This window comes from Actinomadura livida (genome assembly GCF_014648675.1).
Taxonomy (GTDB): domain Bacteria; phylum Actinomycetota; class Actinomycetes; order Streptosporangiales; family Streptosporangiaceae; genus Spirillospora; species Spirillospora livida.
Genome location: NZ_BMRO01000013.1, coordinates 169,128 through 226,475, shown reverse-complemented (window position 1 = coordinate 226,475; position 57,348 = coordinate 169,128). Strand labels below are relative to the sequence as shown.

Sequence of the window (57,348 nt, the reverse complement as noted above, 5' to 3'; positions counted from 1 at the left end):
AGACGTAGGCGAACCCGTTGGTGCCGAGCGCGACGACCAGCGCGATCGTCAGCCCGGTACCGCCGCCGATGGCCCAGCCGGCGGCGAGCATCAATGCCGACAGCGCGCCGATGAGCGCCGCGGTCTTGACACCGTTGAACTGCACTTCCGTTGCCTCCCCGTCGACTCCGGCCATGAACATCAACGGTTTGACCTGGGTCAACGTTCCCGCCTAAGTGGCGTGGCCGACCGTCTGCAGGACGATCTGGGGCGCCACCGACAGCACGACGGCTCCGGCGGCGGTGGCGGTGATGGCGGCGCGGACGGGCAGTCCCGGCGCGGGGTCGTAGGACGGCCCGGGTGCGGGCGCGAAGAGCTTCGCGGCCCACACCAGGTAGTAGTACAGGCCGATCACCGTGTTGACGGCCATGACGGCGGCCAGCCAGGTGACGCCGCCCGCGACGGTGGCGCGGAACACGACGACCTTCGCGAACAGCCCCATGACGCCCGGCGGCAGCCCGGCGAGGCAGATGAGGAAGAACGCGAGGGCGGCGGCGACGGCGGGGCTGCGGCGGGCGAGGCCACGGAAGTCGTCGAGGGTGTCCCAGGACGGGCTGAGCCGCCCCGCGGTGCGGCGGCGGAAACCGATCACGACGGCGAACGCGCCGAGGTTCATGACGGCGTAGAGGGCGACGTAGGCGGTGGTGGCGGCGACGGCCTCGGGGAGCCGGTTCGTGCCGACCGCGAGGGGCGCGAGCATGTACCCGGACTGGGCGACCGACGACCAGGCCAGCAGCCGGATCGCGGTCCGCTGGCGGAGCGCGAGGAGGTTCCCGAGCGTCATCGTGACGGCGGCGAGGACGGCGATGACCGGCCCCCACACGTGCCCGTACGCGGGGAGTCCGAGGGCCACGACGATCAGGAGCCCGGCGAACCCGGCGGCCTTGGAGACGACGGACAGGAACGCGGCGACGGGCAGCGGGGACCCCTGGTAGACGTCCGGTGCCCAGAAGTGGAACGGGACGGCGGCGACCTTGAACGCGAACCCGGCGAGGACGAGCACCGACCCGGCGGCCGCGACGGCGTCCAGGCCGGACGGGAGGTCCGCGAGGGCGGGGGCGAGGCGGTCGAGGTGCATGGCGCCGGTCGCGCCGTACAGGAGGCTGATCCCGAACAGCATGATCGCGGTGGAGACCACGGAGACGAGGAACAGCTTCAGCGCGGCCTCGGACGCCGTCCCGTCGTAGCGGCGCAGCGCGGTGAGCGCGAACACCGGCAGCGACAGCGTCTCCAGCGCGACGAGGAGGAGGACGAGGTCGCGGGCGGCGACGAGGGTCAGCGCGCCGATGACGGCGGCGAGCAGCAGGAAGTGGTACTCGCCGGCGGGCATCTTCGAGTCGGTGATCTCCTGCAGCGACAGCAGCACGACGACCACGGCGGCGGCCAGAATGATCCCCTGGAACAGGAGCGTGAAGTCGTCGGCGACGTAGGAGCAGGAGGCGGGGCCGTCGCCGCGCAGGCCGTCCGGCAGGCAGAACGTGGCGCGGCGGTCTCCGGCCGCGAGCGCCGCGACGGCGATGAGCGCGGCGGCGAGGGCGCCCCCGCTGAGCAGGGACAGCAGGCGGCGCGGCACCTCGAAGGCGTCGGCGAGCAGCAGCCCGATCGCGGCGATCGCGAGGATCAGCGGCGGCGCGACCGCCGCGTAGTCGATGCTCTGGATCATCAGCCGCCTCCGAGCAGCGCGCGGACGGGTCCGGTGGTCACGTCCAGCAGGGTCTTCGGCCAGAGGCCGACCAGCAGCGTGAGCGCGATCAGCGGCGTCCAGGCGGCGTACTCCTGCAGGGACACCGCCGCGGCGGGCACGCGCGTCTCCCGGCCCCGCCGCACGGCGGCACCGTCGGCGGGTCCGTGGGTGAGCTTGGCGAGCATGCGCAGGAAGTAGGCGGCGGTCAGCAGCGCCCCGAGCGCCGCGACGACCATGAACGTCACGAACGTCTCCCGGGGGAGGTCGGCGTGCGGCCGGTACGCGCCGAGGAGCGCCAGCATCTCGCCCCAGAACCCGGCGAGGCCCGGCAGCCCGAGCGAGGCGACGGACGCGAACGTCAGGATCGACGCGAGCCGCGGGGACGTGCCGAGCATCCCGCCGCCGAGGGCGTCCATGTCGGTGGTGCCCCAGCGGTCCTTGACCGACCCGGCGAGGAAGAACAGCAGGCCGGTGATCAGGCCGTGCGCGATGTTGCCGAACAGCGCCGCGTTGACGCCGACGGGGGTGAGGGTCGCGATGCCGAGCAGCACGAAGCCCATGTGCCCGACGGACGAGAACGCGATCATCCGTTTGAGGTCGCGCTGGGCGAGGCAGGCGAGCGCGCCGTAGACGATGCCGATGACGGCGAGGAGCCCGAGCCACGGCGCCCAGAAGCGGGCCCCCTCGGGCGCGAGCGGCAGCGCGACGCGGACGAGCCCGTAGGTGCCCATCTTCAGCAGGACCCCGGCGAGCAGGACGGACCCGACGGTCGGGGCGGCGGTGTGCGCGTCCGGCAGCCAGGTGTGCAGCGGCCACATCGGCGCCTTGACCGCGAACCCGATGCCCATGAGGGCGAACGCGGTGATCTGGACGCCGCGCGTCAGGCCGGCCCCGTGCCGGGCGGCCAGCTCGGTCATGTCGAGGGTGCCCGCGGTGGCGCCGACGAGCAGCATCCCGGCGAGGAGGAACCCGGAGCCGAGCAGTGTGTAGAGGATGAACTTGTAGGCGGCCTCGCGGCGTCCCGTCCCGCCCCACAGCATGATCACCACGTACATGGGGACCAGGACGGTCTCGAAGAACACGAAGAACAGCACGAGGTCGAGGGCGACGAACGTGCCGAGCATCCCGACTTCGAGGACGAGCAGCATCGCGGTGAGCAGCCGGATCCGGCCGCCCTCCGGCGGGTGGCGCAGCGTGTAGAGGAAGCACAGGAACGTCAGCAGCGCGGTCAGCACGACCAGCGGCAGCGAGATGCCGTCGACGCCGAGGTGGAACCGCAGCCCGATCGCGGACGCCCATTGCCGGTCGACTTCGAGCTGCATCCGGGACGTGGCGCCGAAGTCGAAGGCGGTCAGCGCGGAGATCGCGACGAGCAGCGTCGCGCCGGACACGGCGGTGCCGAAGGCGCGGACGGCGAAGTCGGTGCGCAGGAACCAGTTCGCCGGGAGCAGCATCGCCAGCGCCCCCGCCAGCGGTATCGCCAGCATCAGCACGAAGATCACAGGAGGATCACCACCCCGGCCACGATGACGACGACGCCGGCGAGCAGGCCGGTGAGGTAGGACTGCGCGTTGCCGTTCTGCGGGACGCGGAGCCGTTCGCCGAGGCGGAGCGCGCCGCGCCCGGTGCCGGTGACGGCGGCGTCCACCCGGCTGCGGTCGAGGACGACGACGTACCGCGCCACCGCCCGGACGGGCCGGACGACCGCCGCGTCGTAGAACTCGTCCACGAAGAAGGCCCGCGCGAAAACGGGGCGGGCCGGTCCGAGCGCCCGCGCAGGATCCAGGGCAGGGTCACGGTTCCACAGGAGGAAGGCACCGCCCGCGCCCACCGCGAGCAGCACGATGCTCAGCAGAGCCGGGCCGACATGCGGACGCAGTTCCGCCGCCCCGAGCCCGAAGAAGCCGAGGATCGCGGCGGGGACGGCCAGGGCGGCGACCGTATAAGACATGAACTTCGACGGTTCGCGGATCTCGTACGAACCGCGCGGCTCCCCGAAGAACGTCATCAGCCACGTGCGCGTCGCGTACGCGGCCGTCAGCGCGACGGTCAGCAGCAGCCCGAGATACACCAGCCACGCCACGGCTCCCGCGACCTCGCCGCCGTGGATCGCGGTGTGCTGCGCGGCCTCGATGACGGAGTCCTTGCTGAACCAGCCGCTGAGCGGCGGGACGCCCGCGAGCGCGGCGAGGCCGACCGTCATCGACCAGAACGTGATGGGCATGCCGTGCCGGAGCCCGCCGTAGTGGGCCAGCATGTTCGACCCGGCGACGACGATGACGCACCCGGCGGCGAGGAACAGCAGCGCCTTGAACGCCCCGTGGGTGAGCAGGTGGAAGATCGCCGGGGACTCGCCGCCGACCGCGAGACCGGCGGCCATCACGGCGAGCTGGCTGATCGTCGAGTAGGCCAGCACGCGTTTCAGGTCGTCCTGCGCGAGCGCCGCGCACGCCGCGCCGACCATGGAGACCACCGCGGCGATCCCGAGGACCGCCAGCGCGGCGGGGGCCGCCTCGAACACCGGGAACACCCGGGCGACGACGTAGACGCCGGCCGCGACCATCGTCGCCGCGTGGATGAGGGCGCTGATCGGCGTCGGGCCCGCCATCGCGTCCGGCAGCCAGGTGTGCAGCGGGAACTGGGCGCTCTTGCCCGCGACCCCCGCGAGGAGCAGCAGCGCCGCCGCCGTCACGGTGGAGCCCGGCAGGTCCGCGGCGGTCCGGACGATCTCCCGGATCTCGAACGTGCCCGCGCCGACGCCGAGGACCAGCACGCCGATCAGGAAGCCGACGTCGCCGAGCCGCGTGACGAGGAACGCCTTCACCGCCGCCCGCGAGTTCGCCCGGTCCTCCCAGTGGTGGCCGATGAGGAAGTACGAGCAGATCCCCATGACCTCCCACCCCGCGTACAGGACGAGGAGGTCACCGGAGTAGACGACCAGCAGCATCGCCGCCGTGAAGAGCGAGACGAAGGCGGCGTAGGAGGAGTAGCGGCGGTCCCCCTCCAGGTAGGCGACCGAGTACACCTGGACGGCGAGCGCGACGCAGCACACCATGAGCGCGACGACGGCGGACAGCCCGTCCACCTGGAGCCCGACCCGGATCGGCACCGAACCGGTCTCGATCACGGTGAGCATCCCGGTGCGCTCGCCGGGGTCGCGCCACACGGTGTAGGCGACGACCGCCGCGAGGACGAGCGACACCGCGATCGGCGCGCACGCGATGAGCGCGGGCCCGTTCCGCACCGGCGCCGCCCGGCCGCCGGAACGGCCGCCGAGGAGCCGGGTCAGGGACGGGCCGAACAGCATCCCGGCGAACGCGGCGAGGAACGGCAGCAGCGCAACCAGCGAGGCCAGCACGATCACGGGCGGGCCTCCTCGGCCGGCGCGGCCCGTCCGGGCTCCGCGGGCTGCTCCCCGTCCTCGTCGGGACCGGCCTCGTCCGGGCCGTCCGCGCGCTCCGACAGCGCGCGGAGCCGGTCGACGTCGACGTTCCGGCGGTTGCGGAACACCAGCAGGACGATCGCCAGCCCCAGCCCGATCTCCGCCGCGGCGATCACGATCGTGAACAGCGTGAGGACCTGGCCGCCGTGCAGCGGGTCCCGCAACCAGATGTCGAACGTGACGAGGTTGAGGTTCACCGCGTTCAGCATCAGCTCGACCGACATCAGGACGAGGATCGCGTTGCGCCGCGCCAGCACCCCGTACACGCCGACGGAGAACAGCAGCGCGGCGACGACCGTCGGGTAGGCGAGATGCATCAGACGCCGTCCTCCCCGCCCGCGTCGCCGCGTTCCGGTTCCCGCTCCTCGGACCGGACGCGGGTCTCCGGCCGCGCGCGGATGTCGGACCGCGACAGCACGATCGCGCCGACGAGCGACGCCAGCAGCAGCACCGACAGGATCTCGAACGGCAGCACCCACGTCCGGAACACGCTCGCGCCGAGCGCCTCGGCGGAACCGCCGCCCGCCTCCAGGGCCATGCGCTCGTCCCCGAACCCCATGACCACGACCGTCACGAGGACGGCGGCGGTGGCGGCGGCGACGGCCGCCGCGGCCCACCGGTTGCCGGAGTCCAGGTCGGCGGACTCCCCGATCGGCGCCCGCGTCAGCATGATGCCGAACAGCAGCAGCACGACGATCGCGCCGACGTAGATGAGCACCTGCACCCAGGCGACGAACTCCGCGGTGAGGACGAGGTAGCCGCCGGCGAGCGCACCGAACGACACGACCAGCCACAGCGCCGCGTGCACCAGCCGCCGCGTCGTCACGACCAGGATGGCCGACCCGACGGCGACGACGCCGAGCAGCGCGAAGACGACCTCCTGGCCGCTCATGCGCCGGTACCGGGGGGCTTGCGGGCCGCGCGGGACGCGGCCTTCTCCGCGGCGCCGACCTCCTTGGGCGGCTCGGCGGCCGGGTCGTGGGCCTGCGGCGGCGGGACCGTCCACATCCACTCCCGCAGCCGCTCCTTCTCGTGCGTCAGCTCCGCGATGTCGTACTCGGCGTACTCGAACTCCGGCGACCAGAACAGCGCGTCGAACGGGCAGACCTCGATGCAGATGCCGCAGTACATGCACAGGGCGAAGTCGATGGCGAACCGGTCGAGGACGTTGCGGGTCCGGGCCCGGCCGCCGCCCTCGGCCGGGAGGGTCTCCTTGTGCGAGTCGATGTAGATGCACCAGTCGGGGCACTCGCGCGCGCACAGCATGCAGACGGTGCAGTTCTCCTCGAAGAGCGCGATGACTCCGCGGCTGCGCGGCGGCAGATCGGGTTGCACTTCCGGGTATTGACGCGTTATGGAACGCCGCGTCATCGTTCGCAACGTGACCGCCAGCCCCTTGGCCAGCCCGCCTCCTGGTAGCCGTCCCACGCGCCCCATGATTGCGCACGATCGGCGCGGGGGGAACGCGGCGGGCGCCCCATCCGTCCTACAAGGTGTGGACCTCATGGTCAACGGCGTGATCGCGGTCGGGAGGGCATGTGAATCAGCGCGCAGACCGCCCCGATGATCCCGTGCCGCACCACCGTCCGCATGATCCGCGTGCCGACCACGCGCGGGGGCACTTTCCCCCGCATGGCCCGGCGCCGCGGCCGGCCCCCGGCAGGACGTTCGGCCCGCCCGGCTGGCGCCCGCCCTTTCCGGGCCCGCCGGTCCCGCCCGTCCCGCCGCTCGCGCCCGTGCGGCCGCATCCGCCCGCCCCTGGGCCGTCCCAGGAGACCGCGCGCAGCGTCGTCTGGGCGGCCGTGCCGTTCGTCACCCTCGGCTACGGGACGCCGTTCTCGTTCTGCTACGCGGCCGTCCGGCGCAGGTCGTGGAGCCTCGGCGCCGTCGCCGCCGGGTACGGCCTCGGCACGGCCACCGTCCTGACCCTGCTGCAGGTCGGCAACCCGGTCTTCGCCGTCATCGGCACGTTCCTGGCGATCCTGCTGTGGATCGCGGGCACCGGGCACGCGTTCGCCGTCAGGTCGTCGGTCTTCCCCCGCGACATCCCGCGCAACCGGCGCAACCAGCACGCCATCGAGGTCGCCAAGTACCGCCGCTCGCTGCGCGAGGAGGCCCGCGCGCTCGCCGCCGAGGACCCGGCGCTCGCCCGCGAGCTGCGCATCGGCCGGCCCGACGTCCCCCGCACCTACGACGACGGCGGCCTCGTGGACGTCAACCACGCGCCGCCGGAGATCCTCGCCGCGCTGCCCGGCATGACGCCCGAGATGGTGGAGCGCGTCGTCCGCCGCCGCGAGGAGCAGGGCGGCTTCATGTCCGCCGAGGAGATGGCGGTGGACGCCGACCTCCCGCCCGACGCCCTCCCCCAGATGGCCGAGTACACGATCTTCCTGCGGTGAGGGGCGGCGGCTCCCGCCTCAGAGCGCGACCTTGAGGACGCCCGTCAGCGCGAGCTGCGCCAGCGAGAGCGGCACGAGCCACGCCCAGGCGAGCTTCTGGAGCTGGTCCTCGCGCATGCGCGGGTAGCTCACCCGCAGCCAGATGACGCAGAACGCCAGCGCGAACACCTTGAGCAGCGTCCACAGCCAGCCGAGCTCGGTGTCGAGGAACGGCCCCTTCCAGCCGCCGAGGAACAGCACGGTCGTCAGCGCGCAGAGCACCACGATCCCGGCGTACTCCGACAGGATGAACAGCGCGAACCGCAGCCCGCCGTACTCGGTGTACGGGCCGAAGATGATCTCGGAGTCGGCGACCGGCATGTCGAACGGCGGGCGGCGCAGCTCGGCGAGGCCCGCGACGAAGAACACGACGCCGCCGACCGCCTGCCACGGCAGCCACCACCAGCGCCACTCGTCCACGATGCCGGTCAGCGACAGCGTGCCCGCGGCCATCGCCACCGACGACGCCGCGAACACCATCGGCAGCTCGTAGGACATCAGCTGGGCCGCGACGCGCATCCCGCCGAGCAGCGAGTACTTGTTCGCGCTCGCCCAGCCCGCCATGATCGCGCCGATCACGCCGACGCCCATCACGGCGAGCGCGAAGAAGACCCCGGGCCCGAGGTCGAGCGCGACCTGCCCGTCCGGGCCGACCGGGATCACCAGCAGGACGAGCAGGTACGGGACGAGCGCGACGCCCGGCGCGAGCTTGAACACCCAGCGGTCGGCGTCGCGCGGGACCACGTCCTCCTTCTGCGCGAACTTCACCCCGTCGGCGACGAGCTGCGCCCAGCCGTGGAAGGCGCCCGCGTACATGGGGCCGAGACGGCCCTGCATGTGCGCCATGACCTTGTGCTCCGCCTGTCCCACCAGGAGCGGGAGGAACGCGAACGCGGCGGCCACCAGGGCCAGCTTGACGACGATCTCAAGCATCGGGCCCCCAGTCGTCCGGCACTCCGGGCGGTCGGACGCGGCGGCGGCTGGGCGCGCCGTGGCCGGACTCGCCCGGTTCCTTGGCGCCCGGCCACGCCTTCGCGACGCGGGAGGCGAGCACGAAGTCCTTGCGCAGCGGATGCCCCTCGAAGCCGTCCGGGAGGAGCAGCGGCACCAGGTTCGGGTGGCCCTCGAAGAGGATGCCGAACATCTCCGCGGTCTCGCGCTCGTGCCACTCGGCGCCGCGGTAGACGCCCGTGGCGGTCGCCAGCACCGGCGCCCGCCGCGGGACGCGGGTGCGGACGAGCAGATGGTGGCGGTGTTCGAGCGAGTACACGTGGACGACGACGGCGAAGCCCTCGTCCAGCTCGTCGACCCCGGTCAGCCAGTCGAAGAACCCGCAGGACAGCTCGTCGCGGGCGAACGTCAGGGCGTCCACCCAGTACTCCGGCGGCACCCCGACGGCGAGGCCGCCGAACGTCTCCTCGGTGCTGATCTCGTCGCCGAAGCGGCCGGTCCAGGCGCCGGTCAGGTCGGGGCCGCCGGCCGGTTCCCCGGTCACCGGTCGCGTCCGATCTGGTCGTCGTGCCCGTCGTCGGCCAGGCCGGGGATGATCGACGGGTCGTGCTCGGACCTGTCGCGGGCACGCCGGCCGGGCCGCGCGTTCCCCTCCGCCGGGGGCTGCTCGTCGACCACGGGGACGGGGCGCGTCTCGTCGTCCGGGTGGGCGCTCTCCGCGGGCTCGTCCTCGATGGCCGGAACGGGCAGCGTCTCATCGGCCGGGCCCGGCGGCTCCTCGACCACGGGGACCGGACGCGTCTCGTCCTCGTCCGGGCGGACCGGCGGTTCGTCGCTCGCCTCGGGCTGGGCGGCGGGTTCCGGCGCGTCACCGAGGTGCTGGACGGGCATGGTCGCGTCCTCCGGCCCCGCACCGGCCTGCCCGGTCTCGTCCGCCATGACGTTCCAGTGCCCGAACGTCTCCTCCTCGTCCAGGTCGGCGGGGGGCGGCGGCTGGAGGGGGCGGCGCAGGACCGTCGCCTCCAGCGGGCGCGGCGGGGGCGGCGGCGACATCGGCTCGCCGCCGCTGTAGCGGTCGCCGAGCGACTCGCCCGCGATCTTCTCCTGGAGGTGGACGATGCCGTGCAGCAGCGCCTCGGGACGGGGCGGGCAGCCCGGGACGTACACGTCGACCGGGACGATCTGGTCCACGCCCTTGGTCACGCAGTACGAGTCCCAGTACGGCCCGCCGCAGTTGGAGCAGGCGCCGAACGAGATGACGTACTTCGGCTCGGGCATCTGCTCGTACAGGCGGCGCACCGCGGGAGCCATCTTGTCGCTGACCGTGCCGGAGACGACCATGAGGTCGGCCTGCCGGGGACCGGGCGCGAACGGGATGACGCCGAGCCGGATGAAGTCGTGGCGGGCCATGGACGTCGCGATGAACTCGATGGCGCAGCAGGCCAGGCCGAAGTTGAAGACCCACAGCGAGTAGCGGCGGCCCCAGTTGAGCACGAACTTGATCGGCTTCGGCGCCAGCCGCGACAGCGGCCCGACGCTCGGCGGCGGTAGATCGACAGTGCCCACGGGAGCATTGTTACAGTCCTGCGGGATCCGGTTACAGGGCCGGAGCCGGGATCGTCCCCGGTTCGGCCCCGGGACCGCCGGTTCAGACCCAGGAGAGGACGCCCTTCTTCGCCGCGTACGCGAGCCCGGTGGCGAGGAATCCCAGGAAGACGAACATTTCTCCGAGCGTCGTCGCACCGTAACCGGGCTCGGAGAAGATCGTTGCCCAAGGGAAGAGGAACACCGCGTCTACGGCGAACACGACATACAGGTAGGCGAAGACGTAGTAGCGGACGTACGAATGCGCCCAGCCCTCTCCGACGGGGTCGACGCCGCACTCGTAGGTCGTCAGCTTCTCCGCCGTGGGGCGGTTCGGACGCAGCGCGCGGTTCGCGCCGAGCCCGCCGGCGACGATCCCGGCGCCCACGAGGAGCAGTACGACCACGACGACATATGTGTCGAAATAGTTATGCACCAAATCCTCCTCGTGTGCGTCTGATCCAGTATCCCCCGAGACAGCGTCACGGGAGTGTGACCTTGTACCTCCGCCCCGGAGGATCACAATGTCATGGTTTTGCTGCACACTAGGTACGCATTGAGGTCAGTTGACCTGGAAGGACGTGACCAGATGAGCAACCCCCCGCCTCCACCGGGATGGGAGTCTCCGGGCGGCGCATCCTGGCCGCCTCCCCCGCCGCCCGCGGGTCCGGGCGGGCCGGGTCCCGGTGGTCCCGGAGCGCCTCCCGGCGGACCGGGCGCGCCACCGCCGCCCCCGCCCGGGGGTTTCGGCGGCTCCGGAACGCCTCCTCCCTTCTTCCCGCCGCCCCCGGGCAGCCCCATGGGCCCGGGCATGCCGCCGCCGAAGCGCGGCGGGGGCGGGGTGGTGATCGCCGCGATCCTCGGCGGCGGCCTCGTCGTGCTGCTGCTCATCGGGGTCATCGTGATCGTCGCGACCGCGAGCGGCGGCAAGTCCCCCGAGGAGAAGCTGACGGCCGCGGCGAGCAACATGTCGGCGGCTGAGGCCGTCGAGCTCGACGGCACCTTCGGCGGTGCCGGGACGCTGCGGGGCGAGCTGAACGTCACCAAGGGCGGCCGCGCGACCGGGCCGGTCACCTGGAACGGCTCCAGGGTCACGTTGCTCGCGGCCGACGGCAAGCTGTTCGTGAAGGCCGACAAGTCGTACTGGGAGCGGGAGATCTCGGGCGACGAGCCGTTCTTCCTCAAGAGCGGCGAGCAGTGGGGCCGCATGGACCACGACGAGCTGAACATCGACTTCAAGTCGCAGCTGTCGCCGACGGCGCTGGCGAGCAGGATCCGCGCGGCGCGGACGTCCAGCGTCAAGCCGATCGAGACCCGCTGGCAGGGCAAGAAGGCCCTGAAGTTCAGCACGTTCTCGTCCACGATCTACATCACCGACGAGGACGACGCCGAGCTGCTGCGGTACGAGGCGACGACCCCGCGCGTCCGCGTGGACGTCACCCCCAAGGGCTCCAGCGAGGCCTCGTCCGTCATCTCCGGCATGCGCACCAGCATGGGCGAGCTGAAGGACTCCTTCAACGCCTCCGCCCAGCCGCGGGTCGCCGAGTGGAAGAAGGGCGGCTGCAACAGCTCGTCCGGCTGCACCGTCGAAGCCAAGATCAACCCGCCGTACGACGCGGAGACGCCCGTCACCATCGACGTGCGCTTCCGCATCACCGCCGGTTCGCTGACCGGCCGGGACCTCGGCAACTGCACCGCGACCATCACCATCACCAGCTCGAGCCCGCAGTGGGCGAGCTGCCGCGTCTCCAGCAGCGCTTGGGCGAGCTGGGCCAGGAGTACCGGCGGCACGTTCTACAAGCACGCCGACTACAAGGTGATCGGCGCCACCTCCGAAGAGGTCCAGGCGCTGCAGAACGGACTCGACAGCGAGTGAGGCGGCAGGTGAGGCGCCCCAGGCGCTGATCCCGCCGCCCCCGGCGGCCCGGCGGCGCTTCCCCCGAACCAGGAGGAAGCGCCGCCGGGCCCCTTTATGCTTCTGGGAACGCCCCATAGGGGTCCGGCGGCCGTTTCCCCGATCGGCGAACGTCCGCGACCCCGTCGGCACCCTCTGGAGGGCACCCGCAGATTCCTTGCTTTGTCCCTGACGGTCGGGCCGAACCCGGCCCCCGAAGTGAGCAGAGTGAGCCCGAGTGAGCCCTGAACAGGACGACCCGTCACCGACGGCCTCCTCCACCCCGTCTCCCGCGGACGCCCCCAGCCCCGGTCCCACCCCGAAACCCGTCCGGCCGGACGTAGTCGTGGCGGGCAGGACCGTTCCACCCACCGGCGCAGGCGCGCCGCCGTCCCCGGACGGCCACGGTCCGACGGAGTCCGGCGCGGGCGCCCACATGCCTCCGAGCGGCCCCGCGCACGCGGGTGGCCCCATGCCTCCGAACGCCCAAGCTCCGATGAGCCCCCCGGCCGGCGCAGGCGCACCCGCTGGTGCGGGCGACGCCGCCTTCCCCGGCGGGCACGGCCCGGGCGGTGCAGGCGGCCCGGTTCCTCCGGGCGGTCCCGCTGCCGGAGTGGTGATGCCCGGTGCGCCTGGACGGCAGAACAGGGGGCGGAAGGGGCAGCTGTTCGTCCTCGTCGGCGTGGCGGGGGTCGTGGTGGTGGCGGGGGCCGTGGCGGCCGTCGCCGTCAGCGGCGGTGAGGAGCCGGCCGAGAAGCGGGCCGAGCCGACCGTGCGGGCCGCTCCTCCGGCGTGGACGGTCCAGGCGGGGCAGCGGCTCACGTCCGGGACGGGGCTGCGCTACGACGGGACGATGACGGTCGGCGGCAGGCCCGTCCAGGCGCACCTGCGGCTGACCCCGTCAGGGCTGGCGACCGGCACGCTGACGGCGGGGCCGGTAACGGCCAACGTCATCGCGATCGGCGGCGACACCTACATCAACGCCGGGCCGGCGTTCTGGCGCGACTACGTCACGGGCGTGGCCAAGACGGAGTACTACGCGGGCCGGTGGTCCAAGGCGCCCAAGTCGATGCCCGGTTTCAACGTGCCGGGCGTCCTGGGGCCGGAGTCCATCGCGCGGAGGCTGGCCCAGGCCCCGGCGAAGCCGCCCACGGAGACCGTGAACGGCGTCCCTGCGTACGTGGTGAAGGCGCAGGGGGCGGAGTACCTGATGGCCTCGGCGCCTCCGCACCGGCTGCTGTCGGTGCGCGCCGCCGGGCCGAACGCGCCCGTGTTCACCGTCGCGCCCGTGGCGGCCCCGGCGACGGTGTTCGCCGAGCTGCGGCCCCGCGTCGCGAACCTCGGCGGCGCCGCCGACCCCGGGCTGCGCTTCAAGCCGGGGGCGCTGACGTTCGCCAACTGCGACCAGAACACCAACGGCTGCACCGTGAGCGTGCCCGCGACGCTGGCCGAGCCGGCGGGCGCGGTGCCGGACGGCGCGCGGGTGGCGCTGCGGGCGTCGCTCTCGTCGCGCGGCAGGCCGCTCGGATCCTGCATCGCGTCGCAGCCGGTGCCGGCGGACCGCTCGATGACGCTCCGCTGCACCGTCACGAGCAGGCAGTGGCGCACCTGGATGCGGCAGGCCCTGGACAACCCCGGCGCCTACCCGTACGCGGCGACGGCGCACGTGGTCGGGGAGGCCGTGGCGGAGGACGCCGTCGACAAGCTCCTCGCCAAGGTGGACAAGGAGCGCGCCGCGGTGGTGCCCCCGACCCCGGCGGTGCCCGCCGAGCCGGGTCCTTCGGCGGGCCGGTCGGCCGCTCCGGAGGTCGCGACATCGCAGGCTCCGGGAGGGTCATGACGCGCTTGACCAGGGGCGGTGGCCTTCAACGAAATTCGGTCCATCTACACTGCGGGCTGTGAACTCCACGCCGGTGGGGAGCCGTAGCTCCTCGACGAATCCCGCGCGGCTGGTCAGGCGCCTGCACGTCGACCTGTGCCGCCAGCGCAGCAGCCTGTGTTCGGGATGAACTCGGGGACCCGTCCAGGTCGTACATCCGGATAGGACCTGCCCGAATCCCGGGGAGCCGCGTGAACCTCGCACCGAAGTGATACGTCTTGTGCTATACGGGGTCACGACCTCCCTGGAGCGGGACGTCACATGACGGGCGGAGCGGCGGCCACGGTCCATGCCTCCCATGACCGGCGGCCACCGGAAACCGGACAGCACCGGGTGGCGCCTGCCTTCGTCCCGGTGAGCAACCCGTCCCCGTTAACCCATCCCACCCCGGACATACCATGAAGGTAAGCCTAAGTAGCATCACGATCCTGGGTGCCTCCCCCAGGACGGGTGCTGCGCGTCGAGGAGGTCTTCCTCTGTGACCAAACAGGTCCAGCAGCTCGACCGCGTCATCATCCGATTCGCCGGGGACTCCGGCGACGGCATGCAGCTGACCGGCGACCGCTTCACCCAGGAGACGGCGGCGTTCGGCAACGACTTGTCGACGTTGCCGAACTTCCCGGCCGAGATCCGCGCCCCCGCCGGGACCCTTCCCGGCGTGTCCAGTTTCCAGTTGCACTTCGCCGACCACGACATCCTGACCCCGGGCGACGCGCCCAACGTCCTGGTCGCGATGAATCCCGCCGCCCTCAAGGCCAACCTCGGGGACCTCCCCCGCGGGGCGGATCTGATCGTCAACACCGACGAGTTCACCAAGCGCAACCTGGCCAAGGTCGGCTACGCGGCGAACCCCGTCGAGGACGACTCGCTCGCCGAGTACCGGGTGCACGCGCTGCAGCTCACCTCGATGACGGTGACGGCGCTCGCCGACTTCGACATCACGAAGAAGGACGCCGAACGCGCGAAGAACATGTTCGCGCTGGGGCTGCTGTCCTGGCTGTATCACCGTCCCACCGAGGGGACGATCGCCTTCCTGGAGCGGAAGTTCGCCAAGAAGCCCGAGATCATGAAGGCCAACATCGCGGCCTTCCAGGCGGGCTGGAGCTACGGCGAGACGACCGAGGCGTTCTCGACGCAGTACGAGATCAAGCCGGCCGAGCACGAGCCGGGCCTCTACCGCAACATCACCGGGAACATGGCGCTGGCCTACGGGCTGGTCGCGGCGGGCGTGCAGAGCGGGCTGCCGATCTTCCTCGGCTCCTACCCGATCACGCCGGCGTCCGACATCCTGCACGAGATCTCCAAGCACAAGAAGTTCGGCGTGCGCACGTTCCAGGCCGAGGACGAGATCGCCGCGGTCGGCGCGGCGCTCGGCGCCTCGTTCGGCGGGTCCCTCGGCGTCACCACGACGTCCGGGCCGGGCATCGCGCTGAAGAGCGAGACGATCGGCCTCGGCGTCGCGACCGAGCTTCCGCTGCTGGTCATCGACGTGCAGCGGGCCGGGCCGTCCACCGGGCTGCCGACCAAGACCGAGCAGGCCGACCTGATGCAGGCCATGTACGGCCGCAACGGCGAGGCGCCCGTCCCGGTGATCGCGCCGCAGTCCCCGTCGGACTGCTTCGACGCGGCGCTGGAGGCGGCCCGGATCGCGGTGAAGTACCGCACCCCGGTGATCCTGCTGTCGGACGGCTACCTCGCCAACGGCTCCGAGCCGTGGCGGCTGCCGGACGTCGCGGCGCTGCCGAAGATCGAGCCCGACTTCGCGGCGCCCTCACAGGAGGACTTCCAGCCGTTCGCGCGCGACCCCGAGACCCTCGCCCGCCCGTGGGCGATCCCGGGCACGGCGGGGCTGGAGCACCGGATCGGCGGCCTGGAGAAGGCCGACGGGTCCGGCAACATCTCCTACGACCCGGCCAACCACGACAAGATGACCCGGCTCCGCCAGGCCAAGGTCGACGGGATCGCGAACGACATCGAGCCGCTCGCCGTGGACGACCCGTCCGGCAGCGCGCGGGTGCTCGTGCTCGGCTGGGGCGGGACGTTCGGCGCGATCTCCGCCGCCGTCCGGCTGGTCCGCAAGGAGGGGCGGAGCGTGGCGCAGGCGCACCTGCGGCACCTCAACCCGTTCCCGGCGAACCTGCCGGAGGTCCTGCGCTCCTACGACAAGGTCATCGTCCCGGAGATCAACCTCGGCCAGCTCGGGATGCTGCTGCGCGGCCGGTACCTCGTCGACGTGATCGGCTACAACCAGGTCCGCGGCCTGCCCTTCAAGGCCGAGGAGCTCCAGGGCGTCATCCAGGATGTGATCGAGAGTGAGTGACAACGGAGCGAACGGCAACGGCTCCGCGAACGGCAACGGCAACGGGGCCACCGCCGCGGACGGCCGGTCGCTGCTGTCCCTCGTCCCGAAGGCGGACGAGAAGCAGACGATGAAGGACTTCAAGACCGACCAGGAGGTGCGCTGGTGCCCCGGGTGCGGTGACTACGCGATCCTCGCGGCGGTCCAGTCCTTCCTGCCCGAGCTGGGGCTGCGCCGGGAGAACATCACGTTCGTCTCCGGCATCGGCTGCTCGTCGCGGTTCCCGTACTACATGAACACCTACGGGTTCCACTCGATCCACGGCCGCGCGCCGGCGATCGCGACGGGCCTCGCCACGTCCCGGCCGGACCTGTCGGTGTGGGTGGTGACCGGGGACGGCGACGCGCTGTCCATCGGCGGCAACCACCTCATCCACGCGCTGCGCCGCAACGTCAACCTGAAGATCCTGCTGTTCAACAACCGGATCTACGGGCTGACCAAGGGGCAGTACTCGCCGACGTCCGAGCTCGGCAAGATCACCAAGTCGACGCCGATGGGCTCGCTGGACGCGCCGTTCAACCCGCTGTCGCTGGCGATCGGCGCGGAGGGCACGTTCGTCGCGCGGACGATCGACTCCGACCGCAAGCACCTGCAGTCGGTGCTGCGGGCGGCGGCGCAGCACCGCGGCACCGCGCTCGTGGAGATCTACCAGAACTGCAACATCTTCAACGACAACGCGTTCGAGCCGCTGAAGGACGCGGCCGTCCGCGACGACGTCACCGTGCGGCTGGAGCACGGCGAGCCGATCGTGTTCGGCGCGGACCGCTCCAAGGCGCTGCGCCGCAACGCGGCCGGGTCGTTCGAGGTCGTGCGGGTCGCGGACGTCGACCCGTCCGAGATCGCCGTGCACGACGCGCACAACCCGGACCCGTCGCAGGCGTTCGCGCTGTCGCGGCTGGACCAGCCGGCGTTCGAGCACACCCCGATCGGCATCTTCCGCGACGTGGACCGCCCGTCGTACGACGAGCTGATGCGGGCCCAGCTCGACGACGCCGTCCAGTCCGAGGGAGAGGGCGACCTGGCGGCGCTGCTCGGCAGCGGCGACACCTGGCGCATCGACTGACCGCATCGACTGAGCACGGCGGCCGGTCCCCGGCCGCGCACGGCCCGAAGGCCCGGTCCCGGTTTCCCCCGGGGCCGGGCCTTCGGCATTGAAACCCGGCGGACGGGGCACGGTTGTCACATGGTGAGCAACCGGGGTGATCCCGTGGCCGCATTCGGCCGGGAGACGGTGCGGGACCGCGGCTCCGGCTGAAAGACTGCTGAGCGGATCATGAAGCCGGGGAGGTGACGATGCGGGTCATTCCGCGCCGCAGCAGGAATCGTCGGCAGGACGAGGAGCCCGCGCGCGACCCGTCGTCCGAGAAGCCGGCCGAAGGGGCGCCCGAAGGCTCGCCTGAGGACGAGACCACAGACGAGGCCAAGGACGCGCCCGAGAAGCCGTCCGGGAAGCCGTCCGAGGAGCCGGCCGGAGAGCGGCCCGGCGCCTCCGGGGCCGGGGAGTCACCGGCCGTCCCGGACCCCGCTCCCCAGTGGCCGCCCGCCCCGGCGGAAAGCGCGGAGACCCAGCCGATCGACACGGCCCGTGCGGAGGCCGGCGAACCCGCGAGCGGCGGGGAGAAGACGACGGCCGTCCTGCCCGCCGTCCCGGAAGCCGATGCCCCTGACGCGGCCACCGACACCGCGGCGGCGCGGCGGCGGGCGCGGGCGGCCGAGCGGCAGCGCGTGGCGGCGGAGGTCAAGCGGAGCCGGGCGGCGCGGCGGGGCCGGCCGCAGCGGGAGCTCCCGTCCGCGGCCAGGGCCGCCGACCAGCACCGTTCGGCGATGCTCGTCATGGTCCTCACGCTGGGGCTGCTGATCGCCGCGGTCGCGGTGACCGGCGCGCTGATCGCGTCGTCCATGCGGACGCAGCCGGTCACGCTGGCCGCGCCGCTGCACATCTACCCCGTCACGCAGACGACCCCCGGGCAGTGCCCGGCCGGGACGCAGGGGATCACGGGCCAGTCCGGGACCGGCCCGACCTGCTACGGGCTCGCCCAGGGCATCGCGATCCACAAGGTCGCCGACCTGCGCGTCCAGAAGTCGCGCGTGCAGCCGGGCGGCCACGACGTGGCGGTCACGCTGCGGCCCGCCGACCGGAAGGCGTTCGCCGACCTGACCCGGGCGACGGTCGGGCGGGACCTCGCGTTCGTCGTGCGGAACCGCATCGTCACGCTGCCCCGGGTCGACATGGCGATCCTGGACGGGAAGGTCGTCGTGACCGGCCCGCCGGACCGCGCCTCGGCGAACAGGCTGGTCCGCGAGCTGAAGGGCCGCTGACCCTCCCTGCCGACCCTCCCTGCGGCCGGGCCGCTCACAGGTGGCGGGCGGTGATGTCCTCGACCGGGGGCGCGGCGGCGGGGCCCTTGCCGCGGCTCGCGGACCCGCGGAGCGGCAGCTCCTTCATCGCCAGCACGGCGACGAACCCGAGGACCGCCACCGGGATCCCGACGAGGAAGACGGTCTCCAGCGCGCTGCTGAAGGCGTCCCGCACGATGTCCTTCACCGGCTGGGGCAGCCGCGCGATCTCGTCCGGCGCCCCGAGCTCGGTCCCGCCGGGCGCGGCCCGGACGCCCGCGGCGCGCAGCCCGGAGGCGATCTCGGCCGCGACCCGGTTGGTGAGTATCGCGCCGAACGCGGCCACGCCGACCGCGCCGCCCAGGTTGCGGAAGAACGAGACCCCGGACGTCGTCGAGGCCATGTCGCCGGGCGCGGCGGCGTTCTGCGAGGCGAGGATCAGGATCTGCAGCGTCAGGCCCATCCCGATGCCGAGGACGGCGAGGTCCGCGCCGATCAGCACGGACGAGGAGCCGGTGTGCAGCCGCGACAGCAGGAACATCCCGATGACGACGCAGCCGAGACCGAGCACCGGGAAGATCTTGTAGCGGCCCGTGCTGGTCACGATGTGGCCGGATCCGGTGGAGGTGACGAGCATGCCGAGCACGAGCGGCAGCGTCATCAGGCCGGACGCCGTCGGGCTCATCCCCTTGACGATCTGCAGGTACTGCGGCATGTAGATCATCACGCCGAACATCGCCATCCCGACGCAGATCGAGACGAACGACGTCAGCACGAACATCCGGTTGCGGAACAGCCGGGGCGGCAGGATCGGGTCGCGGGCCCGGCGCTCGGCGACGATCGCGAGCAGGAGCAGGACGGCGGTGACCCCGCCCAGCGCGTAGGTCCATGCCGAGTTCCACGGGAACTCCGTCCCGCCCATGGACAGCAGCAGCATCAGCATGGCGGCGCTGCCGGTGATGGTGATCGCGCCGAACGCGTCGACGCTGGTGTCGCGGCGCACCCTCGGCAGCCGCAGCACCCGCTGGATGACGAAGAACGACACCACGGCCATCGGGACGCACACGTAGAAGCACCAGCGCCAGCCGAGGACGTCGGCGTCCACGATGAAGCCGCCGAGCAGCGGGCCCGCGACGGTGGAGACCCCGAAGACGGCGCCCATGAAGCCGGCGTAGCGTCCGCGCTGCCGCGGCTCGACGACGTCCGCGAGGATCACCTGGGCCAGCGCGGCGAGCCCGCCCGCGCCGAGGCCCTGGCCCGCGCGGAACGCGATGAGCTGACCGATGTCCTGCGACATCCCCGCGCCGATCGACGCGACGACGAAGATGAGCAGGGCGGTCTGGAACATCAGCTTGCGGCCCGCGATGTCCGACAGCTTGCCCCAGAGCGGGGTCGAGGCCGTCATGGTGAGCAGCGCGGCGCTGGCGACCCAGGACAGCTTGTCCTGGCCGCCGAGGTCGCCGACGATCGTCGGCAGCGCCGTGGCGATGACCGACGTCGAGAGCATCGAGGTCAGCATCGCCATCATGAGCCCGGAGAGGATCTTCAGGATCTGGCGGTGCGTGTACTGCGGCCGGACCGGCCCCTGCCCGGGTTCGGGCCCTGTGGCCGGTCCGGACTCCGGTTCGGGTTCCGGTTCCGCCGCCGGACCGTGCGACGCCGCGTTCGCTTGAGCCACTCTGCCCCCATACCGGCCCGCGAACCGGCTGACTTGATTACCTGTGTTGTACATGTATCTTATGTAGACGCTTGTTTACTTGCAACCGGTAGATTGCTGCACCGGCAGGTCACCGAGAGCGGAACGGATGGGCTGGTACCGCAGATGCGGGTCGAGGAGGAGGCCGAGCGCGCGCCGGCGTCCGGCGCGAGTGCGGACGCGGGGACGCCGCGGCGGCCGAAGCGCGACCGGGAGGCGACCCGGCGCCGCATCCTGGACGCCGCCCGCGACCTGTTCGGCGAGCACGGCTACGACGGCGTCACCGTCCGCATGATCGCCGCGCGGGCCGAGGCGAACATGGCCCTGGTCAACCGGTACTTCGGCTCCAAGGCGGCGCTGTTCGGGGAGGTCCTCGCCGGCGAGTCGGTACTGCGCGGGGTGATCGCCGGCGACCCCGAGGGGCTGCCGCGGCGGCTGGCGGAGCACTTCGTCCGGCAGCTCGACCCCGACCGCGTCACCACGGTCTCGCGGATGCTGGACCGGTCGGCCGGGCAGCCCGAGGTGAAGCAGATCCTCCTCCACTACCTGGAGGACGTGATCGTCGCACCGATGACCGCGCAGCTGACCGGCCCGGACGCCCGCGCACGCGCCCTGCTCGCGTCCACGATCCTGATGGGCGGCGCGCCCGTCCGGCGCCTGCTCGGCGTGACCGACCTGCGCGCCGCCGACCCGGCCGAGCTCACCGACCGGCTGACCGCCATGTTCACCGCCGCCCTCGGCCCGCCGCCCGGCCGCTGACGGAACGGCGCTGACGGAACGGCCGGGGCGGGCCGCGCATAGGCTGGTCAACCATGAAGCCCGGGGGCGCGCTCAGGACACGGTGGAGCCGGACGGGGCGCGCCACGCGCTGGACCGCGGCCGCGGCGGCCGCCGCGCTCGCCGCCGGGTGCGCGGCGTGGGGCGCCGCGGCGGACGGCGAGCCGCACGTCCGGTCCGTCGACCAGCGCATCACCGTGGTCGACGGCCCCGGCGACGACCAGCGCGTCACGCTCGACACCACGTTCTACAAGCCCGCCGACGGTACCCCGGCACCGGCGGTCATGCTCGCGCACGGCTTCGGCGGCAGCAAGGCCGACGTGGCGGACGAGGCACGCGACCTCGCCCGCGCCGGATACGCGGTGCTGGCCTGGTCGGCGCGCGGGTTCGGCCTCTCCGGCGGGGAGATCGCGCTCAACTCGCCCGACTACGAGGTCAAGGACGTCCGGCAGCTCGTCGACTGGCTCGCACGGCGCCCGGAGGTCCGGCTCGACGGCCCCGGCGACCCGCGCGTCGGCATGGCGGGCCGGTCGTACGGCGGCGCGATCGCGCTGCTGACCGCCGCGCACGACCGGCGGGTCGACGCCATCGCCCCGATGATCACCTGGCACAGCCTCCCGGACGCGCTGTTCCCGGACGCGGCCGGGGGAGGACCCGCGGACGGGGTGTTCAAGAAGCTCTGGGCGGGCCTGTTCTTCACCGGCAGCGCCGGGCCGACGGCATGCGGCCGCTTCCTGCCGTCGCTGTGCGCGATGTACCAGGAGGTCGCGGAGACGGGCCGGCCCACCGAGTCGGCGATCGAGACGCTGCGGCGGTCGAGCCCGGCGTCGGTCGCCGACCGGATCAGGGTGCCCACGCTGCTCGTGCAGGGGCAGTCCGACTCGCTGTTCCCGCTGGAGCACGCCGACGCCAACGCCCGCGCGATCGCCGCGAACGGCGCACCGGTGTCGGTCGTCTGGTTCCAGGGCGGCCACGACGGCGGCGACCCCGAGGTTGAGCGGATCGGGGACATGGTCCTCGACTTCTTCGACACGCGGCTCAAGGGCGCTGCCCCACCGGCGCCGGACGGTTTCACGGTGACGCGGACGGGCGGGCTCGACTCGTCCGCCCGGGAGGTCGTCGTGACGGAGACGACCACCCGGACATATCCCGGCCTCTCCGGCGATCCGGTGGAGTTGCCGCTGGGCGGGGGCGAGCAGACGGTGCACCATCCCCCCGGCGGCTCCCCCGCGTCGATCTCCGCGCTGCCCGGACTCGGCTCGCTGGACTCACTCCCGGCCGGAGGCGGGCCTGGTGGTGGTGGGCCGGGCGGCGGGGGGCTGCCGACCGAGATGCCCGGGCAGGCCGCGGTCTTCGACACGGCGCCGCTGGAGCGGCCCGTCCAGCTGACGGGTGCCGCGAGCGTCCGGCTCAGGGTGGACGGCGACGGGCCGCTGTTCGCGAAGCTGTACGACGTCGCGCCCGGCGGGACGGCGACGCTCGCGCGGCGGCTGCCCGCGGCGTTCCGGGCGTCCGGGGACGTCACCGTGCGGCTCCCCGCGATGGACCACCGCTTCGACCGCGGCCACCAGATCCGCCTCGTCGTCGCGACCACCGACATGGGCTTCGCGACACCGGCCAAGCCCGCCTCGTACAAGGTGCGGGTGGTGTCGCCGCTGACCGTCCCGACCGTGCCTTCGCTGACAACGGCCTCCGCACCCGTCCCGCATTGGGTCTGGGCTCTCCCCTTGGCCGCCATCGTGGTCTCGCTCGTCATCGTCCTACCGGGGCGTCACCGCCGCAGAGACGAACAGGACAGCGAGACCCCGCTGGAGATAACGGGCCTGACGAAGAAGTACAAGAACGGCCACCTGGCCGTTGCCGACTTGTCCTTCCAGGTGGAGAAGGGACAGGTGCTAGGGCTGCTCGGCCCGAACGGTGCGGGGAAGACAACGACCCTGCGGATGCTGATGGGCCTTATCCATCCCGACTCCGGCGAGATCCGCATCTTCGGCCACCACGTCACTCCCGGTGCACCCGTCCTAGCCCGCCTTGGCTCCTTCGTTGAGGGACCTGGGTTCCTCCCCCACCTGTCCGGCCGCGACAACCTGGACCTCTACTGGCGCGCCACCGGCCGCCCCCAGGCCGAAGCCCGCATGAACGAGGTGCTGCAGATAGCGGACCTTGGCTCCGCCCTGGACCGCGCCGTCCGCACCTACTCCCACGGGATGCGGCAGCGTCTCGCCATAGCGCAGGCCATGCTCGGGCTCCCCGACCTGCTCGTCCTGGACGAACCCACCAACGGCCTAGACCCGCCGCAGATCCGCGAGATGCGGGAGGTGCTCGTCCGGTACGCCGCGGCCGGGCGGACGGTCATCGTCTCCAGCCACCTGCTCTCCGAGGTCGAGCAGACCTGCACCCACGCCGTCGTCATGGCGGGCGGCCGCCGCGTCGCCGCCGGCCCAGTCGCGGAGCTCGTCGGGGCGTCCGGCCGCCTGGAGGACGCGTTCCTGCAGCTCATCGGGGAGGGGCCATGACCGCCTACGACGTCCGGCGGACGCTCCCGCTGCGAGTGGAGGCCGTCCGGCAGCTCCGGCGGCGCCGCACCCTGGTCGCGTTCGGGATCCTGCTCGCCCTTCCGTGGGTGCTGGTGCTGGCCTTCAAGATCGGCGGTGAACCGTCCCCGGACGGCGTCCCCAGCCTGGTCGACGTCGCCACGGCCGGCGCCCTCAACTTCGCCCTGTTCGCCCTGTTCGTCGCCACGGGTTTCCTGCTGGTCGTCGCGGTCGCCCTGTTCTGCGGCGACACCGTCGCGAGCGAGGCGAACTGGGCGTCCCTCCGCTACCTGCTGGCCGCCCCGGTTCCCCGCGCCCGCCTCCTGCGCCACAAACTCGTCGTCGCCCTCGGCTACGCGGTGCTCGCCGTGCTCAGCCTCCCGCTGATGTCACTGGTCGCGGGCACCGTCGGCTTCGGCTGGAGCGACGTCGTACTCCCCACCGGCGGAACCGTCCCGGTCGGCACCGCGCTCGGCCGGATGGCGATCATCATCGGCTACTCCCTCGTCTCCCAGCTCGTCGTCGCCGCCCTGGCCTTCCTCCTGTCGGTCACCACCGACTCCCCGCTCGGCGCGGTCGGCGGCGCGGTCGGCCTCGTCATCCTCAGCAACATCATCGACGCGGTCACCGCCCTCGGCTCCTGGCGCGAGTTCCTCCCGACCCACTGGATGTACGCCTGGATGGACGCCCTCCAACCCGAGGTCCAGTGGACGGGCATGGCGAAGGGCGCGGCCCTCTCCATCGCCTACGCGGCCGTGCTTCTCGCGCTGTCGTTCCGCCTCTTCCGCTCCCGCGACATCGTCTCCTGAGCGACCGCCCGGCGACGGACGGCGACGAACATCCGCTGAAAATCGGTCGAACCGGCAGTGTCGGTCGCATAAGCTCGTCGAACCTCGCGTACCGCGGGCGCGTCCTAGGGGTTACGGATCGACATCGCGTCGATCACCGGGTTAAGCCCGCCCCGATGGGGGGAGATGATCACCATGGCACGGCAGCAGCTCATCAAGCGTCCCAAACCCCCACGTCAACCGAGCCCGCCCGACCTACGCACCCCGTCCGGCCGCCTCCTGCCGTACTAGCCCCGGTCCACGCGGGGTAGTCGCGCCAGGAACCTCTCCCGATCCACCACCACCCGCTCGACGCGGCCCTTCCCCACCACGACGTCCCGCTCGTCGGTGGCCTCGAACTCGAACACCAGCCGCGCGCCGTCGACTTCCGTGAGCACGGCCTCGACGGTCACGCGCATGCCGACCGGGCTGGCCGCGAGATGCTCCAGCTCGACCCGTGTCCCCACCGAGGTCCGCCCGTCCCCGAGCCCCGCGACCGCCTCGACCGTGGCCCCCTCCGCCAACGCAAGCAACCGCGGCGTCCCCAAAACCGGCACGTCCCCACTCCCGACCCGAACAGCCGTGTCGTCGTCCCCGACCACAGCCGACACCACGCCCCGCGACCCCAGCTCCATCCCCCCATCCTGCCGCCCTCCGGTCATCTGGGTGGCCGCACGGCCCGCCGTTCCACGGCCGCCGTTCCGCCGAGGTCGTCCAGGAGCCGGATCAGCAACTCTCGATGCTCCGCCAGGTTCCGCTCACCGAAGCGGTCGGCCAGCCGCCCTTCCAAATCAGCGCGTGCGCGCCGCGACGCAGCGACGGCGTCCCGCCCACGGCCGGTCAACCGCACCCGGCGCACACGAGCATCAGCGGCATCGGCCACACGCTCGCAGTAGCCGAGCCGTTCGAGCTCGGCCACGGCCTTGGAGGCCCCCTGCTGCGTCATGTCCAGCCGGACGGCCAGCTCACCGACCGTGGGCGAGTCGTCGATCAGATGCTGGAAGACGTACCCGTGCGAGAACCGCAGGTCGCCGAACCCCTGGCCACCCAGCTGCTCCTGCACGCGCGCCGCCGCCGCCTGCCCGACGAACAACGCGAGCGTCCCGGTGTCGAGCTGCCGAGGGTCGAGTGCCGTCATGCCACCATTGTCATATTGACAACCATGGTTGTACAACTAAGGTTGTCAATATGGCGCATCCCAACATCGACACCGCGCTCCGCTACCACGAGGCGGTCTCGGCCTTCGCCACCGGCCAAGACCTAGCCGCGTTCTTCGATCCGGAAGCCACCCACCACGAGCTGCCCAACGCGCTCTTCCCCAGCGGCAACGTCCGCAACCTGGCGGACCTCTGCGCCGCCGCCGAAGCAGGCCGCAAAGCCTTGAGCGCGCAGAACTTCATGGTCCTGAACGCCCTGGCCGCCGGCGACCAGGTAGCCCTGGAAGTCCTCTGGACGGGCACGACCGCGGTTCCGATGGGCGCCATCCCCGCAGGCGAAACCCTCCGGGCCCACATCGCGACCTTCCTGGAGTTCCGCGACGGAAAGATCCTCACCCAACGCAACTACGACTGCTACGACCGCCTCCCACCCACCTGACCCGAAACTGATCAGCAGTCCCCTCAGCCGTGTCCGGAGCGGACGTACTCGGCCAGCTTCACATCGAGGATCTGGGTGTCCGCAGGAGGAGGATTGGCGACATCCCACCAGCAAATGGCGCTGATCTCCTCATTCGGCGTGAACCCCGTGAAGCGCACAGAGACCCTGGCGCTGTACATAGCGGCGTACTCCTCCCGCGGCGGCCCGGTCAGCCGGAAACGCGCGTACCCAGCCAGGTCAAGGGTGGCCAGCCGCAAGCCGCTCTCTTCCCACAACTCCCGCATGGCTGCCTGCAGAGGCGTCTCACCAGGGTCGATCAACCCACCGGGAAGTTCCCATTTCCGACGAAAGCGGTTCAACACCAACAGCACATCCCGCCCGCACGAGACCACGACCAGAGCCGCAGGCATCGGCACGTCATCCGGCACACACGGAGTGCGCGCAGCCGCCAGAAACGCCGTCAAGGCATTCCCGCCCGCATCCACAGCTAAAACTCGATCCACACCCCCATGGTGAACGCCCCGCCCCCAACCCACCAGACAGCAACATCCGGAGAGGATCGAGAAGCCGGACAGTTCACCGGACTACTGCACCTGGCCTGGCGCTCAGCAGTCCGCCCTACGAACGAGATCCGCCGCCCTAATGTAGAGATCGACGTAGCGGTCAATTTCCTGGTCGTACTCATTCACGAGGATCCAGCCGTCACCACGCAAGCGCCCCAGCGTGAACCTTGGACCGCGAGAGGTGTATTCACTACCGGTGACCGGGGCGTAAACGGAATAGACACGTGCAGAATCAAGTACAGGCGCAGGTGGATCGGCCGTCCATCCCACCGGTGGAGAGGTGATGGGCACCTCAATCATCTTTCCTGGGAACTTAGCCGGCGCCTGAAGGCGGATGGTCACTTCCGGCGCGAGATCGTCGCTCGTGTAAAGGTAGATCGAATCCGGTGCCTTTCCAGGACACCAGGCCACTACCACGGCGGGACGCCCAGCCCTATCCAGCGTCATCCCGGCCACGCCGCCGGATTCCGGCGTGCAGGCGGTCACGGTTGGCCACACCACACCCATCAGCAGCACCACTGACAACAGGGGTCTCCACCCGATCCCGCTCATATCCCGAAGACGCAGCAGCCCGCGCACGCGATTACCTCACGTCCGCAGCCGGTCAGACCCTCGCCGCTCCACACGTATGGCCCCCACCTGTAGGTAGGTCGAGACACACCCGGCAATGTAGGCGTCGAGTGTCGCCACTGACTCTCCGCTCGGCGCATCCAGTCAGCGCAGATCCTCCGGGAACGTCAGCTCGGAGTGGCCCGCTCCGGCCGGTTGCGGGCGATCGTTGCTCTGCCCAGAGGATCGAAACCTCGTGCGCCGTAAAGGTCACTCGGCGGGGGCGACGCCGACCGGGCAGGACACGCCCGTGCCTCCGATGCCGCAGTAGCCGTTGGGGTTTTTGTGGAGGTATTGCTGGTGGTGGGGCTCGGCATAGTAGAAGTCGGTGGCCTTGGTTATCTGGGTGGTTATGGGGGCGTGGCCGGCGGCGGTGAGGACGTCCTGGTAGGCGTCTCGGGTGGCTTCGGCGGCCTTTTGTTCTAGGTCGGTCCTGTAGAAGACGGCTGAGCGGTACTGGGTGCCGACGTCGTTGCCCTGGCGCATGCCCTGGGTGGGGTCGTGTGCTTCCCAGAAGATGCGGAGCAGGTCTTCGTAGGAGACCTTGGTGGGGTCGTAGACGACGCGGACGGTTTCGGTGTGGCCCGTCTGGCCGCTGCAGACCTCTTCATAGGTGGGGTTCGGGGTGTAGCCGCCCTCGTAGCCGACGGCGGTGGAGATGACGCCGGGGGTCTGCCAGAACTTGCGTTCGGCGCCCCAGAAGCAGCCGAGGGCGAACTCGGCGATCTCGGCGCCGTCCGGGTAGGGGGGTGCGAGGGGGGCGTCGAGGACCTCGTGGCGCGGTGGCACCGGGATGGGCTCGTCCCTGCCGGGGAGTGCCTTCACCGGAGAGACCATCTTGGTCTTCGCAAAGCCGAACATGCCCTTCAGGTTAGCCGCTGACCGGTTGCTTCCCCGGGCGCAAGCACTTGCTTACCTGGGGGAGGTGTTTTGCTGTGTGGTGGATGTGGAAGGATTTCTGGGAGTTTGTAACGATCGTTACTTTTGTCCGACCAGCGTCCCGGGCGTCCGACCGGGGCGGCGGAGCGGTGTGCGCGAACGAAGGGAACTCTCGCTGATGGCCGTGGAAGTCAGTCCGGAAGAGGCTGTGACCGCTCCGACCCCGCACCCGCTGGACCAGGACGCCGACGGGGTGAACCGGCCGGGCCTGTTCAAGAACCCCGCGTACCACGAGATGCGCGAGACCGGGACGGGCGTCGCGGACGTCCGGCGGCCGGACGGGTCGATCGCGAAGCTCATCACCCGCTACCACGACGTGGAGCAGGTGCTGCGGAACCACGCGGTGTTCTCCCGGGAGGCCGCCGCCGACGCCGACGACGTGGATCTGGAGGGCACCCTCCTCGGGCTGGACCCGGACGAGCACACGAGCGTGCGCGGCTCCGTCCGGGACTGGTTCACGCCGCGGGCCGTGGAGCGGCTGCGGGACACGGCCGTGGAGCGGGCGGCGGCGCAGTTGAAGGTCATGGTCGAGCGGGGCGAGCCGGCGGATCTGGTGACCGAGTTCTCGTTGCCTTTCTCGCTCAACCTGGTCTGCGACATGCTCGGCCTGCCGCAGGACGGCCGGCTGCGGTTCCGGGAGTGGGGCGACGCGTTCCTCGGCACCACCGAGCAGACCCGCATCGGCGCGGACGAGGCGCTGATCTCGATGGTCGCCTACATGAGCGAACTCGTGGAGGAGCGGCGCCACGCGCCGGGGGACGACCTGCTGTCACAGGTCGCCGTCGGCGGGGCGCACCTGTCGCCCGACAGGCAGATCAAGCTTCCGATCACGCTCGTCCTGGGCGGGTGGGAGACCGTGGCCAGCAGCGTGGGCATCCAGGTGCACGCGCTTCTGACGCATCCCTATGGGGATTACGAGACCGCCTACTCCTACCTGACCGACCACCCCGAGGCCGTGCCCGGCGCCGTGACCGAGTTGGAGCGCATGTTCTCGGTCACGGCGGCTGACGCGATGCCGCGCCGGGTGGTGCAGGACGTGACCCTCCCCAGCGGCGCGCAGCTCCGCAAGGGGGATCTCGTGATCCCGTCCAGCGACGCGGCGAACTACGACCCGCGGGTCTTCGACGACCCGCACCGCATGGACTTCGCCCGCGACCCCAACCGGCACCTGTCCTTCGGGTACGGCGTCCACCACTGCATCGGGCGGCATCTGGGGCACCTGGAGGTGGTGACGGCCATGGCCCTGCTCACCCGGGAGCTGCCCGCGCTCCGGCTGGCGGTGCCGTCCGAGGAGATCGTCTACAAGCCGGGGCACGCCGTCCTCGGCCCGAAGGCGCTGCCCGTCGCCTGGAGTGGCTAGGGCCGCCGCCGGCGGCGGGGCGTCAGGCCCCGCCGCCGGGCGGGAAGACGACCGGGACGCTCTCGATCCCGATCACGCCCGTGGGCCAGGCGACCTGCGGGCGGGCACCGGGCGCGAGCTCGTACTCGGGAATCCGCCGGTGCCATTCCTCAAGGACGACCCTCAGTTCCGTGCGCGCGAGGTGGATGCCGAGGCACCGGTGGGGGCCGCTGCCCCACGTCAGGTTGTTGTAGTCCCGGCCCGGGTCGAACTCGTCGGGGTCCTTGATGTCGGCCGGGTCGCGGTTGGCGGCGCCCACGGCCACGCTCACGGTCGCCCCGGCCGGGATGGAGACTCCCGCGAGGACGACGTCACGTGTCGTCACGCGGGGCACGACGGCGTTGGCCGGGTCGACGCGGAGCATCTCCTCGACGACGGCCGGGATGGTCGAGGGGTCGGCGGCGATCCGGCGGCGGAGGGCCGGCCTGGCGGCGAGCTTGGCGAACATGAGGCTGAGCGCGTTGGTCACCGAGTCGACGCCCGCGAGGACGAAGAAGAAGCACAGGCCGATGGCCTCCTGGTCGGTGAACGGGTCGTCCCCCTCGAACAGGCTGCGGAGCAGGCCCTCGGCGCGTCCGGCCCGGCATTCGGCGACGTGCGCGCTCACGTAGCCGAACAGCTCGGCGGCGGACTGCATCGCTTCGGGCGGCTGCTCGCCGGCGCCGGACAGGTCGGCCATGCGGATGATGACCTCGCGCCAGGCGAGCAGGCGGTCGAGGTCGTCCTGCGGGAGCCCGAACAGGTCGAGGAAGACCTTCGCCGGGACGGGCCGGGCGAGGTCGGCGACCGCGTCGCAGGAGCCTCGTGCGGCGATGCCGTCGATGAGCTCCGCCACCTGGTCCCGGACGGCCTGCTCGACGGAGGCCGCCGCGCGGGGGGTGAAGAACGGCTGGAGCAGCCGGCGGTAGCGGGTGTGGTCCGGCGGATCGAAGGCGATCGGGACGAGCGGCACCGGGCTGCCGAGGGTGTCGAAGGCCCGCTCGGACGAGTACGTCTCCGGGTTCTTGAAGACGTGTTCGGCCAGCTCACGCGTGGTGACCAGGTATCCGGCGTCCGATTGCGCCACCGCGCCGGCGGCGCGGATCACCGCGTACCCCTCCCCCCGGTCGTCGGCCATCGGGAGCTCCTCCATCCGGAGCACGTCCCCACCCGTCAGTTCAGCAGTCATGACCCATCCCGCCCGCCCGGAGGTACGTCCTATGAGTCGCAGATGGTAAGGCTCAGGATGGTGGTTGGGAAGTGCCCCAGACACCTCATTCGCCTACCTACTGCCACTTCTACGTTCGGATTGCAATACACCCCACCGAGTGAGACATATCACTCGTCAGTGGGCGCTACACGACAAGTGAGATCTTGCCGTACCGAACGTTACATGTAATACTCTCACCGCATTCGTCCGATTTTGGGCAACTTTATACCACTCTTCGGTCCGACCTCCGGGCACGGGAGCCGACCCCCGGGCACGGCAGGCGAGGACAGGAGGAGCGCCGAGCGACCGTCACACCGTCCCTTCCCCGGGCGGTCACTCTGGGGGGCACCCGCGATGTCCGTCACCGTCTCCAGCACTCGTCCGAGCAAACCGAAGAACTTTCCCCTCCATCGCACGTTGCCGGGTTTCATCCGGGACCCGCTGAAAGAACTCGAACGCATCAGCAGGGCGGCGGACGGGGAAGTCGTCCGGCTAGACCTCGGCATTGTTAAGCCTTTGTTGGTGACGCGCCCAGAACATCTGCAAATCGTCCTGCGCGAGGAATCCGACACCTATACGCGCGACGGCATCTTCTGGCGTCCCCTCGACGACCTCATGGGCACCGGGGTCCTCGGCGGCACGGGCGAGTCGTGGGCGGTCAGCCGCAAGGTCCTGCAGCCGGTCTTCACGTCCCGCAACATCAGGGCCCTCACCGGCCGGCTGGCCGACACCATCAACGCGGCCGTGGACGAGCTCGACCCCGCCGCGCAGGCGGGACGTCCCGTGGCGGCGGGCCGCGAGATGGCCCGCATCGTCAACCAGACGGTGGTCCGGATCTTCTTCGGGCACAAGATCCGGTCCGCGGAGATCGCCCGGCTGACCCCGGCGTTCGAGGCGGTCATCGCGTCCCTGGCCTTCCGCGTCCTGCTGCCCTTCATGCCCGAGGCGCTCACGCCGCGCGGCCGGTCCTACCGGGCGGGCATCCGCGCCATCGACGACGTGATGTTCGGGCTCGTGGAGAAGTACCGGGACGACCCCGGCGAGGGTCTCGACATCTTCACCGCGCTGTGCCGGGCGCGGTCCGCGGAGGGCAGCGGGCTGACCGACCAGTGGGTGCGCGACAACCTCGTCGGCATGTACGCGGCCGGGACCGAGACCACCGCCACGGCGCTGAGCTGGCTGTGGCCCCTGCTCTGCCGGCATCCCGAGGTGGCCGCGCGGCTCTACGAGGAGATCGACCGCGTGGTGGGCGGCGACCGCGTCGGCCCCGAGCATCTGAGCGGGCTCACCTACACCAAGCAGGTCGTCCAGGAGGTGCTGCGGCTGTACCCGGTCGGCTGGCAGTTCCCGCGCATGGCCGTGCGCTCCGGCACCATCGCCGGCACGCCCGTCAAGGAGGGCCAGAGCCTCCTGATCAGCCCGTACCTGACGCACCACCTCGACTACGTGTGGGAGCGCCCGGACGAGTTCGACCCCGACCGGTTCGCGCCGGAGCGGAGCGCGGGCAGGCACCGCTACGCGTACTTCCCGTTCGGCGGCGGGCCGCACCAGTGCGTCGGCAACCACCTCTTCCACATCGAGGCGCAGCTGATCGCGGCGAGCGTGCTCAGCCGGTACCGCCCCGAACCGGTCGGTGCCGTGCCGTCCCGTCCCGCCATGGGCCGCACGCTCCGGCCGGAGCACGAACTGGAGATGCGCCTCGTACCCGTGGGCGGACGGACATGAGGGCCGAACACGGCGACCGGCGGGACCGCTCCAACACGCCGCACCGCGCGGGCGGCGCCCCATGACGGCGGCCGATGCGGAGACGGATCCCATACGGGCGGCGGCCGAACAGGGCCGGATCTGCGCCCTGGCCACGCACTGCGCCCGCGACCTGCAAGAGCGCGCCGCCGCGCACCCGGACCTGTTCGACGCGAAGCCCTTCGACGCGACCCTCTTCAACGCCGTGTCGCTCGCCAACGCCTTCGGCTCGCCGGACGACTCCCACGCCGCCCTGCGGGTCGCGAACCGCACCTCGCTGTGGATCTTCGCGCTCGACTGGCTGATCGACTACCGGGCGAAGGCCCGCGGAGACGTCGAGGCGCTCGTCGTCCAGTGCGCGGACGCCGTCATCGACGGGGCCCCGGCCGCGGACGCGCCGCTGACCCGGTTCCTCACCGAGATCCGCGACCTGCTCGCCGAGGTCCCCGCCTTCGCCGCGCACCGGGCCGTCTGGCTGGACGAGCTGCGGCGGATGCTGGACGCGATGGCGCTCGAATGGGAGTGGAAGGCGGTCCGCACCGAGACCGGCGCCTGGACGCCGACCCTCGACGAGTACCTCGCCAACGCCGACAACTTCGGCTCCACGTTCGTCAACGCCGGACACTGGATCTTCACCTCCCGGCCGTCCGCGCTGACGCACCTCGACCCGCTGCTGGAGGCGAGCCGAGAGGTCCAGCGCGTCCTCAGACTGCTCAACGACCTCGCCACCTACGAGCGGGACGTCACCTGGGGCGACCTGAACGCGATGCTGCTGCCCGATGCCGACAGGGCCACCGTCAAGGAAAGGATCGGCGAGCTCGTGGACCACTGCCGGAAGCTACTGCGTCCCCTGCATGAGACATGTCCCCGCGAGGCCCGCTACCTGGAACGCCAGATCGGCTACAGCATGGGCTTCTACGGCGCCGCCGACTACTGGGGCGAGCTGTGAACGACCGGCGGCCCGTGAACGAGATCGGACGGACCCACTCCCGCACGGACTCTCGCCATGCCTGCACGGACGGAGAGCAGTCCCGCTCGGCATCGACCCGGAGCGCCGGCTCGGCGGCGTCCACCCACCCGAGGACGGCGTTAAGCCACCCGAGGACGGCGCCTGCTCACTCAAGCACGACGTCCACGACCGGAACGACGGCCCAGGCCGCGGAACTGGTCGCCGGTCTCGTCGCCTTGCCTTGGGGGCAGGTGTCGCCGTCGGTGTACGAGACGGGTCGCGTCGTCTCCCTCGCCCCCTGGCTGACGGGGCACGAACGGCGGATCGCGTTCCTCCTCGACACGCAGCGGACCGACGGCGGCTGGGGCCTCCCCCACGACGGGTACGCGCTCGTGCCCACATTGAGCGCGACGGAGGCGCTCCTGTCCGTCCTCGTCCGAGCGGAGAGCCCGGACGAGGAAGAGCCCGCCCAACCGCAGCCCGCCGAAGACGTGGCCGATGCCGCCGCCCGCGGCCTGAGCAGGCTCCGCGAGCTGCTGACCGGCGGCACCTGGGCGTCCCCGCCCGGTGCCGCGGCCCAGCCGGACATGCCGGCGATCGAGCTGATCGTGCCGTCGCTCGTCGAGCGGATCAACCGGCACCTCGGCGACCTCGGCACCGCGGCCCTCCCCCGGGACGGCCTCCCGCTGCCCGCGAGCATGGACGGCACCAGGCTGGCGCTCGTCCGCGACCTGCTGCGGTCGGGCGCGCGGCCGCCGAAGAAGCTGATGCACGCGCTGGAGATCGGCGGCGCGGCGGCGCACGGGTTCGCGGGGACCGGCCCGGAGTCGACCGGCGCGATCGGCGCGTCCCCCGCGGCCACCGCCGCGTGGCTCGGCGACCGGGCGCCCGCCGACCCGAGCACCCCGGCGCGCTGGTACCTGGAGACGGTCGCGGCCATGCACGACGGCGTCGTCCCGGTCGCCTACCCGCTCACGGTGTTCGAGCGCGGCTGGGTGCTGAGCTGGCTGAGCCGCGCCGGGATCTCCGTCCCCGTCCCGCCGGAGGTGGTGCTGAGCCTCACCGCCCCGCTCCGCGCCGAGGGGACGGCCACGGCGGCCGGCCTGCCCGCCGACGCCGACACGACCGCCGGGACGCTGTACGCGCTGGCCCTCCTCGGCGCGCCGCACCCGCCGGACCCGCTCTGGAACTACGAGACGTCGACGCACTTCTGCACCTGGAAGGGCGAGGACGGATTCTCCACGACGACCAACGCGCACGTGCTGGAGGCGTTCGGCGAGTTCCTCGCGACCGGCGCCGCGGCGCGCGGCGGCGACCGGGACGTCCGCCGCTACGAGGCGACGATCGAGAAGGTCGGCGGCTGGCTGCTGGAGCAGCAGCGCGACGACGGCGCCTGGACCGACCGCTGGCACGCGTCCCCGTACTACGCGACGGCGTCCTGCGCGCTCGCGCTGGAACGTTTCGGCGGAGCCGGGCGCGGCGCGGACGCCGCCGGGCGCGCGCGGGCGTGGATCCTGCGGACGCAGCGTCCGGACGGGTCGTGGGGCCGCTGGGACGGGACGGCGGAGGAGACTGCGTACGCCGTCCAGACTCTCCTGCTCACGGGCCGGCCGCCGGAACCGGAGGCGGTCCGCGCGGCGGCGCGCGGCCGCGACGCACTGCTACGCGGCCTTTCCATGCCGGACGGCGCCCATCCCCCGCTCTGGCATGACAAGGATCTTTACCATCCGAGCGCGATCGTCCGCGCCGCGATCCTGGCCGGGCTCCATCTCATCGAGACGGCGGGAACGCACGAAAACAAAGAGTGAATTTCGTCATATGGTCGGAAGGACGTTAAGCAACTAGCGGAACGCCACTTCAGACCAAGTCATTCCGCTTGAGGGGCATCGTTCGCATTGCTAGTGTTCTGCCCCGTACGGAGGGGACCGGCCGCCACCGCGGCCCGCCGTCCCGAGCCTCCAGCGCCCCTTATCATCACCGCGCCGGTTGCAGATTCTTAAATACATTGTTAGGGCGATTATCATGCGCTTCCGCAACTCCCGACTGCGGACCAAGATTGCGGCCCTGCTGCTGTCCATGACCGCACTGTGGGCCTTCGCGGCGTGGGTGACCCTCCGGGAGGGCGTCAACCTGCTGTGGGTCAGCACCTACGACAGCCAACTCGCCACCCCCTCCGACCCCCTCCTCGTCGAGCTGCAGCGCGAGCGCAGGCTCACCGCGATCTGGCTCGCCCGCTCCGGGCCGGGACAGCAGGCGCTGCTACAGGATCTGCGGGAGCAGCGCATCCGCACCGACAAGGAGGCGGCCGCGCTCCGGGAGGGCGCCAACAGCGCGTCGCTGCGCCGGGCGGCGGACGCCGACCTGGAGAAGCTCGTCGACGCGATGCTGGGCCGGCTGGACAAGCTCGGCGACCAGCGCGACGCGGTGGACGCCCGCGCCGTCGCCCGCGAACCCGCCGTGGACGCCTACACCACGACGATCGGCTCGATCTTCCGGATGTACGACGGGATCGGCACGCTGGACGACGAGGAAATCGCGAAAGCCACCGGCAATCTCATCGAGCTGAACCAGACCTGGGAAATCCTCTCCCAGGAGGACGCGCTAGTGGCGGGCGCGCTCGCTTCCGGGCATCTCACAGCGGACGATTTGACCCGTTTCGTACGAATTTCCGGGGCGCGCCGGCACGCCACGGAGAAGGCGCTCGCGCAATTGCAGGGCCAGGACGACATCGCGTACCGCCGGCTCACCACCAGCGGCGCGCTCGCCAAGCTGAACGCCGTCGAGGACCAGCTGACCGCGGCGCGCGCCGCCCGCGGGTCGCAGCGCCCGCCGATTACCTCCGAGCAGTGGCGGGCCGCGACCGAACCCGCGCTGGACGAGATGCGCGACACGGTCCAGGAGGCCGGTGAACGCGTCGTCGAGCAGGCCAACCCGGTCGCCGTCGGCGTCGTCTCGCGGCTGGCGCTGGCCGGCGGTCTCGGCCTGCTGGCGGTCATCGCGTCGATCATCGTCTCGGTCACCACGGCCCGCGCCCTCGTGCGGCAGCTCGAACGGCTGCGCGGCGCCGCGTGGGAGCTGGCCGAGCACCGGCTGCCCGGCGTCGTCGAACGGCTCGGGCACGGCGAGAAGGTGGACGTCGCGGTCGAGGCGCCGCCGCTGCGGTTCGGCAGCGACGAGATCGGGCAGGTGGGACGCGCGTTCAACGCCGTCCAGGAGACCGCGATCCGCACCGCCGTCGAGCAGGCCGAGCTGCGCCGCGGCATCCGCGACGTCCTGCTCAGCCTGGCCCGCCGCACCCAGACCCTCGTGCACCGGCAGCTCACCATGCTGGACACCATGGAGCGGCGCCGCGACATCGAGACCAAGGAGCTGGAGGAGCTGTTCCGGCTCGACCACCTCGCGACCCGCATGCGGCGCAACGCCGAGAACCTCATCGTGCTCTCCGGCGCCCTCCCGGCCCGCGGGTGGCGCAACTCCGTCCCGATGGTGGACGTCGTCCGCGCCGCGGTCGGCGAGGTCGAGGACTACACCCGCGTCACCGTCCTGCCGTTCGGCCCCGTCGAGCTGGCCGGACGCGCCGTCGGCGACGTCACCCACCTGCTCGCCGAGCTCATCGAGAACGCCGTGTCGTTCTCCCCGCCCGACACCGTCGTGCAGGTCGGCGGGCACCTCGTCGCCAGCGGCTTCGCCATCGACATCGAGGACCGCGGCCTCGGCATGACCGACGACAAGCTGAACGAGATCAACGCGCGGATCGCCGACCCGCCCGACTTCAACCTGCAGAGCTCCGTGCAGCTCGGCCTGTTCGTGGTCAGCAAGCTCGCCGAGCGGTACAACGTGCAGGTCTCGCTGAAGCGCTCCGCCTACGGCGGCACGACCGCCGTGGTCGTCATCCCCCGGGACCTGATCGCCGAGCCGAGCGCCACGCCCGCCGCGGCCGGCGCCACCACCGAGAACGGGCTGGAGGTCCGCCGCCCGGCGACGGCCGGCGCGGCCGCGGGCGGGCGGCCGGCGGCGCAGGGCGCCGATGCCCAGGCGGCCAGGTCGTCGGGTGCGACCGCGACGCTGTCCCCCTCGTCCACCGGTCCGGCGTCCACCGGCCCGCAGCCCACCGGGCCCGCGCTCGTGGCCGTGCCGCCGCCCGCGGCGGAGCCGCCCGGCGCACCGGACGGCGCACCGGACGGCGCACCGGACGGCGCACCGGACGGCGGCACCGCGCCGCCGTCCCGCGCGGACCGCGCACGCTCTCCCGAGGGTGCCGCCCCCGAAGACGGCGGTGAATCCGCAACCACCGAGCCGGAGGATCAGCCACCCGTGCCCGATATCTCCACCACACCGTCCGGTCTGCCCGTCCGGGTGCCCCAGGCGAACCTTGCCGAGCCCCTGCGGGCGGACGAAACCGCCGCCGAGGAGCAGGAGGAGGTGGAGGACCCGGGACGCTCTCCCGAGGAGATCCAGCGGATCATGGGTTCCTACCAGCGGGGCACCAGGCAGGGCCGCTCTGACGCGGCCCAGGCGGAACGGCAGGAAAGGCGCGAGAACGCAGCGGAAGGCGAGGAAGATCAGTGACGCAGAAGACCGGTTCGACCTCGGATCTGGGCTGGCTGCTGGACGATCTGGTCCACCGGCTGCCGCACACCCGCAGTGCCGTCGTGCTGTCGGCGGACGGCCTGCTGATGGCGTCCTCCGAGGGCATGACCCAGGATGACGGGGAGCACCTCGCCGCCGTCGCCGCCGGCATCCAGAGCCTCGCCAAGGGCGCGGGCGTCCGCTTCGGCGGCGGCCCCGTCCGGCAGACGATAATCGAGATGCAGTCGGCGTTCATGCTGGTGACGGTGGCGGGCAAGGGCGCCTGCCTCGCCGTCCTCGCCGGGGACGAGGCCGACGTCGGCCTCATCGCCTACGAGATGGCGATGCTCGTCACGGCCATGGGCCACCACCTCACCACCCCGGCGCGGTCCGAGTCCGCCGCCGAGGGAGGCGCGACATGATGCCCCCCGAGGATCCGCAGGACCAGTGGCCCGACGATACGGTGCCCCCCGCCGCCCGCGGCCGGCTGCTCGACGAGCAGGCCGGCCCGATGGTGCGCCCCTACGTGATGACCAGCGGCCGCATCGAGCCGACCCGCGGCGAGTTCGACCTGATCACGCTCGTCGTGGCGGTCGGCCCCGAGCCGGAGGGCGCGATCGGCCTCGGGCCGGAGCACCTGGCCATCATCCGGCTCTGCCAGTCGGTCATGTCGGTGGCGGAGATCACCGGCCACCTCGACCTGCCCGTCGCGACCGTGCGGGTGATGCTCGGCGACCTCCTCGACAAGGGGTTCGTCTCGATGCAGGAACCCGAACCCGAGGCGGACATGCACGACATCAGGCTCTACAAGGCGGTGATCGATGGTCTCCGGGCCCTCTAGCGCCGGGGGCGGACGGCACGGCGTGCGCGCCCGCAGGCTCCCCACGGCGGTAAAGATCGTGATCGCGGGTGGATTCGGCGTCGGCAAGACCACGATGGTCGCGACGGTGTCCGAGACCCGGCCGCTGCGCACCGAGGAGGTCCTCACCGACAGAGGCGTCGGCGTCGACGACATCTCCGGCGTCGAGCGCAAGGACACCACCACCGTCGCGATGGACTTCGGCCGCATCACGATGAAGGAGGACTACGTCCTCTACCTCTTCGGCACGCCGGGCCAGGAACGCTTCTGGTTCATGTGGGACGAGGTCTCCCTCGGCGCCCTCGGCGCCGTCGTCCTCGCCGACACCCGCCGCCTGTCCGACTGCTTCCCGTCGGTCGACTACTTCGAGCGCCGCAACACCCCGTTCATCGTCGCGGTCAACTGCTTCGAGGGCGCCAAGCGCTACGACCTGGCGGAGATCCAGATGGCCCTGAACCTGGGCCCCAAGGTCCCCGTCATGCTGTGCGACGCCCGCGACCTCGACTCCTGCAAGCAGGTCCTCATCGACCTGGTCCTGCACGCCATGAAGTCCCGCGGCCTGACCGAAGAACCCGAACCCCAGAACGCCTAGAAAACAACGCCTAGAAGACAACGAGGCCGTGTGCGCGCCGACCGACGTCGGCGGGCACACGGCCTCGCGTTGCAGATGCCGGGGGTTCCCCGGGCCGACCTATCCGGTTCTCGATACGACGTAGTCGCAGAGGCCGGTGAAGGCGTCCCGGGCGGGGATGTCGGGGAGGGTGAGGAGTTCGGTGCGGGCGTCCTCGGCCCAGCGGCGCAGGTCGGCGCGGGCGCGGTCCATGGCCGGGTGGGCGCGGAGGAGGGCGAGGGCCTCGGCGTGGAGCGCGTCGTCCTCGGAGAGGTCCTGGACGAGGAGCTCGCGGAGGCGGGCGTCGTCCGGGCCGGAGCCGATGCCGCCGAGGACGTGGTACATCGGAAGGGTGCGGACGCCCTCGCGCAGGTCGGTGCCGGGCGTCTTGCCGGACTCCTCGGTCTCGGAGGCGATGTCGAGGATGTCGTCGGAGAGCTGGAAGGCGACGCCTATCTTCTCGCACGCCGACGTGATGGTGTGCACCACGTGGGGGGAAGCGCCCGAGAGCAGCGCTCCGAAGTGCCCGGAGACGGCGATGAGGGACGCCGTCTTGTCGGCGACGACCTGGAGGTAGTGCTTCAGGGGGTCGTCGTCCGAGCGGGGGCCCACGGTCTCCTGCATCTGGCCGCGGACGAGGCGGCCGAACGCGCGGGCCTGGACGCGGACGGCCTCGGGGCCGAGGTCCGCGAGCAGGTCGGACGCGCGCGCGAACAGGTAGTCGCCGGTGAGGATGGCGACCGTGTTGGTCCAGCGGTAGTTGGCCGACTCCTGGCCGCGGCGGACGGGCGCCTCGTCCATGACGTCGTCGTGGTAGAGGGTGCCGAGGTGGGTGAGCTCGACGACGACCGCCGCGGGGACGACGCCGGGCGCGTCCGGGTCGCCGAAGTGGGAGGCCAGCAGGACCAGCATCGGCCGGAACCGCTTGCCGCCCGCCTCGACCAGGTGCCGGGACGCCTCGGTGAGCAGCGCGTCGTCGCCGCGCACGCACTCCGTCAGCATTTCCTCGACGGTGGCGAGGCGGCGGGCGGCGTCCGCCGCGAGGGCGGCGTCGACGGGAAGCCCGAACGGGCCGGTCGCCGCTTCGGCCGGCCCGCCGGACTTCTCAGCAGATGGGTGGCTCACCCAGGACTCCCTACCGGACGAACATGTCGGTCGTGGCTTGTCCCGCAAGGTCCAGAATGGGCTGTGGGAGCACGCCGAGTACCACAGTAGCCGTCAGGCCGAGCGCGACCGCGACCGCGGTCGCCGGGCCGGCCACCACGACCGGGCCGTCCGGGTCGGGGTCGTTGAAGAACATCAGGACGATCACCCGGACGTAGAAGAACGCCGCCACGGCGGAGGCGATCACCGCGACGATCACCAGCGGGGTCGCGCCCTCCTCGACCGCCGCCTTGAACACCGCGAACTTCCCGGTGAAACCGCTGGTCAGCGGGATTCCGGCGAACGCCAGCAGGAAGAAGGCGAACGTTCCGGCGACGACCGGGGAACGCTTGCCGAGCCCCGCCCAGCGCGACAGGTGGCCCGCCTCGCCGCCCGCGTCCCGCACCATCGTGACGATGGCGAACGCGCCGACGGAGGCGAAGCCGTAGGCGAGCAGGTAGAACAGTGTGCTCGACAGGCCGTTCGGCGACGTGGCGATCACGCCGAGGAGCAGGAACCCCGCGTGCGCGATGGATGAGTACGCCAGCATCCGCTTGATGTCGGTCTGGGTGATCGCGACGATCGACCCGACGACCATTGTGAGAATGGCCACAGCCCACATGAACGGCCGCCAGTCCCACTCCAGCGTCTCGAACGCGACGTAGTAGACGCGGACGATCGCACCGAACGCCGACACGACGGTGCACGACGCCATCAGCGCCGTGATCGGCGTGGGGGCGCCCTGGTAGACGTCCGGCTTCCACATGTGGAACGGGACGCCGCCGAGCTTGAACAGCAGCCCGACCGACAGCAGCGCGACGCCCGCGAGCAGCAGGCTCTCGTTGCCCGCGTCCCGCGCGATCTGCGCGGCGATGTCCGACAGGCGCACCGACCCGGCGTACCCGTACAGCAGCGCGATGCCGTACAGGAAGAACGCCGAGGAGAACGCGCCCAGCAGGAAGTACTTGACCGCGGCCTCCTGCGAGAGGAGGCGCCTGCGGCGGGCGAGCCCGCACAGCAGGTACAGCGGCAGCGACAGCACCTCCAGCGCCACGAACATCGTGAGCAGGTCGTTCGACGCCGGGAACATGATCATGCCGCCGACGGCGAACATCATCAGCGGGTAGACCTCGGTCTGGACGGCCCCCGCCTCGGCGGTGCGCTGCTCCGCCTCGCTGCCCGGCAGGGCGGACGCCTGCGCGGCGAAGTGCCCCTCGACGGCGCCGCCCGTCCGGCCGGTGCCGCGGTCGGCGATCAGCAGGAGGCTGACCAGCGCCAGCACCAGGATGGTGCCCTGCAGGAACAGGGTCGGGCCGTCCACGCCGAGGGCGCCCTCGGCGGCGACGCTGTGCGGGTTCTCGCGCCAGCCCAGCACGATCGTCCAGACGAACGCGGCGCCGAGGCCGAGGAACGCGATCGGCACCTGCACGAAGTAGCGGGAGCGGCGGCCGACGAGCGCTTCGACGAGGACGCCGAGGACGGCGGCGCCGAAGACCAGCAGCATCGGGGCGACCTGCCCGTACTCGATGTGCGGCGCGGGGATCTCACCCCCCTGCGCGAGGACCGCGCTCACGTGACTGCTGGTGCTCATGGACGGGCTCCGTTCTCGGCTACGTTACCGGTGACGTCCGGCGCCGGGTCCCGCTGGTCGACGCGGGCCAGCGTCTCGTTCACCGACGGGTTGATCACGTGCAGTACCGGCTGCGGGAAGAAGCCCATCGCCACGATGATCGCGAGGATCGGCGCGATGACCCACTTCTCCCGCACGGACAGGTCCTTCAGGCCCTCGACGGCCGGCGCGGCCGGGCCGCCCATGGTCCGCTGGTACATCCACAGGATGTAGACGGCGGCGAGCACGACCGCGATGACGGACGCGATCGCGGCCCACTGGTAGCGCGTGTACGTGCCGACGATGACGAGGAACTCCGACACGAACGGCGCGAGGCCGGGCAGCGACAGGCTCGACAGGCCGGCGATGAGGAACGACCCGGCGAGGACGGGCGCCACCTTCTGCATGCCCCCGTAGTCGGCGATCCGCGCCGACCGCCGCCGGACGATCATGAACCCGACGACGAGGAACAGCGCGCCGGTGGCGAACCCGTGGTTCACCATGTACAGCGCCGCGCCCGACTGGGCCTGCGACGTCATCGCGAAGATGCCGAGCACGATGAACCCGAAGTGGGAGATCGACGTGTAGGCGACCAGCCGCTTCATGTCGACCTGCCCGATCGCGAGGATCGCGCCGTAGATGATGCTGGCGACCGCGAACACGATCACGACCGGCGTCGCCCACCGGGCCGCGCCGGGGAACAGCTCCAGGCAGAACCGGAGCATCCCGTACGTGCCGACCTTGTCCAGCACGCCGACGAGCAGCACCAGCGCGGGCGCCGGGGACTGCTGCGCCGCGTCCGGCAGCCAGGTGTGCACCGGCGCCATCGGCGCCTTGATCGCGAACGCGATGAAGAAGCCGAGGAACAGCCACTTCGCCGTCGTCGGGTCGATGTCCAGCTTCGACAGCTCGGTGAACAGGAACGTGCCCTGCCCGAGGCCGCCCTCCGCGGCCGGCTTCGCCGACAGCGGGTAGAGCCAGATGACCGCGACGAGCATCAGCAGCCCGCCGAACAGCGAGTACAGCAGGAACTTCACCGCGGCGTAGGAGCGCTGCGCGCCGCCGTAGGACCCGATGATGAAGTACATCGGGATGAGCAGCGCCTCGAAGAAGACGTAGAAGACGAAAACGTCGGTCGCCGCGAAGACGCCGATCATCGTCGCCTCGAGGGACAGCAGCAGCGCGAAGTAGGTCTTCACCGACCGCTTCGGCGGGACGTCCACCCCGCCGGACCGGTCGGCCTCGCCCCACGAGCCGAGGATGACCAGCGGCACGAGGATGACCGACAGCAGGATCAGCGTCAGCGAGACGCCGTCGACGCCGAGCGCCCAGTGGATCCCGAACTCCCGGATCCACCAGTACCGCTCTTCGAACTGGAAGCGCGGCCCGCCCGCGTCGAAGCCCGCCGCCATGATCCCGGCGAGGACCGCGACGAGGACGGAGACGCCGAGCGCGACCTGCTTGACCAGCGCCTCCCGCTCGCGCGGGATGACGCTGACCAGCACCGCGCCCACCACCGGCAGCGCGATGAGGACGCTCAGCCAGGGAAAGTCGCTCATGAAACGTTCACCACCAGGAGCGCGGCGACCACGAGCGCAGCGCCGAAGGTCATCGAAAGGGCGTAGGAGCGGGCGAAGCCGGTCTGGACGCGCCGGAGCCGGCCGGACGTGCCGCCGATGCCGGCGGCGGTGCCGTTGACGAGGCCGTCGACGCCGCGCCCGTCGAACCAGACGGCGAGCCGGGTCAGCCACTGCCCGGGACGCATCAGCAGCGACTCGTTGAGCGCGTCGCCGTAGAGGTCCTTGCGCGCCGCGACCGTGACGAACGAGCCCTTGGGCGCCTCACGCGGCACCTTCCGGCTGCCGTACTGCCGCCACGCGATGGCCGCCCCGGCCACCATCAGGACGAGGGAGACCGCGCCGGTCGGGGTGATCAGCGCGAAGTGGTGCTCCTTCTCGGGCGTCCCGACGACCGGCTCCAGGAAGTGGGCGAACCCGCCGAGGATCAGGAAGCCGCCCGCGGCGAGCGAGCCGACCGCCAGCAGGATCAGCGGGACGGTCATGATCTTCGGCGACTCGTGCGGGTGGACGTCGTCCGCCCAGCGCTTCTCGCCGAAGAACGTCATGAACATCACGCGCGACATGTAGTACGCGGTGATCCCGGCGCCGAGCAGCGCGCACGCGCCGAGGACCGCCCCGGACGTGCCGCCCTTGTCGAACGCCGCCTCGATGATCCCTTCCTTGGTGAACCAGCCGGACAGCCCGGGGAACCCGATGATGGCGAGGTACCCGAGGCCGAACGTGGCGTAGGTGATCATCATCACCGAGCGGAGCGCGCCGTAGTGGCGCATGTTCACGTCGTCCTTCATGCCGTGCATGACGGACCCGGCGCCGAGGAACAGGCCGGCCTTGAAGAAGCCGTGCGCGATGAGGTGCGCGATGGCGAAGACGTACCCGGCCTTGCCGAGCCCGGCGGCCAGCGTCATGTAGCCGATCTGCGACATCGTCGAGCCGGCGAGGGCCTTCTTGATGTCGTCCTTGGCGCACCCGATGATCGCACCGAACAGCAGGGTCGCCGCACCGACGATCGTCACCACGAGCTGCGCGGTCTCCGACATCTCGAAGATCGGCCCGGCGCGGACGATGAGGTACACGCCGGCGGTCACCATCGTGGCGGCGTGGATGAGCGCCGACACCGGGGTCGGGCCCTCCATCGCGTCCAGGAGCCAGGACTGCAGCGGGAGCTGCGCCGACTTGCCGCACGCGCCGAGCAGGAGCAGCAGCCCGATCGCGGTGGCGGTGCCGGTGCTGAGCTGGGACGCCAGCCCGGCGTGCTCGGCGCCGGTGCCGAGCACGGCGCCGTACTCGATGGTGCCGAACGTCGCGAAGATCAGCGCGATCGCGATGATCAGCCCCATGTCGCCGACGCGGTTGACGACGAACGCCTTCTTCGCCGCGGTCGCGGCGGTCGGCTTGAACTGCCAGAACCCGATCAGGAGGTACGAGGCGAGGCCGACGCCCTCCCAGCCGATGAACATGACCAGGAAGTTGTCACCGAGCACCAGCAGCAGCATCGCCGCGACGAACAGGTTCAGGTACGCGAAGAACCTGCGGCGGTCGGGGTCCTCGGCCATGTAGCCGATGGAGTAGATGTGGATGAGCGAGCCCACCCCGGTGATCAGCAGGACGAAGCTGATGGACAGCGGGTCCACCAGCAGGTCCATGCCGACCTTGAACGCGCCGACGTCGATGAAGTCCCACAGGTGCAGGGTGCGCCGCCGTTCGTCGGCGGCGTAGCCGAGCATCTGGGCGAACATCGCCACGCCCACCGCGAACGAGGCCACCGACATGGCGACGCCGAGCAGGTGTCCCCACCGGTCGGTGCGCCTCCCCCCGAGCAGGAGGATCGCGGCGCCCGCGAGCGGGAGCGCTATGAGGAGCCAGGACGCGGCCTGGATGCCTTCCGCTTTCATCCCAGCCTCTCAGTACTTCAGCAGGTTCACGTCGTCGACCGACGCGGATCTGCGGGTCCGGAAGACGGTCATGATGATCGCGAGGCCCACCACGACCTCCGCGGCGGCCACCACCATCACGAAGAAGGCGATGATCTGACCGTCCAGGTTGCCGTGCATGCGGGAGAAGGAGATGAACGCCAGGTTCGTCGCGTTCAGCATCAACTCGACGCACATGAAGACCACGAGCGCGTTGCGGCGCACGAGGACGCCGAGCGCCCCGATGGTGAACAGGATCGCCGAAAGCGCCAGGTAGTGCCCGGGACTCATGAACCAGCCTCGCCTTCACCCTCGTTGCCGCCCGCGGCCCGCGTCCCGGGCTTGGCGACGCGCCCCTCGGCGTCCGCGTCCGCGGCCTCCGCGGTGACGGCCTTGACGTCCCGCACGTTCCGCTCGACCGCCTCTTCCGCGGTGGAGCCGTGGAGGTCGGCGTGCCGCTCGGCCGTGTCGACGCGGGCGGCGATGACCGGGTTGACCGACAGCACCGACGTGGTCCCGTCGGGCAGCATCGCCGGCATGTCGACGGCGTTGTGCCGGGCGTAGGTGCCGGGGCCGGGCAGCGGCCCCGGGTGGTCGCCGGACAGGAACCGCCGCTTGGACAGGACCTTCTGCGTTGGTTTCTCGCCCATCCGCTCGCGGTGCGCCAGCACCATCGCGCCCAGCGCCGCGGTGATCAGCAGGGCGCTGGTGACCTCGAACGCGAACACGTACTTGGAGAACAGCAGCCGCGCCAGGCCGACGACGTTGCCCTCGGCGTTGGCCTGCTGCAGGCCCGCCGTGCCGCCGAGCGCCGCGTTCGCGAGCCCGGCGCCGAGCAGGGCGACGAACCCGATCGCGGCGACCGCCGCCCAGAACCGCTGCCCGCGGATCGTCTCCACCAGCGAGTCGGTGGAGCTGACGCCGACGAGCATCACCACGAACAGGAACAGCATCAGCACCGCGCCGGTGTAGACGATCACCTGCACGAACGCCAGGAACGGGGCGCTCTGGATCGCGTACAGCGCGGCGAGCGACAGCATCACGGTCGCCAGCAGCAGCGCCGAGTGGACCGCCTTCCGCATGAAGACCATGCCGAGGGCGGCGGAGACCGACACGATGGCCAGCAGCCAGAAGAAGAACGGCTCGCCGGCCTGCTTGTCGGCCACCTCCGCCGCGAGGACGGGGGCGCCCTGGATCGCGGAGATCACGCGCTCTCACCCCGCTTGCGGGACTTCTCGCGCTTGACCGCCTGGTCCGCGCCGGCGCGTCCGCCCTCTTCGGAGGGCACGGTGGGCGCGGGCTCCTCGGGCTGGAGGCCGAGGCGGTAGTAGTCCTCCTCGGTGTCGCCGAGCCGCATCTCGTGCGGCGGCGCCTCCATGCCCTCGCGCAGCGGTGCGAGCAGCATCTCCTTGGTGTAGATCAGGCTCTCGCGGCTGTCGTCGGCGAGCTCGTACTCGTTGGTCATCGTGAGCGCCCGCGTCGGGCACGCCTCGATGCACAGCCCGCACAGGATGCAGCGCAGGTAGTTGATCTGGTAGATGCGGCCGTACCGCTCACCGGGCGAGTAGCGCTCGTCGGCGGTGTTGTCCGCCCCCTCGACGAAGATCGCGTCGGCGGGGCACGCCCAGGCGCACAGCTCGCAGCCGATGCACTTCTCCAGGCCGTCCGGCCACCGGTTGAGCTGGTGCCGCCCGTGGAAGCGCGGCGCGGTCGGCTTCTTCACCTCGGGGTACTGAACGGTCTCGCTCTTCATGAAAATCTGGTGGAACGAGACCCCGAACCCCTTCACCGGGTTCAGGAAATCAGTTAGTCCCACTGGTGACCTCCTCAGGAGGGGTACTGATCTTGGATGCGCCGGCCGGCTCACCGCGGTAGTGGGGCGCGTCCATCGGCGGCACCGGGAAACCGCCGGCCGCGGGGGCGGGCTTGCCGCCCTCGCCCGCGCCCGGCACGATCTCCTTCTCGTCCTCGCCGCCCCGGAACATCTCCCAGAGCACCGTGGCCACCAGGACCACCGCCGCGGCGACCGCGGCGACGATCACGATCTGCTGCATGTCGTAGCCCTCGTTGCGCAGCGCGCGGATGGTGGCGACCAGCAGGATCCAGCCGAGCGAGAAGGGCATCAGCACCTTCCACCCGAGCTTCATCAGCTGGTCGTAGCGGACGCGCGGCAGGGTGCCGCGCAGCCAGATGAAGAAGAAGATGAACAGGAACACCTTGGCCAGGAACCACAGGACCGGCCACCAGCCGGAGTTGGCCCCCGCCCACACCGTGGAGATCGGCGCGGGAGCGCGCCAGCCGCCGAGGAACAGCGTGGTGGCGAGCGCCGACAGCGTCGCGAGGTTGATGTACTCCGCGAGGAAGAACATCGCGAACTTCAGCGACGAGTACTCGGTGTGGAAGCCGCCGACCAGCTCGCCCTCGCCCTCGGGCAGGTCGAACGGGATGCGGTTCGACTCGCCCATCATCGTGATCACGTACACGACGAAGGACGGGGCCAGCAGCAGCACGAACCAGCGGTCCTGCTGCGCCGCGACGATCTCCGAGGTGGACATCGAGCCGGCGAACATGAACACGGCCACGAACGACAGCGCCATCGCGATCTCGTAGGAGATCACCTGCGCGGACGAGCGGAGCCCGCCGAGCAGCGAGTACGGCGACATCGACGACCAGCCGGCGAGCACGATCCCGTAGACGCCCATCGACGCCATCGCCAGCACCAGCAGCACCGCGACCGGAAGGTCGGTGACCTGCAGCGGCGTCTGGTGCCCGAAGATCGAGACCGTCGGCCCCATCGGGATGATGGCGAACGAGATGAACGCGGGCACCGCGGCCATGACCGGCGCCAGGACGAACACGACCTTGTCGACCTGGCGGGGGACGATGTCCTCCTTCAGGGCGAGCTTGATGCCGTCCGCGAGGCCCTGCAGCAGCCCGAACGGGCCCGCGCGGTTGGGGCCGACGCGCAGCTGCATCCGGCCGATGACGCGGCGCTCGATCCACATCGTCAGCAGCACGGTCACGACGAGGAACGCGAAGACGGCGAGGACCTTGCCGCCGATCAGCCACCACGGGTCCGAGCCGAAGTCCTCCAGCGTCGGGTCCGCGGCGACCGGCGCCAGGGGCGCCTGCAGAGGCAGGGCCGCAGCGAGCGGGCTCATTTGCTCCCTCCAGCGTTCTCATCGGACGCCGCCGGCGCGCCGGACACGGCCGTCGCGCCGGACTCCGGCGCCGCGGCGGCCGCGGACCGGAGCACCCCGCTCGCGATCCCGACCACACCGCCCGCCGCCGCGCCGAGGTCCCGGTACAGCGAGCAGCCGGCCGAGTTGGTCGGCAGCCACACCACCCGGTCGGGCAGGTCGGCGGTCACCTCCAGCGGCAGCGTGACCTCGCCGCGCGCCGTCGAGACGGTGACCGCCTCGGTGGCGCCGATCTCCGCGGCCGTCGCGGGCGACAGCCGCGCGGCCGCGGCCTTGGCGGTGCCCGCGAGGAACGGCTCGCCGTCCTGCAGGCGTCCCCGGTCCAGCAGGAGCCGCCACGTCGCGAGCAGCGCCTCACCGCGCTCGGGGTGCGGCGGGAGCGCCTGCGCCACGTCCGGCGCCTCCGGGCGCTCGCCGCGGTAGGCGCCGAGCTCGGTCAGCTCGCGGCGCGCCGCCTCCGGGCCGGGCAGGCCCAGGTGGACGTCCAGCTCGTCGGCGAGGGAGTCCAGCACCCGCAGGTCGGACATCCGCCCGGCGGCCTTGAGCACGACGTCGAACTGGCGGCCGCGGCCCTCCCAGTCGACGAACGTGCCGGACTTCTCCGCGACGGCCGCGACCGGGAAGACGACGTCGGCGCGGTCGGTGACCGCGCTCGGCCGCTGCTCCAGGCTCACCACGAACGGCGTCGCGTCGAGGGCCCGCAGCATCGCCTCCGGGTCGGGCAGGTCGTAGGGGTCGACGCCGCCGACGAGCAGCGCGCCGCGCTCCCCCCGGCCCGCCGACGCGATGATCCCGGCGGTGTCCTCGCCGGGCGCGTCGGGCAGTGCGGCGACGCCCCAGACGCGGGCCACCTCGGCCCGCCCCGCCGGGTCGGTCACCGGGCGGCCGATCGGCAGCAGGCCGGGCAGCGCACCGGCCTCCAGCGCGCCGCGCTCCCCGGCCCGGCGCGGCACCCACGCCAGCCGGGCGCCGGTCACCCGCGCCAGCCGGACCGCCGCGGTCAGCGCGCCGGGGCTGCCGGCGAGCCGCTCGCCCACCAGGATCACGGCGCCGGGCGCCTCCAGCAGCGTCCGGACGTCGGACCGGTCCGCGTCGCCGATCAGCGACGCGAGCGTGTCGGCCTCGGCGCCGGGCGCCGTCGGCAGCAGCGTGCCGCCGACCTTGTCCAGCCCGCGGGTCGCGAACGGCGCCGCCGCGTACACCTTCAGCGCGTTCTTGCGGAACGCCTTGCGGAGCCGCAGGAAAACGATCGGCGACTCCTCCTCCGGCTCGAAGCCGGCGAGGAGCACGGCCGGCGCCTGCTCCAGGTCGGTGTAGGACACCTCGATCGAGCGTCCCGCGACCGACGAGGCGAGGAAGCGCGACTCCTCGTCCGACAGCGGCCGGGCCCGGAAGTCGACGTCGTTACTGCCGAGCGCGATCCGCGCGAACTTGGCGTAGGCGTAGGCGTCCTCAAGGGTGACGCGGCCGCCGGTCAGCACGCCCGCGGAGCCGCGCGCCGCCGCGAGGCCCTCGGCCGCGATGGTCAGCGCCTCCGGCCAGGACGCGGGCTCCAGCACGCCGTCCTCGTTGCGGACCAGCGGGTGCGTGAGCCGGTCGGGCTGCGTCGTGTAGGTGAACGCCCAGCGGCCCTTGTCGCAGTTCCATTCCTCGTTGACGTGCGGGTCGTCCCCGGCCAGCCGCCGCGTCACCTTGCCGCGCCGGTGGTCGGTCCGCATCGCGCAGCCGGACGCGCAGTGCTCGCAGACGCTCGGCGTCGACACCAGGTCGAACGGGCGGGACCGGAACCGGTACGCGGTGCCGGTGAGCGCGCCCACCGGGCAGATCTGCACGGTGTTGCCGGAGAAGTAGGACTGGAACGGCCGGTCCTCGGCGATCCCGATCTCTTCCTTCGCGCCGCGGTTCGTCAGCTCGATGAACGCGTCGCCGGCGATCTCCTCGGAGAACCGGGTGCAGCGCGTGCACTGGATGCAGCGCTCCCGGTCGAGCAGCACCTGGCTGGACAGCGGGATCGGCTTCGGCCACGTCCGCTTGGTCTCCACGAACCGCGTCTCGCCGCGGCCGTTGGACATCGCCTGGTTCTGCAGCGGGCACTCGCCGCCCTTGTCGCAGACCGGGCAGTCCAGCGGGTGGTTGATGAGCAGGAACTCCATGACGCCGTGCTGCGCCTTGTCGGCCACCGGCGAGGTGAGCTGGGTCTTGACGACCATGCCCGGCATCACCGGCGTGGTGCACGACGCCTGCGGCTTCGGCATCCCGCGGCCGTTGCCGGCGTCGGGGATCTCCACCAGGCACTGCCGGCACGCCCCGATCGGGTCGAGCAGCGGGTGCTCGCAGAACCGCGGGATCTGGATGCCGAGCAGCTCGGCGGCCCGGATGATCAGGGTGCCCTTCGGCACCTCGATCTCGAAGCCGTCGATGGTGCAGGAGACCATGTCCTCGCGCTTCTCCACCGCCGACTTGTCGTCGGTGACGGTCACTTGGCACCTCCCCAGAGGGTGGACTCGGCCGGGTCGAACGGGCAGGCGCCCCGCTCGAAGTGCTGGAGGTACTCGTCCCGGAACAGCTTGATGGACGACACGACCGGGCTGGTCGCGCCGTCGCCGAGGGCGCAGAACGCGCGGCCGAGGATGTTGTCGGAGATGTCCAGCAGGGTCTCCAGGTCCTCCTCGGTGCCCTGGCCGGCCTCCAGGCGCTTCAGCATGAGCTTGTACCAGTAGGTGCCCTCGCGGCACGGCGTGCACTTGCCGCACGACTCGTGCGCGTAGAACTCCGACCAGCGCAGCACCGCCCGGACGACGCAGGTCGTCTCGTCGAAGATCTGCAGCGCGCGGGTGCCGAGCATCGACCCGGCGGCGCCGACGGACTCGAAGTCCAGCGGCACGTCCAGGTGCTCGTCGGTGAAGATCGGGGTGGACGACCCGCCGGGCGTCCAGAACTTCAGCCGGTGCCCCTCCCGGATGCCGCCCGCCATGTCGAGCAGCTCCCGCAGCGTGATGCCGAGCGGCGCCTCGTACTGGCCGGGCCGCGTCACGTGCCCGGACAGCGAGAAGATCCCGAAGCCCTGCGACTTCTCGGTGCCCATCGCGGCGAACCACTCCGGGCCGTTCCCGACGATCGAGGGAACCGACGCGATCGACTCGACGTTGTTGATGACGGTGGGCCCGCCGTACAGGCCCGCCACCGCCGGGAAGGGGGGCTTCAGCCTGGGCCAGCCGCGGAACCCCTCCAGGGAATCCAGCAGCGCCGTCTCCTCGCCGCAGATGTAGGCGCCGGCGCCGCTGTGCACGACGATGTCCAGGTCGTACCCGGACCCGAGGATGTCCTTGCCGAGGTAGCCCGCCTCGTACGCCTCCGCGACCGCCTGGTGCAGCCGGCGGATCACGTGCAGCACCTCGCCGCGCACGTAGATGAACGCGATGTTCGACCTGATGGCGTACGAGCTGATGATGGTGCCCTCGACGAGCACGTGCGGGTTGGCCATCATCAGCGGGATGTCCTTGCACGTGCCCGGCTCGGACTCGTCCGCGTTGACGACCAGGTACCGCGGGTTCGGGCTGGTCGGCGGCAGGAAGCCCCACTTCATGCCGGTGGGGAAGCCCGCGCCGCCGCGGCCGCGGAGCCCGGAGTCCTTGACCGCCTGGACGATGTCGTCCGGGTCCATCCCGAACGCCTTGCGCAGCGCCTTGTAGCCGCCCCCGCGCTCGTAGCCCGCACGGGTGAACGAGTCGGGCTGGTCCCAGTTGCCGGTGAGGACCGGCGTCAGCGTGGTCACTTGCTCCGTCCCTCCTGGCTGCCGGGCTTCGCGTCACCGGGGATCGGCTTGCCCGGCTCGTGCGGCGGTGCCGAGATCTCCTCGGGCCGCACCGGCTCGTCCGGCCGCGCGCGGTCGACGTCCGCCGCCGGCGCCTCCCAGCCGCGCTCGCGCGCCAGCTCAAGGCCGCGCAGCGACTCCGGACCGGCCTGGACGCCCTCGCCGGCGCGCCCGTCGGGGAACCCGGCGAGGACGCGGGACGCCTCCCGCCACGTGGCCAGGTGCTCCGGCCCGCGCGTGGGCAGCACCCGCTGCCCCGCCCGCAGGTCGTCGACCAGCTTCTTGGCCTTCTCGGGAGTCATGTTGTCGAAGAACTCCCAGTTGACCGTCATCACGGGCGCGAAGTCGCAGGCCGCGTTGCACTCGATCCGCTCCAGGCTGACCTTGCCGTCCGGGGTGGCCTCGTCGTTGCCGACCCCGGCGTGCTCGCTCAGCTCGGCCCAGATCTGGTCGCCGCCCATGATCGCGCACAGCGTGTTGATGCAGACGCCGACGTGGTACTCCCCGACCGGCGCCTGCTTGTACTGCGTGTAGAACGTCACGACGCCCGTGACCTGCGCGGGCGTGATGCCGAGCAGCTCCGCGCAGAACTCGATGCCGTCCTGCGTGACGTGCCCCTCCTCCGACTGGACGAGGTGCAGCATCGGCAGCAGCGCCGACCTCGGCCGCGGATACCGGCCGATGATCTCCTTGGCGTCGCGCTCCAGCCGTTCACGAACCTCCGGCTCGTACGTCATCGGTCCACACCTCCCATGACCGGGTCGAGGCTGGCGACCGCGGCGATGATGTCGGCGACCATGCCGCCCTCGGACATCGCCGGGACGGCCTGCAGGTTGACGAAGGACGGGTCGCGGAAGTGGGCGCGGAACGGGCGGGTGCCGCCGTCGCTCACCACGTGCGCCGCGAGCTCGCCGCGCGGCGACTCGATCGGCACGTACGCCTGCCCGGCCGGCACCCGGAAGCCCTCGGTCACCAGCTTGAAGTGGTGGATCAGCGCCTCCATCGAGGTGCCCATGATGTGGGCGATGTGCCGGGGCGAGTTGCCGAGGCCGTCCGCGCCCATGGCCAGCTGCGCCGGCCAGCCGATCTTCTTGTCCTCGATCATCACCGGGCCCTTGACGGTCTGCAGCCGGTCCAGGCACTGCTCGATGATCTTCAGCGACTCCTCCATCTCGGCCATCCGGACGAGGTAGCGGCCGTACACGTCGCAGGTGTCCTGCGTCGGGACCTCGAAGTCGTAGGTCTCGTAGCCGCAGTACGGCTGCGACTTGCGCAGGTCCCACGGGAGACCGGTCGAGCGCAGCACCGGGCCGGTGACGCCGAGCGCCATGCAGCCGGTGAGGTCGAGGTACGCGACGTCCTTCGTGCGGGCCAGGAACACCGGGTTGGCGTCCAGCAGCTTGCGCAGCTGCTGGATGCGCTTCGGCATCCGGTCCAGGTAGTCGCGGATCTTGCTGGTCGCGCCGCTCGGCAGGTCCTGCGCGACCCCGCCCGGGCGGATGTAGGCGTGGTTCATGCGCAGGCCGGTGATCTCCTCGAACAGGTCGAGGGTGTACTCGCGCTCGATGAAGCCGTTCAGCATCACCGTCGTCGCGCCGAGCTCCAGCCCGAACGTCGCGATCGCCACCAGGTGCGAGGAGATCCGGTTCAGCTCCATCATCATCACGCGGATGATCTGGGCGCGCTCCGGGATCTGGTCCTCGATGCCGAGCAGCCGCTCCACGCTGAGGCAGTACGCCGCCTCGTTGAACAGCGGAGCCAGGTAGTCCATCCGGGTGCAGAACGTGGTGCCCTGCGTCCAGGTCCGGAACTCCATGTTCTTCTCGATGCCGGTGTGCAGGTAGCCGATCACCAGCCGGACCTCGTTGATCGTCTCACCGTCGAGGGTGAGGATCAGCCGGAGCACGCCGTGCGTGGACGGGTGCTGCGGGCCCATGTTGACGACGAGGCGCTCGTCGTCCGCCTCCTCGGCGCCGGCGACGACCTGGTCCCAGTCCGCGCCGCCGACGTCGAAGATCCGGCCCTGCGTCTCGCCGCCGGCCGTCCCCGACGCCGCCTCCTCCGCCGCGTAGGCGTCGTACTCGGTGTACTTGGTCGAGCTCATACGTACGACCGCCTTTCGTCCGGCGGGGGAATCTCCGCACCTCGGTACTCGACGGGGATGCCGCCGAGGGGGTAGTCCTTGCGCTGCGGGTGGCCGACCCAGTCGTCCGGCATCTCGATCCGCGTCAGCGCGGGGTGACCGTCGTAGACGATCCCGAAGAAGTCGTAGGTCTCGCGCTCGTGCCAGTCGCTCGTCGGGTACACGGGGACGAGCGACGGGATGTGCGGGTCGGCGTCCGGGCAGGTCGCCTCCAGCCGCACCCGCCGGTTGTGCGTGATCGACAGCAGGTGCGCGACGGAGTGCAGCTCCGCGCCCTCGTCCGCCGGGTAGTGCACGCCCGACACGCCCGAGCACAGCTCGAAGCGCAGCGACGGGTCGTCCCGCATGGTGCGCGCCACCTCGCGCAGGTGCTGCCGCTTGACGTAGAACGTCAGCTCGCCGCGGTCGACCACGACCCGCTCGATCGCGTCGCCGTAGTCGGGGTAGGCGCGTTCCAGCTCGTCGGCGATCTCGTCGAACTCGCCGGGCTCGGCCGCGCCGCGGGGCCCGCCGTAGGGACGCGGCGTCGACACCTTCGGGGTCTGCCGGACGACGAGGCCGCCGTAGCCGGAGGTGTCGCCCGTCGTCTTCGCGCCGAACATGCCGCGGCGGACCACCGGCTGCTCGCGGCGCTCCTCCTCGGTCTGCGCGGGCAGCTGGTCGGCGGCCTGCTCGGCCCGCTGCTCCGGGTGCTCGGAACTCATCTCAGGCCCCCTGTCCCAGCAGCGGAAGCCGGCGGCGCTTCGCCTCTTCCAGCTCGGCGATCTGCTTCTGGCGCTGCGGGCCGAGCTTGGTGTTCTGGATCTGGTCGTGCAGCTTCACGATCGCGTCGAGCAGCATCTCCGGCCGCGGCGGGCAGCCGGGCAGGTAGACGTCCACCGGGACGACGTGGTCGACGCCCTGCACGATCGCGTAGTTGTTGAACATGCCGCCGGACGAGGCGCACACGCCCATCGCGATGACCCACTTCGGCTCGGTCATCTGGTCGTAGATCTGCCGCAGCACCGGCGCCATCTTCTGGCTCACCCGGCCCGCGACGATCATCAGGTCGGCCTGCCGCGGCGTCGCCGAGGCGCGCTCCATGCCCCACCGGGAGAAGTCGTGCCGGGGGTCGCCCGTCGCCATCATCTCGATCGCGCAGCAGGCGAGGCCGAACGTCGCCGGCCACACCGAGCTCTTGCGCGCCCACCCGGCGACCTGCTCGACCGTGGTCAGCAGGAAACCGCTGGGGAGTTTCTCCTCGATACCCATTTAGTCCCACTCCAGACCGCCGCGCCGCCACACGTAGGCGTACGCGACGAGAACGGCGGCGATGAAAAGGACCATCTCGACAAGGGCGAACAGCCCCATCCGGTCGAACGCGACCGCCCAGGGGTAGAGGAAGATGATCTCAATGTCGAAGACGATGAACAGCATCGCCGTCACGTAGTACTTGATCGGAAAACGCCCGCCGCCCACCGGCTGCGGGGTCGGCTCGATACCGCACTCGTAGGCGTCGAGCCTCGCGCGGTTCCATCGCTTGGGCCCCGTCAAGGAGGCCATCACCACCGAGAAGGCGGCGAAGGCGAAGCCGAGCACCCCGAGCGCGATGAGCGGAATATAGAGATCCATGCTCTACGGCCTCTCCTCGGAACGTACGACGTTGTACGGAACGGCCCCGCCGCGGGCCGCCACCCTGGCCAAGGTGTTCAATAGCGCTCCCCTCAGGGGGTCGGTCATGCACTGTAGTCCGCTCACCTGCGGAAGCTTGAATCGCACGGGTCCGCTCATGCCGACGGAGCCACCTTCTGCATCGCGTTGATGACGCGGTCCATCGAGTCCCCGCCCTTGGGATCGGTCAGGTTCGCCAGGAGCTTGAGCGTGAACCGCATCAGCGTGGGGTGGGGCAGCCCGTGCGAGGTGAGGAACTTCATGATGCGCGGGTCGCCGATGGCCTGCACGAACACGCGGGCCAGCGTGAAGTAGCCGCCGTGCTCGTCCTTCAGGATGCGCGGGTACTCGTACAGCGTCCGCTCCCGCTGCGCGGGGGTGCGGCGCGCGAGCGCCTGCACCATGATGTCGGCGGCCAGCCGGCCGGACTCCAGCGCGTAGTCGATGCCCTCCCCGTTGAACGGGTTGACCATGCCGCCGGCGTCGCCGACCAGCAGCACCCCGCGGGTGTAGTGCGGCTGCCGGTTGAAGCCCATCGGCAGCGCCGCGCCGCGGATCTTCGAGGTCGCGTGCTCCTCGTCGAACTGCCAGTCCTCCGGCATCTGCGCGCACCAGCGCTTGAGGAGCCCGCGGTAGTCGACGTTCTGGAACGCCTGGCTGGTGTTGAGCAGGCCGCAGCCGACGTTGGACGTGCCGTCCCCGACGCCGAAGACCCAGCCGTAGCCGGGCAGGAGGCGCTCGCCGTCCCACAGCTCCAGCCACGCCTCCATGTAGTCGTCGTCGTGGCGCGGCGTCTGGAAGTAGCGGCGGACCGCGACGCCCATCGGGCGGTC

52 protein-coding genes (2 of these 52 running past the window's edge) are annotated in these 57,348 nt (G+C 71.4%); 18 read left to right on the top strand and 34 right to left on the bottom strand.

The window, feature by feature from the left end:
- From htpX to IEZ03_RS28680, 7 genes are all read right to left on the bottom strand, one after another.
- Window positions 1-145: the start of a zinc metalloprotease HtpX gene (htpX, locus tag IEZ03_RS28710; RefSeq protein ID WP_229808644.1), read on the bottom strand. Its footprint begins 710 nt before the window's first position; only the first 145 of its 855 coding nucleotides appear in the window; its start codon is at window positions 143-145; its stop codon lies beyond the left edge, outside the window.
- A gap of 66 nt (window positions 146-211) precedes the next feature.
- Entirely contained in the window at window positions 212-1,702 is a 1,491-nt protein-coding gene (locus tag IEZ03_RS28705; protein WP_184889243.1) for an NADH-quinone oxidoreductase subunit N, read from the bottom strand.
- The gene (locus IEZ03_RS28700) at window positions 1,702-3,225 is read right to left on the bottom strand and encodes a complex I subunit 4 family protein (RefSeq protein WP_308428002.1); all 1,524 of its coding nucleotides are present in this window, start codon (window positions 3,223-3,225) and stop codon (window positions 1,702-1,704) included. Before IEZ03_RS28700 ends, IEZ03_RS28705 begins: the two co-directional genes overlap by 1 nt.
- Window positions 3,222-5,087, bottom strand: coding sequence for an NADH-quinone oxidoreductase subunit 5 family protein (locus tag IEZ03_RS28695; RefSeq protein ID WP_184889245.1), 1,866 nt, complete (start codon window positions 5,085-5,087; stop codon window positions 3,222-3,224). Before IEZ03_RS28695 ends, IEZ03_RS28700 begins: the two co-directional genes overlap by 4 nt.
- On the bottom strand, window positions 5,084-5,482 hold the full coding sequence (gene nuoK, locus IEZ03_RS28690; protein ID WP_184889247.1) for an NADH-quinone oxidoreductase subunit NuoK: 399 nt from the start codon (window positions 5,480-5,482) through the stop codon (window positions 5,084-5,086). The genes IEZ03_RS28695 and nuoK (IEZ03_RS28690) overlap by 4 nt, the downstream gene beginning before the upstream one ends.
- Window positions 5,482-6,057 (bottom strand): NADH-quinone oxidoreductase subunit J family protein, encoded by a 576-nt coding sequence (locus IEZ03_RS28685; RefSeq protein ID WP_184889249.1) that lies wholly within the window; start codon window positions 6,055-6,057, stop codon window positions 5,482-5,484. Before IEZ03_RS28685 ends, nuoK (IEZ03_RS28690) begins: the two co-directional genes overlap by 1 nt.
- On the bottom strand, window positions 6,054-6,500 hold the full coding sequence (locus IEZ03_RS28680) for a 4Fe-4S binding protein (protein ID WP_229808643.1): 447 nt from the start codon (window positions 6,498-6,500) through the stop codon (window positions 6,054-6,056). Before IEZ03_RS28680 ends, IEZ03_RS28685 begins: the two co-directional genes overlap by 4 nt.
- 401 nt (window positions 6,501-6,901) lie before the next feature.
- On the opposite strand from IEZ03_RS28680, the gene IEZ03_RS28675 reads away from it, so the two are divergent.
- On the top strand, window positions 6,902-7,564 hold the full coding sequence (locus IEZ03_RS28675) for a helix-hairpin-helix domain-containing protein (protein WP_184890955.1): 663 nt from the start codon (window positions 6,902-6,904) through the stop codon (window positions 7,562-7,564).
- Window positions 7,565-7,582: 18 nt separating this feature from the next.
- Here IEZ03_RS28675 and IEZ03_RS28670 read toward each other — a convergent pair whose 3' ends face one another.
- From IEZ03_RS28670 to IEZ03_RS28655, 4 genes are all read right to left on the bottom strand, one after another.
- Complete coding sequence (locus IEZ03_RS28670) at window positions 7,583-8,536, bottom strand: complex I subunit 1/NuoH family protein (protein ID WP_132051204.1); 954 nt, start codon at window positions 8,534-8,536, stop codon at window positions 7,583-7,585.
- Complete coding sequence (locus tag IEZ03_RS28665) at window positions 8,529-9,098, bottom strand: NADH-quinone oxidoreductase subunit C (protein ID WP_229808642.1); 570 nt, start codon at window positions 9,096-9,098, stop codon at window positions 8,529-8,531. Before IEZ03_RS28665 ends, IEZ03_RS28670 begins: the two co-directional genes overlap by 8 nt.
- Entirely contained in the window at window positions 9,095-10,120 is a 1,026-nt protein-coding gene (nuoB, locus tag IEZ03_RS38970) for an NADH-quinone oxidoreductase subunit NuoB (protein WP_308428001.1), read from the bottom strand. Before nuoB ends, IEZ03_RS28665 begins: the two co-directional genes overlap by 4 nt.
- Before the next feature lie 82 nt (window positions 10,121-10,202).
- A complete protein-coding gene (locus IEZ03_RS28655; protein WP_132051206.1) occupies window positions 10,203-10,574 on the bottom strand; it encodes an NADH-quinone oxidoreductase subunit A in 372 nt (123 codons plus the stop codon).
- Window positions 10,575-10,949: 375 nt separating this feature from the next.
- Between IEZ03_RS28655 and IEZ03_RS28650 the strand changes: the two genes are divergently transcribed.
- The 5 genes from IEZ03_RS28650 (at window position 10,950) to IEZ03_RS28630 (ending at window position 18,589) form a co-directional block, all read left to right on the top strand.
- Window positions 10,950-12,014, top strand: a complete 1,065-nt coding sequence (locus tag IEZ03_RS28650) for a hypothetical protein (protein ID WP_184889253.1) — start codon at window positions 10,950-10,952, stop codon at window positions 12,012-12,014.
- 637 nt (window positions 12,015-12,651) lie between these two features.
- Window positions 12,652-13,872: a LolA-like protein gene (locus IEZ03_RS28645; protein WP_184889255.1), complete on the top strand. Its 1,221-nt coding sequence runs from the start codon at window positions 12,652-12,654 to the stop codon at window positions 13,870-13,872.
- Window positions 13,873-14,389: 517 nt separating this feature from the next.
- Complete coding sequence (locus tag IEZ03_RS28640) at window positions 14,390-16,231, top strand: 2-oxoacid:acceptor oxidoreductase subunit alpha (RefSeq protein WP_184889257.1); 1,842 nt, start codon at window positions 14,390-14,392, stop codon at window positions 16,229-16,231.
- Between the two features lie 70 nt (window positions 16,232-16,301).
- Entirely contained in the window at window positions 16,302-17,333 is a 1,032-nt protein-coding gene (locus IEZ03_RS28635; RefSeq protein WP_246488411.1) for a 2-oxoacid:ferredoxin oxidoreductase subunit beta, read from the top strand.
- A gap of 230 nt (window positions 17,334-17,563) precedes the next feature.
- Window positions 17,564-18,589: a SecDF P1 head subdomain-containing protein gene (locus IEZ03_RS28630; RefSeq protein WP_221480910.1), complete on the top strand. Its 1,026-nt coding sequence runs from the start codon at window positions 17,564-17,566 to the stop codon at window positions 18,587-18,589.
- A 34-nt stretch (window positions 18,590-18,623) separates the two neighbouring features.
- Here the strand turns inward: IEZ03_RS28630 and IEZ03_RS28625 are convergent, their stop codons facing one another.
- Window positions 18,624-20,285, bottom strand: a complete 1,662-nt coding sequence (locus tag IEZ03_RS28625; protein WP_268248568.1) for an MDR family MFS transporter — start codon at window positions 20,283-20,285, stop codon at window positions 18,624-18,626.
- A 144-nt stretch (window positions 20,286-20,429) separates the two neighbouring features.
- Here IEZ03_RS28625 and IEZ03_RS28620 point away from each other — a divergent pair, with 144 nt between their 5' ends.
- The 3 genes from IEZ03_RS28620 to IEZ03_RS28610 are packed head-to-tail and all read left to right on the top strand — an operon-like array spanning window position 20,430 to window position 24,423.
- Complete coding sequence (locus tag IEZ03_RS28620; protein WP_184889261.1) at window positions 20,430-21,062, top strand: TetR/AcrR family transcriptional regulator; 633 nt, start codon at window positions 20,430-20,432, stop codon at window positions 21,060-21,062.
- 53 nt (window positions 21,063-21,115) lie between these two features.
- Window positions 21,116-23,596, top strand: a complete 2,481-nt coding sequence (locus IEZ03_RS28615) for an alpha/beta fold hydrolase (protein WP_184889263.1) — start codon at window positions 21,116-21,118, stop codon at window positions 23,594-23,596.
- On the top strand, window positions 23,593-24,423 hold the full coding sequence (locus IEZ03_RS28610) for an ABC transporter permease (RefSeq protein ID WP_184889266.1): 831 nt from the start codon (window positions 23,593-23,595) through the stop codon (window positions 24,421-24,423). Before IEZ03_RS28615 ends, IEZ03_RS28610 begins: the two co-directional genes overlap by 4 nt.
- A 266-nt stretch (window positions 24,424-24,689) precedes the next feature.
- On the opposite strand, the gene IEZ03_RS28605 is transcribed toward IEZ03_RS28610, so the two are convergent.
- Window positions 24,690-25,076: a thioesterase family protein gene (locus IEZ03_RS28605; protein ID WP_184889268.1), complete on the bottom strand. Its 387-nt coding sequence runs from the start codon at window positions 25,074-25,076 to the stop codon at window positions 24,690-24,692.
- 23 nt (window positions 25,077-25,099) lie between these two features.
- Window positions 25,100-25,579, bottom strand: coding sequence for a MarR family winged helix-turn-helix transcriptional regulator (locus IEZ03_RS28600; protein ID WP_184889270.1), 480 nt, complete (start codon window positions 25,577-25,579; stop codon window positions 25,100-25,102).
- A 50-nt stretch (window positions 25,580-25,629) separates the two neighbouring features.
- On the opposite strand from IEZ03_RS28600, the gene IEZ03_RS28595 reads away from it, so the two are divergent.
- Complete coding sequence (locus IEZ03_RS28595; RefSeq protein WP_184889272.1) at window positions 25,630-26,037, top strand: nuclear transport factor 2 family protein; 408 nt, start codon at window positions 25,630-25,632, stop codon at window positions 26,035-26,037.
- A gap of 23 nt (window positions 26,038-26,060) precedes the next feature.
- Here IEZ03_RS28595 and IEZ03_RS28590 read toward each other — a convergent pair whose 3' ends face one another.
- From IEZ03_RS28590 to msrA, 3 genes are all read right to left on the bottom strand, one after another.
- On the bottom strand, window positions 26,061-26,465 hold the full coding sequence (locus IEZ03_RS28590) for an NUDIX hydrolase (protein ID WP_221480911.1): 405 nt from the start codon (window positions 26,463-26,465) through the stop codon (window positions 26,061-26,063).
- A gap of 177 nt (window positions 26,466-26,642) precedes the next feature.
- Complete coding sequence (locus tag IEZ03_RS28585; protein ID WP_184889274.1) at window positions 26,643-27,125, bottom strand: hypothetical protein; 483 nt, start codon at window positions 27,123-27,125, stop codon at window positions 26,643-26,645.
- Window positions 27,126-27,419: 294 nt separating this feature from the next.
- The gene (gene msrA, locus IEZ03_RS28580) at window positions 27,420-28,070 is read right to left on the bottom strand and encodes a peptide-methionine (S)-S-oxide reductase MsrA (RefSeq protein ID WP_184889275.1); all 651 of its coding nucleotides are present in this window, start codon (window positions 28,068-28,070) and stop codon (window positions 27,420-27,422) included.
- 226 nt (window positions 28,071-28,296) lie between these two features.
- On the opposite strand from msrA, the gene IEZ03_RS28575 reads away from it, so the two are divergent.
- Window positions 28,297-29,508, top strand: coding sequence for a cytochrome P450 (locus tag IEZ03_RS28575; RefSeq protein ID WP_184889278.1), 1,212 nt, complete (start codon window positions 28,297-28,299; stop codon window positions 29,506-29,508).
- Between the two features lie 22 nt (window positions 29,509-29,530).
- Here the strand turns inward: IEZ03_RS28575 and IEZ03_RS28570 are convergent, their stop codons facing one another.
- A complete protein-coding gene (locus IEZ03_RS28570) occupies window positions 29,531-30,715 on the bottom strand; it encodes a cytochrome P450 (RefSeq protein WP_184889280.1) in 1,185 nt (394 codons plus the stop codon).
- 375 nt (window positions 30,716-31,090) lie between these two features.
- Between IEZ03_RS28570 and IEZ03_RS28565 the strand changes: the two genes are divergently transcribed.
- From IEZ03_RS28565 to IEZ03_RS28535, 7 genes are all read left to right on the top strand, one after another.
- Window positions 31,091-32,461, top strand: a complete 1,371-nt coding sequence (locus IEZ03_RS28565) for a cytochrome P450 (RefSeq protein WP_229808640.1) — start codon at window positions 31,091-31,093, stop codon at window positions 32,459-32,461.
- A 61-nt stretch (window positions 32,462-32,522) separates the two neighbouring features.
- Entirely contained in the window at window positions 32,523-33,428 is a 906-nt protein-coding gene (locus tag IEZ03_RS28560; RefSeq protein ID WP_184889290.1) for a terpene synthase family protein, read from the top strand.
- Between the two features lie 263 nt (window positions 33,429-33,691).
- Window positions 33,692-35,236 (top strand): prenyltransferase/squalene oxidase repeat-containing protein, encoded by a 1,545-nt coding sequence (locus IEZ03_RS28555; protein ID WP_229808639.1) that lies wholly within the window; start codon window positions 33,692-33,694, stop codon window positions 35,234-35,236.
- Between the two features lie 214 nt (window positions 35,237-35,450).
- Window positions 35,451-37,997 (top strand): sensor histidine kinase, encoded by a 2,547-nt coding sequence (locus IEZ03_RS28550; RefSeq protein WP_184889294.1) that lies wholly within the window; start codon window positions 35,451-35,453, stop codon window positions 37,995-37,997.
- Window positions 37,994-38,419: a roadblock/LC7 domain-containing protein gene (locus IEZ03_RS28545; RefSeq protein ID WP_132043230.1), complete on the top strand. Its 426-nt coding sequence runs from the start codon at window positions 37,994-37,996 to the stop codon at window positions 38,417-38,419. Before IEZ03_RS28550 ends, IEZ03_RS28545 begins: the two co-directional genes overlap by 4 nt.
- Window positions 38,416-38,838, top strand: coding sequence for a DUF742 domain-containing protein (locus IEZ03_RS28540; RefSeq protein WP_184889296.1), 423 nt, complete (start codon window positions 38,416-38,418; stop codon window positions 38,836-38,838). Before IEZ03_RS28545 ends, IEZ03_RS28540 begins: the two co-directional genes overlap by 4 nt.
- Entirely contained in the window at window positions 38,819-39,448 is a 630-nt protein-coding gene (locus IEZ03_RS28535; RefSeq protein WP_184889298.1) for a GTP-binding protein, read from the top strand. The genes IEZ03_RS28540 and IEZ03_RS28535 overlap by 20 nt, the downstream gene beginning before the upstream one ends.
- A gap of 99 nt (window positions 39,449-39,547) precedes the next feature.
- Here the strand turns inward: IEZ03_RS28535 and IEZ03_RS28530 are convergent, their stop codons facing one another.
- From IEZ03_RS28530 to IEZ03_RS28455, 16 genes are all read right to left on the bottom strand, one after another.
- Entirely contained in the window at window positions 39,548-40,468 is a 921-nt protein-coding gene (locus tag IEZ03_RS28530; protein ID WP_132043367.1) for a polyprenyl synthetase family protein, read from the bottom strand.
- 133 nt (window positions 40,469-40,601) lie between these two features.
- Window positions 40,602-42,200 (bottom strand): NADH-quinone oxidoreductase subunit NuoN, encoded by a 1,599-nt coding sequence (gene nuoN, locus IEZ03_RS28525; RefSeq protein ID WP_184889300.1) that lies wholly within the window; start codon window positions 42,198-42,200, stop codon window positions 40,602-40,604.
- The gene (locus IEZ03_RS28520; RefSeq protein WP_184889302.1) at window positions 42,197-43,777 is read right to left on the bottom strand and encodes an NADH-quinone oxidoreductase subunit M; all 1,581 of its coding nucleotides are present in this window, start codon (window positions 43,775-43,777) and stop codon (window positions 42,197-42,199) included. Before IEZ03_RS28520 ends, nuoN begins: the two co-directional genes overlap by 4 nt.
- The gene (gene nuoL, locus IEZ03_RS28515; protein ID WP_184889304.1) at window positions 43,774-45,690 is read right to left on the bottom strand and encodes an NADH-quinone oxidoreductase subunit L; all 1,917 of its coding nucleotides are present in this window, start codon (window positions 45,688-45,690) and stop codon (window positions 43,774-43,776) included. Before nuoL ends, IEZ03_RS28520 begins: the two co-directional genes overlap by 4 nt.
- 9 nt (window positions 45,691-45,699) lie before the next feature.
- A complete protein-coding gene (nuoK, locus tag IEZ03_RS28510) occupies window positions 45,700-45,999 on the bottom strand; it encodes an NADH-quinone oxidoreductase subunit NuoK (protein ID WP_131977572.1) in 300 nt (99 codons plus the stop codon).
- Complete coding sequence (locus tag IEZ03_RS28505; protein WP_184889306.1) at window positions 45,996-46,916, bottom strand: NADH-quinone oxidoreductase subunit J; 921 nt, start codon at window positions 46,914-46,916, stop codon at window positions 45,996-45,998. The genes nuoK (IEZ03_RS28510) and IEZ03_RS28505 overlap by 4 nt, the downstream gene beginning before the upstream one ends.
- Window positions 46,913-47,524 carry an NADH-quinone oxidoreductase subunit NuoI gene (gene nuoI, locus IEZ03_RS28500; RefSeq protein WP_184889308.1) on the bottom strand — a complete coding sequence of 204 codons (612 nt, stop codon included), beginning with the start codon at window positions 47,522-47,524 and terminating at the stop codon, window positions 46,913-46,915. Before nuoI ends, IEZ03_RS28505 begins: the two co-directional genes overlap by 4 nt.
- Entirely contained in the window at window positions 47,511-48,869 is a 1,359-nt protein-coding gene (nuoH, locus tag IEZ03_RS28495; protein ID WP_184889310.1) for an NADH-quinone oxidoreductase subunit NuoH, read from the bottom strand. Before nuoH ends, nuoI begins: the two co-directional genes overlap by 14 nt.
- Complete coding sequence (locus tag IEZ03_RS28490) at window positions 48,866-51,388, bottom strand: NADH-quinone oxidoreductase subunit G (RefSeq protein WP_189241244.1); 2,523 nt, start codon at window positions 51,386-51,388, stop codon at window positions 48,866-48,868. Before IEZ03_RS28490 ends, nuoH begins: the two co-directional genes overlap by 4 nt.
- A complete protein-coding gene (gene nuoF / locus IEZ03_RS28485) occupies window positions 51,385-52,683 on the bottom strand; it encodes an NADH-quinone oxidoreductase subunit NuoF (protein ID WP_132043250.1) in 1,299 nt (432 codons plus the stop codon). Before nuoF ends, IEZ03_RS28490 begins: the two co-directional genes overlap by 4 nt.
- Window positions 52,680-53,459, bottom strand: a complete 780-nt coding sequence (gene nuoE / locus IEZ03_RS28480; RefSeq protein ID WP_184889314.1) for an NADH-quinone oxidoreductase subunit NuoE — start codon at window positions 53,457-53,459, stop codon at window positions 52,680-52,682. Before nuoE ends, nuoF begins: the two co-directional genes overlap by 4 nt.
- Window positions 53,456-54,826, bottom strand: coding sequence for an NADH-quinone oxidoreductase subunit D (locus IEZ03_RS28475; protein ID WP_184889316.1), 1,371 nt, complete (start codon window positions 54,824-54,826; stop codon window positions 53,456-53,458). The genes nuoE and IEZ03_RS28475 overlap by 4 nt, the downstream gene beginning before the upstream one ends.
- Window positions 54,823-55,569 (bottom strand): NADH-quinone oxidoreductase subunit C, encoded by a 747-nt coding sequence (locus IEZ03_RS28470; protein ID WP_132043256.1) that lies wholly within the window; start codon window positions 55,567-55,569, stop codon window positions 54,823-54,825. The genes IEZ03_RS28475 and IEZ03_RS28470 overlap by 4 nt, the downstream gene beginning before the upstream one ends.
- Window position 55,570: 1 nt before the next feature.
- Window positions 55,571-56,116 (bottom strand): NuoB/complex I 20 kDa subunit family protein, encoded by a 546-nt coding sequence (locus IEZ03_RS28465; protein WP_132043258.1) that lies wholly within the window; start codon window positions 56,114-56,116, stop codon window positions 55,571-55,573.
- Window positions 56,117-56,476, bottom strand: coding sequence for an NADH-quinone oxidoreductase subunit A (locus tag IEZ03_RS28460; protein WP_184889319.1), 360 nt, complete (start codon window positions 56,474-56,476; stop codon window positions 56,117-56,119).
- Window positions 56,477-56,631: 155 nt separating this feature from the next.
- A protein-coding gene (locus tag IEZ03_RS28455) for a geranylgeranyl reductase family protein (RefSeq protein WP_184889321.1) crosses the window boundary here: on the bottom strand, window positions 56,632-57,348 show its 3' portion. It continues 540 nt past the right edge of the window; only the last 717 of its 1,257 coding nucleotides appear in the window; its start codon lies beyond the right edge, outside the window; it ends in the stop codon at window positions 56,632-56,634.

Coding starts and splice junctions, on each gene's coding strand:
- IEZ03_RS28705 (WP_184889243.1), bottom strand. CDS start 1,702: ATGATCCAGAGCATCGACTACGCGGCGGTCGCGCCGCCGCTGATCCTC.
- nuoK (WP_184889247.1), bottom strand. CDS start 5,482: ATGCATCTCGCCTACCCGACGGTCGTCGCCGCGCTGCTGTTCTCCGTC.
- IEZ03_RS28685 (WP_184889249.1), bottom strand. CDS start 6,057: ATGAGCGGCCAGGAGGTCGTCTTCGCGCTGCTCGGCGTCGTCGCCGTC.
- IEZ03_RS28670 (WP_132051204.1), bottom strand. CDS start 8,536: ATGCTTGAGATCGTCGTCAAGCTGGCCCTGGTGGCCGCCGCGTTCGCG.
- IEZ03_RS28650 (WP_184889253.1), top strand. CDS start 10,950: ATGCCGCCGCCGAAGCGCGGCGGGGGCGGGGTGGTGATCGCCGCGATC.
- IEZ03_RS28645 (WP_184889255.1), top strand. CDS start 12,652: ATGCCCGGTGCGCCTGGACGGCAGAACAGGGGGCGGAAGGGGCAGCTG.
- IEZ03_RS28630 (WP_221480910.1), top strand. CDS start 17,564: ATGCGGGTCATTCCGCGCCGCAGCAGGAATCGTCGGCAGGACGAGGAG.
- IEZ03_RS28620 (WP_184889261.1), top strand. CDS start 20,430: ATGCGGGTCGAGGAGGAGGCCGAGCGCGCGCCGGCGTCCGGCGCGAGT.
- IEZ03_RS28615 (WP_184889263.1), top strand. CDS start 21,116: ATGAAGCCCGGGGGCGCGCTCAGGACACGGTGGAGCCGGACGGGGCGC.
- IEZ03_RS28610 (WP_184889266.1), top strand. CDS start 23,593: ATGACCGCCTACGACGTCCGGCGGACGCTCCCGCTGCGAGTGGAGGCC.
- IEZ03_RS28605 (WP_184889268.1), bottom strand. CDS start 25,076: ATGGAGCTGGGGTCGCGGGGCGTGGTGTCGGCTGTGGTCGGGGACGAC.
- IEZ03_RS28600 (WP_184889270.1), bottom strand. CDS start 25,579: ATGACGGCACTCGACCCTCGGCAGCTCGACACCGGGACGCTCGCGTTG.
- IEZ03_RS28595 (WP_184889272.1), top strand. CDS start 25,630: ATGGCGCATCCCAACATCGACACCGCGCTCCGCTACCACGAGGCGGTC.
- msrA (WP_184889275.1), bottom strand. CDS start 28,070: ATGTTCGGCTTTGCGAAGACCAAGATGGTCTCTCCGGTGAAGGCACTC.
- IEZ03_RS28570 (WP_184889280.1), bottom strand. CDS start 30,715: ATGACTGCTGAACTGACGGGTGGGGACGTGCTCCGGATGGAGGAGCTC.
- IEZ03_RS28565 (WP_229808640.1), top strand. CDS start 31,091: ATGTCCGTCACCGTCTCCAGCACTCGTCCGAGCAAACCGAAGAACTTT.
- IEZ03_RS28560 (WP_184889290.1), top strand. CDS start 32,523: ATGACGGCGGCCGATGCGGAGACGGATCCCATACGGGCGGCGGCCGAA.
- IEZ03_RS28550 (WP_184889294.1), top strand. CDS start 35,451: ATGCGCTTCCGCAACTCCCGACTGCGGACCAAGATTGCGGCCCTGCTG.
- IEZ03_RS28540 (WP_184889296.1), top strand. CDS start 38,416: ATGATGCCCCCCGAGGATCCGCAGGACCAGTGGCCCGACGATACGGTG.
- IEZ03_RS28535 (WP_184889298.1), top strand. CDS start 38,819: ATGGTCTCCGGGCCCTCTAGCGCCGGGGGCGGACGGCACGGCGTGCGC.
- IEZ03_RS28530 (WP_132043367.1), bottom strand. CDS start 40,468: ATGCTGACGGAGTGCGTGCGCGGCGACGACGCGCTGCTCACCGAGGCG.
- nuoN (WP_184889300.1), bottom strand. CDS start 42,200: ATGAGCACCAGCAGTCACGTGAGCGCGGTCCTCGCGCAGGGGGGTGAG.
- IEZ03_RS28520 (WP_184889302.1), bottom strand. CDS start 43,777: ATGAGCGACTTTCCCTGGCTGAGCGTCCTCATCGCGCTGCCGGTGGTG.
- nuoL (WP_184889304.1), bottom strand. CDS start 45,690: ATGAAAGCGGAAGGCATCCAGGCCGCGTCCTGGCTCCTCATAGCGCTC.
- nuoK (WP_131977572.1), bottom strand. CDS start 45,999: ATGAGTCCCGGGCACTACCTGGCGCTTTCGGCGATCCTGTTCACCATC.
- nuoH (WP_184889310.1), bottom strand. CDS start 48,869: ATGAGCCCGCTCGCTGCGGCCCTGCCTCTGCAGGCGCCCCTGGCGCCG.
- nuoE (WP_184889314.1), bottom strand. CDS start 53,459: ATGACGTACGAGCCGGAGGTTCGTGAACGGCTGGAGCGCGACGCCAAG.
- IEZ03_RS28475 (WP_184889316.1), bottom strand. CDS start 54,826: ATGAGCTCGACCAAGTACACCGAGTACGACGCCTACGCGGCGGAGGAG.
- IEZ03_RS28470 (WP_132043256.1), bottom strand. CDS start 55,569: ATGAGTTCCGAGCACCCGGAGCAGCGGGCCGAGCAGGCCGCCGACCAG.
- IEZ03_RS28465 (WP_132043258.1), bottom strand. CDS start 56,116: ATGGGTATCGAGGAGAAACTCCCCAGCGGTTTCCTGCTGACCACGGTC.
- IEZ03_RS28460 (WP_184889319.1), bottom strand. CDS start 56,476: ATGGATCTCTATATTCCGCTCATCGCGCTCGGGGTGCTCGGCTTCGCC.